General features: G+C 64.9%; 56 protein-coding genes and 2 pseudogenes (1 of these 58 running past the window's edge). 30 read left to right on the forward strand and 28 right to left on the reverse strand.

Annotated features, from left to right (window positions below):
- Positions 1-19: 19 nt before the first annotated feature.
- The 3 genes from EO99_RS0113570 to EO99_RS0113580 are packed head-to-tail and all read right to left on the reverse strand — an operon-like array spanning position 20 to position 2,069.
- Positions 20-499: a response regulator gene (locus EO99_RS0113570; protein WP_081852050.1), complete on the reverse strand. Its 480-nt coding sequence runs from the start codon at positions 497-499 to the stop codon at positions 20-22.
- Positions 496-1,518 carry a sensor histidine kinase gene (locus EO99_RS0113575; RefSeq protein WP_029619181.1) on the reverse strand — a complete coding sequence of 341 codons (1,023 nt, stop codon included), beginning with the start codon at positions 1,516-1,518 and terminating at the stop codon, positions 496-498. Before EO99_RS0113575 ends, EO99_RS0113570 begins: the two co-directional genes overlap by 4 nt.
- Positions 1,518-2,069 carry a methanogen output domain 1-containing protein gene (locus tag EO99_RS0113580; RefSeq protein ID WP_029619182.1) on the reverse strand — a complete coding sequence of 184 codons (552 nt, stop codon included), beginning with the start codon at positions 2,067-2,069 and terminating at the stop codon, positions 1,518-1,520. Before EO99_RS0113580 ends, EO99_RS0113575 begins: the two co-directional genes overlap by 1 nt.
- Before the next feature lie 411 nt (positions 2,070-2,480).
- On the opposite strand from EO99_RS0113580, the gene EO99_RS0113585 reads away from it, so the two are divergent.
- A complete protein-coding gene (locus EO99_RS0113585) occupies positions 2,481-4,172 on the forward strand; it encodes an FAD/NAD(P)-binding protein (protein WP_029619183.1) in 1,692 nt (563 codons plus the stop codon).
- Here the strand turns inward: EO99_RS0113585 and EO99_RS0113590 are convergent.
- Positions 4,157-4,897, reverse strand: a complete 741-nt coding sequence (locus tag EO99_RS0113590; RefSeq protein WP_051679841.1) for an MOSC domain-containing protein — start codon at positions 4,895-4,897, stop codon at positions 4,157-4,159. The genes EO99_RS0113585 and EO99_RS0113590 overlap by 16 nt on opposite strands.
- Before the next feature lie 269 nt (positions 4,898-5,166).
- On the reverse strand, positions 5,167-7,095 hold the full coding sequence (locus EO99_RS26650; protein WP_081852052.1) for a PAS domain S-box protein: 1,929 nt from the start codon (positions 7,093-7,095) through the stop codon (positions 5,167-5,169).
- Positions 7,096-7,246: 151 nt separating this feature from the next.
- On the opposite strand from EO99_RS26650, the gene EO99_RS0113600 reads away from it, so the two are divergent.
- Positions 7,247-8,041 (forward strand): helix-turn-helix domain-containing protein, encoded by a 795-nt coding sequence (locus EO99_RS0113600; RefSeq protein WP_051679842.1) that lies wholly within the window; start codon positions 7,247-7,249, stop codon positions 8,039-8,041.
- Between the two features lie 162 nt (positions 8,042-8,203).
- On the opposite strand, the gene msrB is transcribed toward EO99_RS0113600, so the two are convergent.
- Positions 8,204-8,614 carry a peptide-methionine (R)-S-oxide reductase MsrB gene (gene msrB / locus EO99_RS0113605; protein ID WP_029619187.1) on the reverse strand — a complete coding sequence of 137 codons (411 nt, stop codon included), beginning with the start codon at positions 8,612-8,614 and terminating at the stop codon, positions 8,204-8,206.
- A gap of 170 nt (positions 8,615-8,784) precedes the next feature.
- Here msrB and EO99_RS0113610 point away from each other — a divergent pair, with 170 nt between their 5' ends.
- The 8 genes and pseudogenes from EO99_RS0113610 to EO99_RS0113645 all read left to right on the forward strand — a co-directional run bounded on the left by EO99_RS0113610 (position 8,785) and on the right by EO99_RS0113645 (position 15,832).
- Positions 8,785-11,151: a putative monovalent cation/H+ antiporter subunit A gene (locus EO99_RS0113610; RefSeq protein ID WP_029619188.1), complete on the forward strand. Its 2,367-nt coding sequence runs from the start codon at positions 8,785-8,787 to the stop codon at positions 11,149-11,151.
- A complete protein-coding gene (locus EO99_RS0113615; RefSeq protein ID WP_029619189.1) occupies positions 11,148-11,567 on the forward strand; it encodes a Na+/H+ antiporter subunit B in 420 nt (139 codons plus the stop codon). Before EO99_RS0113610 ends, EO99_RS0113615 begins: the two co-directional genes overlap by 4 nt.
- Entirely contained in the window at positions 11,567-11,944 is a 378-nt protein-coding gene (locus EO99_RS0113620) for a Na+/H+ antiporter subunit C (RefSeq protein ID WP_029619190.1), read from the forward strand. The genes EO99_RS0113615 and EO99_RS0113620 overlap by 1 nt, the downstream gene beginning before the upstream one ends.
- A gap of 16 nt (positions 11,945-11,960) precedes the next feature.
- On the forward strand, positions 11,961-13,523 hold the full coding sequence (locus EO99_RS0113625) for a Na+/H+ antiporter subunit D (RefSeq protein ID WP_029619191.1): 1,563 nt from the start codon (positions 11,961-11,963) through the stop codon (positions 13,521-13,523).
- Positions 13,520-13,993: a Na+/H+ antiporter subunit E gene (locus EO99_RS0113630; protein ID WP_029619192.1), complete on the forward strand. Its 474-nt coding sequence runs from the start codon at positions 13,520-13,522 to the stop codon at positions 13,991-13,993. Before EO99_RS0113625 ends, EO99_RS0113630 begins: the two co-directional genes overlap by 4 nt.
- Positions 13,993-14,262 (forward strand): annotated as a pseudogene (locus tag EO99_RS25715) (cation:proton antiporter); the annotation flags it as partial. The gene EO99_RS0113630 and the pseudogene EO99_RS25715, both read left to right, overlap by 1 nt.
- A 380-nt stretch (positions 14,263-14,642) precedes the next feature.
- Entirely contained in the window at positions 14,643-14,987 is a 345-nt protein-coding gene (mnhG, locus tag EO99_RS0113640) for a monovalent cation/H(+) antiporter subunit G (RefSeq protein ID WP_029619194.1), read from the forward strand.
- Between the two features lie 413 nt (positions 14,988-15,400).
- Complete coding sequence (locus tag EO99_RS0113645; protein WP_029619195.1) at positions 15,401-15,832, forward strand: MucR family transcriptional regulator; 432 nt, start codon at positions 15,401-15,403, stop codon at positions 15,830-15,832.
- 77 nt (positions 15,833-15,909) lie between these two features.
- Here the strand turns inward: EO99_RS0113645 and EO99_RS0113650 are convergent, their stop codons facing one another.
- Positions 15,910-16,302 carry a GFA family protein gene (locus EO99_RS0113650; RefSeq protein ID WP_029619196.1) on the reverse strand — a complete coding sequence of 131 codons (393 nt, stop codon included), beginning with the start codon at positions 16,300-16,302 and terminating at the stop codon, positions 15,910-15,912.
- Between the two features lie 200 nt (positions 16,303-16,502).
- Between EO99_RS0113650 and EO99_RS27420 the strand changes: the two genes are divergently transcribed.
- The 3 genes and pseudogenes from EO99_RS27420 to EO99_RS28200 all read left to right on the forward strand — a co-directional run bounded on the left by EO99_RS27420 (position 16,503) and on the right by EO99_RS28200 (position 18,826).
- Positions 16,503-17,378 carry a hypothetical protein gene (locus EO99_RS27420; protein ID WP_156034778.1) on the forward strand — a complete coding sequence of 292 codons (876 nt, stop codon included), beginning with the start codon at positions 16,503-16,505 and terminating at the stop codon, positions 17,376-17,378.
- 207 nt (positions 17,379-17,585) lie between these two features.
- Positions 17,586-17,999 (forward strand): helix-turn-helix domain-containing protein, encoded by a 414-nt coding sequence (locus EO99_RS0113655; RefSeq protein WP_328286603.1) that lies wholly within the window; start codon positions 17,586-17,588, stop codon positions 17,997-17,999.
- Between the two features lie 103 nt (positions 18,000-18,102).
- A pseudogene (locus EO99_RS28200) lies at positions 18,103-18,826 on the forward strand (DUF6456 domain-containing protein).
- A gap of 10 nt (positions 18,827-18,836) precedes the next feature.
- Here EO99_RS28200 and EO99_RS0113665 read toward each other — a convergent pair.
- Positions 18,837-19,259 (reverse strand): SufE family protein, encoded by a 423-nt coding sequence (locus EO99_RS0113665; protein ID WP_029619199.1) that lies wholly within the window; start codon positions 19,257-19,259, stop codon positions 18,837-18,839.
- A gap of 203 nt (positions 19,260-19,462) precedes the next feature.
- A complete protein-coding gene (locus EO99_RS0113670; protein WP_029619200.1) occupies positions 19,463-19,870 on the reverse strand; it encodes a DUF5330 domain-containing protein in 408 nt (135 codons plus the stop codon).
- Between the two features lie 453 nt (positions 19,871-20,323).
- Between EO99_RS0113670 and EO99_RS0113675 the strand changes: the two genes are divergently transcribed.
- The 4 genes from EO99_RS0113675 to EO99_RS0113690 all read left to right on the forward strand — a co-directional run bounded on the left by EO99_RS0113675 (position 20,324) and on the right by EO99_RS0113690 (position 24,081).
- Positions 20,324-21,874, forward strand: coding sequence for a sensor histidine kinase (locus tag EO99_RS0113675; protein WP_029619201.1), 1,551 nt, complete (start codon positions 20,324-20,326; stop codon positions 21,872-21,874).
- Entirely contained in the window at positions 21,846-22,841 is a 996-nt protein-coding gene (locus tag EO99_RS0113680; RefSeq protein ID WP_029619202.1) for a peptidoglycan-binding domain-containing protein, read from the forward strand. The genes EO99_RS0113675 and EO99_RS0113680 overlap by 29 nt, the downstream gene beginning before the upstream one ends.
- A gap of 128 nt (positions 22,842-22,969) precedes the next feature.
- Positions 22,970-23,662: a hypothetical protein gene (locus EO99_RS0113685; protein WP_029619203.1), complete on the forward strand. Its 693-nt coding sequence runs from the start codon at positions 22,970-22,972 to the stop codon at positions 23,660-23,662.
- Between the two features lie 71 nt (positions 23,663-23,733).
- The gene (locus EO99_RS0113690) at positions 23,734-24,081 is read left to right on the forward strand and encodes a DUF1491 family protein (RefSeq protein ID WP_029619204.1); all 348 of its coding nucleotides are present in this window, start codon (positions 23,734-23,736) and stop codon (positions 24,079-24,081) included.
- 3 nt (positions 24,082-24,084) lie between these two features.
- Here the strand turns inward: EO99_RS0113690 and EO99_RS0113695 are convergent, their stop codons facing one another.
- Positions 24,085-25,095, reverse strand: coding sequence for a DUF2336 domain-containing protein (locus tag EO99_RS0113695; protein ID WP_077067071.1), 1,011 nt, complete (start codon positions 25,093-25,095; stop codon positions 24,085-24,087).
- Between the two features lie 589 nt (positions 25,096-25,684).
- On the opposite strand from EO99_RS0113695, the gene EO99_RS0113700 reads away from it, so the two are divergent.
- A complete protein-coding gene (locus EO99_RS0113700; protein WP_029619206.1) occupies positions 25,685-25,873 on the forward strand; it encodes a hypothetical protein in 189 nt (62 codons plus the stop codon).
- Positions 25,874-25,883: 10 nt separating this feature from the next.
- Here the strand turns inward: EO99_RS0113700 and EO99_RS0113705 are convergent, their stop codons facing one another.
- From EO99_RS0113705 to EO99_RS0113715, 3 genes are all read right to left on the reverse strand, one after another.
- Positions 25,884-26,447 (reverse strand): DUF1254 domain-containing protein, encoded by a 564-nt coding sequence (locus tag EO99_RS0113705; RefSeq protein ID WP_029619207.1) that lies wholly within the window; start codon positions 26,445-26,447, stop codon positions 25,884-25,886.
- Positions 26,440-27,027: a DUF1214 domain-containing protein gene (locus tag EO99_RS0113710; RefSeq protein WP_029619208.1), complete on the reverse strand. Its 588-nt coding sequence runs from the start codon at positions 27,025-27,027 to the stop codon at positions 26,440-26,442. Before EO99_RS0113710 ends, EO99_RS0113705 begins: the two co-directional genes overlap by 8 nt.
- Positions 27,028-27,161: 134 nt before the next feature.
- Positions 27,162-29,420: a transglycosylase domain-containing protein gene (locus tag EO99_RS0113715; RefSeq protein WP_081852062.1), complete on the reverse strand. Its 2,259-nt coding sequence runs from the start codon at positions 29,418-29,420 to the stop codon at positions 27,162-27,164.
- Between the two features lie 126 nt (positions 29,421-29,546).
- On the opposite strand from EO99_RS0113715, the gene EO99_RS0113720 reads away from it, so the two are divergent.
- From EO99_RS0113720 to EO99_RS0113740, 5 genes are all read left to right on the forward strand, one after another.
- A complete protein-coding gene (locus tag EO99_RS0113720; protein ID WP_029619210.1) occupies positions 29,547-30,011 on the forward strand; it encodes a YcgN family cysteine cluster protein in 465 nt (154 codons plus the stop codon).
- A gap of 93 nt (positions 30,012-30,104) precedes the next feature.
- Entirely contained in the window at positions 30,105-32,498 is a 2,394-nt protein-coding gene (locus EO99_RS0113725) for a heavy metal translocating P-type ATPase (RefSeq protein ID WP_029619211.1), read from the forward strand.
- A complete protein-coding gene (gene cueR, locus EO99_RS0113730; RefSeq protein ID WP_029619212.1) occupies positions 32,495-32,908 on the forward strand; it encodes a Cu(I)-responsive transcriptional regulator in 414 nt (137 codons plus the stop codon). The genes EO99_RS0113725 and cueR overlap by 4 nt, the downstream gene beginning before the upstream one ends.
- 56 nt (positions 32,909-32,964) lie before the next feature.
- A complete protein-coding gene (locus EO99_RS0113735) occupies positions 32,965-33,168 on the forward strand; it encodes a heavy-metal-associated domain-containing protein (RefSeq protein ID WP_029619213.1) in 204 nt (67 codons plus the stop codon).
- A 54-nt stretch (positions 33,169-33,222) separates the two neighbouring features.
- Complete coding sequence (locus EO99_RS0113740) at positions 33,223-33,507, forward strand: acylphosphatase (RefSeq protein WP_037111905.1); 285 nt, start codon at positions 33,223-33,225, stop codon at positions 33,505-33,507.
- 120 nt (positions 33,508-33,627) lie between these two features.
- On the opposite strand, the gene EO99_RS0113745 is transcribed toward EO99_RS0113740, so the two are convergent.
- On the reverse strand, positions 33,628-34,266 hold the full coding sequence (locus tag EO99_RS0113745; protein ID WP_029619215.1) for an outer membrane protein: 639 nt from the start codon (positions 34,264-34,266) through the stop codon (positions 33,628-33,630).
- A 345-nt stretch (positions 34,267-34,611) separates the two neighbouring features.
- Here EO99_RS0113745 and EO99_RS0113755 point away from each other — a divergent pair, with 345 nt between their 5' ends.
- Positions 34,612-36,009, forward strand: a complete 1,398-nt coding sequence (locus EO99_RS0113755) for an MFS transporter (protein WP_162179307.1) — start codon at positions 34,612-34,614, stop codon at positions 36,007-36,009.
- A 49-nt stretch (positions 36,010-36,058) separates the two neighbouring features.
- Positions 36,059-37,567, forward strand: a complete 1,509-nt coding sequence (locus EO99_RS0113760; protein ID WP_029619217.1) for a protein adenylyltransferase SelO — start codon at positions 36,059-36,061, stop codon at positions 37,565-37,567.
- Between the two features lie 10 nt (positions 37,568-37,577).
- Here the strand turns inward: EO99_RS0113760 and EO99_RS0113765 are convergent, their stop codons facing one another.
- From EO99_RS0113765 to EO99_RS0113785, 4 genes are all read right to left on the reverse strand, one after another.
- Complete coding sequence (locus EO99_RS0113765) at positions 37,578-38,480, reverse strand: dihydrodipicolinate synthase family protein (RefSeq protein WP_029619218.1); 903 nt, start codon at positions 38,478-38,480, stop codon at positions 37,578-37,580.
- Positions 38,481-38,814: 334 nt separating this feature from the next.
- Positions 38,815-39,933 (reverse strand): metallophosphoesterase, encoded by a 1,119-nt coding sequence (locus EO99_RS0113775; RefSeq protein WP_029619219.1) that lies wholly within the window; start codon positions 39,931-39,933, stop codon positions 38,815-38,817.
- Between the two features lie 372 nt (positions 39,934-40,305).
- A complete protein-coding gene (locus EO99_RS0113780; RefSeq protein WP_029619220.1) occupies positions 40,306-40,701 on the reverse strand; it encodes a RidA family protein in 396 nt (131 codons plus the stop codon).
- 83 nt (positions 40,702-40,784) lie between these two features.
- The gene (locus EO99_RS0113785; RefSeq protein ID WP_029619221.1) at positions 40,785-41,156 is read right to left on the reverse strand and encodes a VOC family protein; all 372 of its coding nucleotides are present in this window, start codon (positions 41,154-41,156) and stop codon (positions 40,785-40,787) included.
- A gap of 72 nt (positions 41,157-41,228) precedes the next feature.
- On the opposite strand from EO99_RS0113785, the gene EO99_RS0113790 reads away from it, so the two are divergent.
- Positions 41,229-41,675 (forward strand): MarR family winged helix-turn-helix transcriptional regulator, encoded by a 447-nt coding sequence (locus EO99_RS0113790; protein ID WP_029619222.1) that lies wholly within the window; start codon positions 41,229-41,231, stop codon positions 41,673-41,675.
- A gap of 45 nt (positions 41,676-41,720) precedes the next feature.
- Here the strand turns inward: EO99_RS0113790 and EO99_RS26285 are convergent, their stop codons facing one another.
- Positions 41,721-42,791, reverse strand: coding sequence for a DUF4118 domain-containing protein (locus EO99_RS26285; RefSeq protein ID WP_051679844.1), 1,071 nt, complete (start codon positions 42,789-42,791; stop codon positions 41,721-41,723).
- Between the two features lie 202 nt (positions 42,792-42,993).
- On the opposite strand from EO99_RS26285, the gene EO99_RS26290 reads away from it, so the two are divergent.
- The gene (locus EO99_RS26290; protein WP_156034780.1) at positions 42,994-43,809 is read left to right on the forward strand and encodes a helix-turn-helix domain-containing protein; all 816 of its coding nucleotides are present in this window, start codon (positions 42,994-42,996) and stop codon (positions 43,807-43,809) included.
- A gap of 78 nt (positions 43,810-43,887) precedes the next feature.
- Here EO99_RS26290 and EO99_RS0113805 read toward each other — a convergent pair whose 3' ends face one another.
- Complete coding sequence (locus tag EO99_RS0113805; protein ID WP_029619225.1) at positions 43,888-44,649, reverse strand: SDR family NAD(P)-dependent oxidoreductase; 762 nt, start codon at positions 44,647-44,649, stop codon at positions 43,888-43,890.
- A 151-nt stretch (positions 44,650-44,800) separates the two neighbouring features.
- Here EO99_RS0113805 and EO99_RS0113810 point away from each other — a divergent pair, with 151 nt between their 5' ends.
- Entirely contained in the window at positions 44,801-45,412 is a 612-nt protein-coding gene (locus EO99_RS0113810; RefSeq protein ID WP_029619226.1) for a TetR/AcrR family transcriptional regulator, read from the forward strand.
- 81 nt (positions 45,413-45,493) lie between these two features.
- On the opposite strand, the gene EO99_RS0113815 is transcribed toward EO99_RS0113810, so the two are convergent.
- The 7 genes from EO99_RS0113815 to EO99_RS0113845 all read right to left on the reverse strand — a co-directional run bounded on the left by EO99_RS0113815 (position 45,494) and on the right by EO99_RS0113845 (position 52,446).
- Positions 45,494-45,727 (reverse strand): hypothetical protein, encoded by a 234-nt coding sequence (locus EO99_RS0113815; RefSeq protein WP_029619227.1) that lies wholly within the window; start codon positions 45,725-45,727, stop codon positions 45,494-45,496.
- Between the two features lie 135 nt (positions 45,728-45,862).
- Positions 45,863-46,255, reverse strand: a complete 393-nt coding sequence (locus EO99_RS0113820; protein ID WP_029619228.1) for a response regulator — start codon at positions 46,253-46,255, stop codon at positions 45,863-45,865.
- A 69-nt stretch (positions 46,256-46,324) separates the two neighbouring features.
- Entirely contained in the window at positions 46,325-47,377 is a 1,053-nt protein-coding gene (locus EO99_RS0113825) for a sensor histidine kinase (RefSeq protein ID WP_029619229.1), read from the reverse strand.
- A gap of 176 nt (positions 47,378-47,553) precedes the next feature.
- The gene (locus EO99_RS0113830) at positions 47,554-48,651 is read right to left on the reverse strand and encodes a catalase family protein (RefSeq protein WP_029619230.1); all 1,098 of its coding nucleotides are present in this window, start codon (positions 48,649-48,651) and stop codon (positions 47,554-47,556) included.
- Complete coding sequence (locus tag EO99_RS0113835) at positions 48,651-50,900, reverse strand: xanthine dehydrogenase family protein molybdopterin-binding subunit (RefSeq protein ID WP_029619231.1); 2,250 nt, start codon at positions 50,898-50,900, stop codon at positions 48,651-48,653. The genes EO99_RS0113830 and EO99_RS0113835 overlap by 1 nt, the downstream gene beginning before the upstream one ends.
- 11 nt (positions 50,901-50,911) lie before the next feature.
- Complete coding sequence (locus EO99_RS0113840) at positions 50,912-51,928, reverse strand: FAD binding domain-containing protein (RefSeq protein WP_029619232.1); 1,017 nt, start codon at positions 51,926-51,928, stop codon at positions 50,912-50,914.
- On the reverse strand, positions 51,925-52,446 hold the full coding sequence (locus tag EO99_RS0113845; RefSeq protein ID WP_051679846.1) for a (2Fe-2S)-binding protein: 522 nt from the start codon (positions 52,444-52,446) through the stop codon (positions 51,925-51,927). The genes EO99_RS0113840 and EO99_RS0113845 overlap by 4 nt, the downstream gene beginning before the upstream one ends.
- Positions 52,447-52,655: 209 nt before the next feature.
- Here EO99_RS0113845 and EO99_RS27430 point away from each other — a divergent pair, with 209 nt between their 5' ends.
- A complete protein-coding gene (locus EO99_RS27430; RefSeq protein ID WP_139015037.1) occupies positions 52,656-52,886 on the forward strand; it encodes a hypothetical protein in 231 nt (76 codons plus the stop codon).
- Between the two features lie 62 nt (positions 52,887-52,948).
- On the opposite strand, the gene EO99_RS0113855 is transcribed toward EO99_RS27430, so the two are convergent.
- The gene (locus EO99_RS0113855) at positions 52,949-54,622 is read right to left on the reverse strand and encodes a methyl-accepting chemotaxis protein (protein WP_037111941.1); all 1,674 of its coding nucleotides are present in this window, start codon (positions 54,620-54,622) and stop codon (positions 52,949-52,951) included.
- 371 nt (positions 54,623-54,993) lie between these two features.
- Between EO99_RS0113855 and EO99_RS28090 the strand changes: the two genes are divergently transcribed.
- Positions 54,994-55,185 carry the beginning of a hypothetical protein gene (locus EO99_RS28090; protein ID WP_051679847.1) on the forward strand. It continues 543 nt past the right edge of the window, so 192 of the gene's 735 nt are visible here — the first part of the coding sequence; its start codon is at positions 54,994-54,996; the stop codon falls past the right edge of the window.

Raw genomic sequence — 55,185 nt, forward strand, 5'->3', positions numbered from 1 at the left:
ACCGAACCTGACCCGCCGCTTATTTTTGCCCGAGCTCGGAGTTCACAGCAGCAAGCATCTGAAGCAGTTGGGGGGCGGAGAATGGCTTCGGCAGCCAGCCAAGCGGGTCGGCGCCAGCAGCTCTTTCCTTCGTGGCCCCATCGGCATGGGCGGAGATGAACAAGCAACGCAGGCCAAAGCGGTTGCGCAGTTCCTTGGCAACCTCGACCCCGTCGTCGTTGCCCTTCAGTCGGATATCCATCAAGACCAGGTCAGGGCGGGCAGAACCGGCCAGGGCCAGGGCTTCGCGTGCGGTGGAAGCAACGCCGACACAGTCGTAGCCGCCCTCTTCAAGAGCCGCTTCGATCTCCATGGAGACAATCCACTCATCCTCAACGACCATAACGGTGAGCTTTCCAGATCCCGCCGTGTCGGAAGAGCCTTTGTCATCGGTTTGTGCGAGCGCCCGCACCGGCCTGGGGTCGACGGGAGTGGTGGCGAGGACTTCTGAGTGAATCATGTCTGTTCCTGCCTACCAAACCGAATGACGAAGCGCGCGCCATTGGCATTCTCCAGCTTCAGTGAGGCTCCCAACTGTCGACATAGGCCTTTTACAAGACCCAAGCCAGAGGAGCGACGATTCCTAGGATCTGGAGGCAGGCCAGGACCGTTGTCGTGAACCACGAGTTCCCAGCCCTGGTCGTCACTGAAAAGACCCACCCTCACGCTGCCGCCGATCCTGCCTCCGGCATGTTTCGCAGCGTTCGTCAGAAGCTCGTTCAGGATGAGCGCCAAAGGCATGCCGACCTCGTGGGACAACTCACCATCGTCGGCACGCACCTCTATGCGCAGCCTGTCGCCTATGGTTGTGGCGGTTGCATCGCAGATTGCCTGGACGAAAGGTGCAGAAGATATAGTCCTAATCTCCTGTGACTCGTGCATCAAGCGCTGGAACGAGCCGATCGCCGTGATGCGCTGAACGACCTCCTCCAGGATGGAGCGCGCCTCGTCGCTGCTCGTTTCCCGCTGCGCTGCGGCCATGAGGCCGATGAGCATCTGCAGGTTGTTCTTCACCCGATGATGCAGTTCGCGAAGCAGAACCTCGTTGTTGCGCAGAGATTCTTCCAGCGTAGCCTGAATTCGGCGCCGTTGATGGATTTCGGCGTTGAGCTCCCGGATTTTCGCGGCCAAGACGGGAAACTGGTCCCGCTGCGAATGGAGGCAGCGGACGAAGATGTAGGGAGCGCCTTTCGCACGGGTTCTGGCACCGCGCAGGCGAAATCTGGTTAATTCCCCGCTGACATCACGAAGCGTCGCAGCACCGGGAAGGGTTTGCGTGGTTCCGGAGCAGCGCCGCAGGAAGTGGATCAGCGCTTCGTGAGGCTGCTCGACAAGATCCAGAAGGGTTCCACCTCGACGAGCGGAGCCGAGGAGGTTTCCCGCAGCTCGATTGGAGAATGCAATTCCTCCATTGGGATCGACCAGGAATACCGGCTCATCCAATGCGTCGAGCACCGCGTCCGCCAGATCTTGCCCCATTACTCAGCTTTCTTGAAATATTCCCGCGCATGCGGATCGGGTGCGTCCGTGGGCTTCAGATGCACAACGACGCGGCAGTCCGGATGACCGAGAGCGATCGCTTCCTGAATCTCGACGCGGGCATAGCCGAGATTTTCGGCAGTTATCGAGCCGAATACGTTGGAGGTCATCATGCACAGCGAAGGCCGACCCTCCACCAACCTGCCAAACGGACAGGCGTTATTGCCCAACACGATGCTGTCCTCGCGTTCCTCGATGATGTAAAATTCACCTTGGATGCGGCGCTTTAGATCGACGAGCACGGCAGCGACTTGGTCTCTCGTTAGGTTCTTCACGCCCAGAGACTGGCGATAGGTCTGGTTAATCTGGTCGCCGATGGCGCCGCCCACGATGCTGATGTAACCAGCGGCCTCGTCGATACCGACAACATCCTCGAGCGTTCCCGCCAGTTCGCGTAGCAGCGAGCGCAGGAACAGGTCCCGCTCCAGCGGAATATCGATTTCCTCGAAGGGCCGATCTCCATCGGTCAGCGGCCTGTCGGCAAGCCTCATGCCTGGCTCCATTGCATTGATCTCCACTGCTGCCAAGGCTATCGCATAAGGAGGGAGCAAAGACAACGGACCTGACCTTAAACCGCCGGCTACGGCTGCTTCCTGGTCTGTGAGATCAGAGTGCCATGTCAGTGATGCGGTCGGAAGCGGTCATGGTGGTCGGCCACGCTCTATGGCAGCCATTTCATCCCCGACCACGAAAATCGGACAGTCCGCGTGCGGCCCCTAATCGGACAGTGCGTCACCTGAACCCAACGTCCCCTCCTGTTGCAAACCACCCCTCCCGCCCAAAACCGTCGGTACCATCAACATGCTGGCGCCTCACCGCACACCGTTGTGGAACAACCGGCCCCTTTGTACATTGTGCGCTTCCAGAAGGCGCGATCCCCTCGTGGCCAGGTAGAGATTGCAATGCTTCCCAGAATTGCGGTGATCGGCTGCGGCCCGACGGGTTTGTATACCCTGAAGGGTCTCGTCGCATCCACAACACCCCTGTCCATCACCATTTTCGAGGCGGAGGGGGAGCCCGGCAAGGGCACGCCCTATCACCCCGACATCAATGATCCCGCCATGCTCTCCAACATCCCGAGCATCGAGTTCCCGGCGCTGACGGAAACCCTCGTGCAGTGGCTCGAGCGGCAGAGCGATCTGGATCTTGCCCGCCTCGCCATCGCCCGGGAAGCCATCGACGGGCGGGAATTCTATCCCCGCGTCGTGCTCGGCGAATATATGCGCGACCAGTTCCTGGCGCTCGTCGCGATCGGCGCGCGGAACGGCCATGCGATCGAGGTGCTGGAGCGCCATAGGGTCACCGACATCGCGCTTCAGGCAGACGACATCCGCCTCAAGGTGGAGCGCGCCGACGGGTCGCATCTCGATGCCGTCTACGAACACGTCGTCATGGCGACCGGCCACAACTGGCCGGAGAGCACCGAAATCCGCCCCGGCTATTTCGTGTCGCCCTGGCCGGCGACCGCGCTCGGCGCCATCGGGACGGTGCCGGTCGGCATCCTCGGCACCTCGCTCAGCGCCATCGACGCGCTGATGACGGTGGCGACGGCCCGCGGCGCCTTCTGCTTCGATGCCGCCGGCGACCTCCAGTACCAGCCGGCGCCGGATACCGAAGGTTTCCACGTCACGATGATGTCGCGCAAGGGTCTGCTGCCGGAAGCCGATTTCTACTGTCCGCTGCCCTATGAGACGCCGAAGGTCTGCACCGTGGAAGCGGTCGACGCGCTGATTGCCACCGGCCGCCACGATCTTCTGAACGACGTCTTCGAGCTCTTCCGTCAGGAGATCCTCGCCGCCGATCCCGAGTATGCGGACCGCATCGGCCTCTCGCAGCTGAATGTCGAAAGCTTCGCGCCGGCCTATTACGCCGAGCGCACGCAGAGCGATCCCTTCGTCTGGGCGGCAACGAACCTTGCCGAAACGCAGTACAACCGCGAGCGGCGCTATACGGTGCCCTGGCGCTATGCCATCCTCATCACCCATGAGGTGGTTGCCCGCGTCGTCAACCATCTGGACGAGACGGACCTGAAGCGCTTCCACCGCTATTTCAAGGGCATCTTCATCGACGACTATGCCACCGTGCCGCTGATGTCGATCCGCCGGCTTTTGGCGCTGCGCTGCGCCGGCAAGCTCGACATCCTGAAGCTCGGCGAAGGCTATGAGATCAGCGAGAAAGGGGTCGCACGCGGGGTTGCGGTCACCGTCGGCGGTGAAAGGCATGTTTTCGATGCCTTCATCGACGCGACCGGCCAGGAGACGCTGTCGGCGACCGACCTGCCGTTCCCGACGCTGGTGGCGCAGGGCGGCGTGCGCCGGTCGGCGACGCCCAAGGCCGGGGCGTTGATGGCGGAAGACGGTTCGGTGGAAATGGTGCGCACCGGCGGCATCGACATCGACGATCTCTACCGGCCGAAGCTCTCGGCGCCGCTCTGCGACCGCCTCTATTGCGCGGCGATCTCCTTCCTCCTGCACAAGCAGCCCTTCGTGCAGGGCATTACCAGCGCCTGCGAGATCGGCGAGACGGTCTCGGCGGCGATCCTGTCCGACGTCGATACCGAAGGCCGCGTGCCGCTGTTTCAGCTCTCCGCATAGACCGGGTCGCCGACGGCGATCCGGCTCTCGGCCGAAGGCGTGCCATAGGCGCCGAAGTTGCGGCCGTTGTGGCGCATGATGGTGCGCAGCACGTTCGGATCCTCGGCCACGCCGGGCTGGGCAAGCAGCGTCATGCCGCAGCGGCGCGTCGGCTCGGTCACGGCAATCTCTGCCTCGCCGATGCGCAGCGTCCGGCCGATCCAGTCGTTCTCGACAAAACCCTCGCCATCGACGGTCTCGATCAGCACCGAGGGCCGGAATCGCCGGCGGTCGAGGGCGCCGGCGGCGCCGATACCGGCGAGATGGTCAAGCGAGGCCGCCGTCACCAGGTGCAGGGGGGCCGTGGTGTAGCGGTTGGAAATGACCGGAAAGCGCAGGTCGCCACCCTCCAGAACGCCGTCATAGACGCCGACGCCGGCATAGAAGCCGAAATGCGCCGTCAGCCGTTCCTCAAGCGCGGAATCGTCGAGCCAGAGGGCCGCGCCGTCGGGAAAGCGGATCTGCGGCATGGCCGCGTCGCCACCGGCGCCGTCCAGAAAGAGCGCCGGCCGCCAGCGCGGCTCCTTCTCCGGTGCCGCCGCAAGGCCGGTCGCGCGGTCGAAGAGCCCGAACCGCCGGTCACCGGCGACGCCCTGCGGCGAGACCGCGATCTCGGCAAGCGCCTCGCCGCCGACTGAACTCACCGGATATCGCCAGACTTCCGCAACCCGACCGATTTCTCTCATGCACATGTCCCTCATCTGCCTGCGGCACGGTCAGAGAAGGCGCGGGGAGGGATGCGGTTCCATGGCGGCCGCACAAGAGGGGCCGGCCTCGCCTCTGTCGTGCGCCGCGGCAAGGTCCGCAACCGGTGCTGGATACGCTGGCGGCCGAGATCCAGAACGGCTTCGTCCGCTACGATCCAATGGAACGGCGCCACGGTGCCGCTGCGATTCAAACCGCGGCAACTCGAAGCAGTTGCAGTCGAACCAGTAGTTCTGGCCTGCCCTCCATGTCAGGCCGGCGAGACCACCGCCTGGATGCGCACGCGTGCCCCCTCCGGCGGATAGCTCACATTCACGGTGCCGCCGAGTTGTCCGGTCAGCACGCGATCAAGCAAGGTCGTGCCGAAGCCGCGGCGGGTCGGAGGCGTGACGGGAGGACCATTGCTTTCGGTCCATTCCAGATGGAGCATGGTGCCGCCCTCCGTCCGCTCGGTCGTCCAGCCGACGGTAAGTTGCCCGTCCGGGACCGAAAGCGCATCATATTTTACGGCGTTCGTGGTCAATTCGTGCACGGCCATGGCAAGCGGGACGGCGGCGTCGACGGGAAGATGGAAGACCCCGCCGTCGAGCGTCAGCCGCGTGCCGTCATCATAGGGTTCCAGTTCCGCGAGGATGATCTTCTGGAGATCGGCTCCGGTCCATTCATTGTCGGTCAGGAGCGTATGGCTGCGGGCCAGCGAGGACAGCCGGCCGGTCATTCCCCGCTCGAAAGCCTCCATGTTGTCCGACGTGCGAATGGTGAAGTTCATGACGGACTGAACCGTGGCCAGGGTGTTCTTCACGCGGTGATGCAGCTCGCTTATCAGCAGCGCCTGACGCTCCTTCGCTGCCTTCTCGCTGGAGATGTCGCGCACCTCGATGATGGTCCCGATGGTCTTGGCGTCCTCGTCCCGGATGGGACTCGCCGTGAAGGCGATCGGGTAGAAGCTGCCGTCCTTGTGGACGAACACCTCTTCCCCCTGTTCCTTGTTGTTCTGGGGAAAAGCGCGGTCGATGGCGCATTCATGGATCGGAAAGGGGCGACCGTCGGGATAGGTGTGGTGCACGACATCGTGCAGCGGGCGTCCCTGCGTTTCCGCAAGCGTATAGCCGGTCAGCACCTCGGCGGCCGGATTCATGTAGATGCAGTGCTGCTGCTCATCCATGACGAACACGGCGACGGAGGCATTGTCCAGCACCGCATTGAGCCGCCGCGTCGTCTCGCGCAGACGCTCCTCGGTGCGCTTTCGGTCGGTGATGTCGAGCACGAACTCGAAGCCCGTTCCATCCGGCAGCAGCTTGGCAGCGAACAGCGCCCACCATCGGGAGCCATCCTTGCGGATATACTCCTTTTCGTAGGGCGTGGTGTTGCCCTTCGCCTTCAGTTCAGCGAAGGCACGCTCGGAATCCTGCATCCACTCGGCAGGGGTGAGGCGCTGCCAGGTGAGGCGTCCGGTCTCCAGGTCCTCCCGGCTGTAGCCGCCCATGCGCAGAAACGCGTCATTGGCATCCGTCAGCAGCCCGTCCATGTCGAAATAGATTGCACCGACCGTCCCGATCTCCAGGGCCGTACGGAACCTCGCCTCGCTGACGCGGAGCGCCTCCTCGGCACGCGCCCGCTCGACGGCCGCCCAGGTGCGCTCGGCCACCTCCCGTACGAGCGCGATGTCCTCCTCGCTCCAGCGACGCGGCTCGGCCGAATGCAGGAACAGGAGCGCAATCAACCGTCCCGCCTTGACCAGTGGCACCGCAAGCTGCGCGCGGACACCGAGTGCGTGATGAGCACCGGCCGCAGGTTTGCCTGCGGTGCGGACGTCAGTGTCGAAATCTTCGATGGCGACGAGCTCACCCGATCGGTAGGCGGCAGCGATGTCCGGGCCGTAGCTTTCGAGATTGTGACGCCCCGCGACGGAAGCCACTCCCTCCGCCCGCCAGTCCCCCTCGATATGAAGGTGGACGCCGTCTTCCTCCATCTCCGAATAGCCGACGCGCATCGCCCCGAGGTGCCGGCCCAACAGCTCGGCCGCGGCCGTCATGACCCCGCGCGGAGCGGCGATTTCCCGCAGGCGGTCGCTGAGATCGAGCAGGAAATGGGCTGCAACCTGCATTTTCGAGATCGCATCCGGCTGTGCATGTGGGTAGGATCGCGGCGATGCTGAAAGCATAGCATTGTCGTCCATTTCATTGTCCCATGATGATGCCGGTGATACGACAGTAGCAGCATGAATCCTGATATTGAAGCAAGAACTCGGAATGTCACCCGCGCGATATATCAATCCAGATCAAGAACTCGACTTCAAAACGGCCAGGGTTCGGTCGCCGGATCGTCCGATGCGGCAGCTTTCGGGGCTGAGCGTCGAGCATGTGCGGCTCCCGGACGAACGGTTCGAGTACAAGGTCGTCGGCACCAGTCATTACCTCGCCCTTCACGACATTGAATTGCAGGACGGCGAGGCCGAGCTCGCAAACGGCGCCCGCTCTCACTGCCACTCCCTCGCCGACCGGCTGACCTTCGTTCCGGCCGGATGTCAGGTCGCCGGCTGGTCCGTGCCGAAGAACCGCAGGAACAGTTTCACGGCGCTCTACTTCGATGCAACGACGCTGGTCGAGGAATTCCGCACCGGCTTCACGGCCAGCAGCCCGCCACCTTTCCTGTATGCCTTCGACCCGTCGCTTCGCACGACACTCGAAAAGCTGGCCAATGCCGTTTCGACCGGTGTGGGTGCCGCCCACCTGGAATCCCTGTGCCTGGTGGCGGTGGGCGAACTGCTGCAGATACGCCCTTCGGTCTCGGCCCAGCGCCTGAGTGAAGCTCAGATGGACCGGCTCCTGGAGTTCGTCGAGGCGCATCTGGAAGACGATCTCTCCGTCGAGGATCTCGCAAAAGTCCTGGATCTGAGCCGGTTCCATTTTTCGAGGATCTTCAAGACGACGACCTCCCGGTCCCCCTATCAGTTCCTCCTGGAACGCAGGATCAGGCGGTCCATGGATCTGCTGCGTTCGTCGACCCTCTCCATCGCAGACATCGCAACGAAATGCGGCTTCCGCAGCGTGCCGCAATTCGAGGAAGCGTTCCGGCGAAGCATGGGAACTCGACCCATCCGATACCGGGCTGACCTGGGATAGCGCGTCAACCGCCGGTCAGACGCTGCCGGCACAGGCGGATTGCCGCGAGCAGGCCGACACTGAAGATCGCGTCGTGCCCTGGCTCGCCGAGGCAGACCGCCGTGGCCGTCAGCTGCCCCTCGATGTCTTCGGCAGGCAGTCCGGGTTACCGGCCCTCGTCGCCTATTCGATCGGCTCGAACACCATCGAATGGCCGTTGATGCAGTAGCGCAGGCCGGTCGGCGGCGGGCCGTCGGGGAAGACGTGGCCGAGGTGGCCGCCGCAGTTGGCGCAGCGCACTTCCGTGCGCACCATGCCGAAGGCGGTATCCCGGTGCTCGGTCACGGCGCCGGGCTTGGCCGGCTCGAAATAGCTCGGCCAGCCGCAGCCGGCGTCGAACTTGGTGTCGGAGACGAACAGCGGCTCGTCGCAGGCGGCGCAGCGGTAGAGGCCCTTTTCGGTGCTGTCCCAATAGGGGCCGGTGAAGGGGCGTTCCGTACCGTGCTCGCGCAGGATCCGGTACTGGTCCGGCGTCAACTGCTCGCGCCACTCCGCGTCGCTCTTCTCAATGCGTGGTTTCGTCGCGTCTGACATGGGGGATCCTTTCGTTGCGCCTAAGATAGGTGGCGAGGAGTCGCTGGAAAAGCCCCCGATCACGCCAACGTTTGCGCGCAAAAGCCTTGAGGCGTTGATTTCTTTCCCATATGGGGATGTATGCAATCCGTCCGAGGGGGCGATCCGAACAGAATCAGGCAGGAGACGATATGGCCGATCAGGCGGCAGTGACGTTGTTGTGTCTTTTCCTACCGTTCCTGGCAGCAGTCCTTGCGCCGGCGGTCATCCGCGCTTTCGGTCATGCCGGAAGCTGGCTTCTGGCACTGGCGCCGCTCCTGTCCTTCCTGCATTTCCTGACGTTCCTGCCGGAGGTGGCTGATGGCGGCGTCGTCACCGGCGGCTTTGCCTGGGTGCCGAGCCTCAACCTGTCCTTCTCCTGGTTCCTCGACGGCTTGTCGCTCACCTTCGCGCTGCTGATCACCGGCATCGGCACGCTGATCGTCCTCTATTCCGGCGGCTACATGAAGGGCCACCCGCAGCTCGGGCGTTTCCTCTGCTTCATCCTGCTGTTCATGGGCGCCATGCTCGGGCTTGTCGTCTCCGACAGCTTCCTGATGCTCTTCGTCTACTGGGAGCTCACCTCGATCACCTCCTTCCTGCTGATCGGCTTCGATCACGAGCGCGAGGCGGCCCGCCGCTCGGCCCTGCAGGCGCTGGTGGTCACCGGGCTCGGCGGCCTGTCGCTGCTTGCCGGCCTGATCTTCCTCTGGAACATGACCGGCGTCACGCAGCTCTCGCTGCTCGTCCACGTCGGCGACGGCCTGCGCGAAAGCCCCTTCTACCTCGCGGCCCTTGTCCTGCTGCTCGGCGGCGCCTTCACCAAGTCGGCGCAGTTCCCCTTCCATTTCTGGCTTCCCAACGCCATGGAAGCGCCGACCCCGGTCTCCGCCTACCTGCATTCCGCCACCATGGTGAAGGCCGGCGTCTACCTGCTGATGCGGCTGAACCCGGTGATGGGTGCCACGCCCGCCTGGGAAATCCTGCTGCCGCTCTTCGGTGGCGTGACGCTGATCGCCGGCACGTTTCTGGCCATCCGCCAGACCGACCTGAAGCTGATGCTCGCCTATACGACCATGGCCTCGCTCGGCCTGCTCGTCATGCTGACCGGCTTCGGCACGCCGCATGCCATCGAGGCGGCGGTGCTCTATCTCGTGGCCCATTCGCTCTTCAAGGGCGCGCTCTTCATGGTGGCGGGCCTCGTCGACCATGAAGCCGGCACCCGCGAGGTGACGAAGCTCGGCGGCCTCCGTTCCGTCATGCCGATCACCTTCGTGGCGGCGCTTCTGGCCGCACTCTCCATGGGCGGCCTGCCGCTCTTCCTCGGCTTCCTTGCCAAGGAGGAGATCTACTATGCGCTCGCCCACGGCGACCTGCGCGCCATGCTCTTCACGCTCATCGCCATCGTTGGCAACGGCCTGATGCTGGTGGTCGGCTTCACCGTCGCGCTGAAGCCCTTCCTCGGCCCGCATGTGGAGACGCCGAAACACGCCCATGAGGGGCCGCTGCTGATGTGGCTCGGTCCCGCCGTTCTCGCCGGCCTCGGTCTTCTCGGCGGCATCTTCTCCGGGATCGCCCACCGCTTCGTCTCGACACCCATGGCAAGCGCCGTCGCCGGCGAGCTGCGGCCGGTCGATATCACCACCATTCCGCATCTCGGCGTGCCGTTGCTTCTGTCCGTGGTGACCGTCGCCTTCGGCGTCGCCGTCTATCTGCAGATCGACCGGGCGCGCGCCATGATGGTGCGCCTGCTGGCGGCCATCGGCAACGGCCCCGACCGCGGCTTCGACCACGTCATCTCCGGTCTGGTGCGCCTCTCGGTCGCCGTCACGCGGATGGTGCAGCCGGGCCGGCTCGAGATCTATGTCACGGCCACCTTCATCTTCCTGGCGCTGACGCTCCTGGTGCCGCCCTTCGTCTACGGCGAACTGCCCGAGGTGCCGGCCTGGCCGACCGACGTGCTGTTCCACGAGTGGGCGATCATTCTTTTGGCGGTGATCGGCCTGTTTGCGGTGCTGCGCGCCTCCGACCGGCTGACCGCCATCGTCTCGCTCGGCATCCAGGGCTTTGCCGTCGCCGTCATCTTCCTGCTCTTTGGCGCGGCCGACCTGTCGTTCACCCAGTTCATGGTGGAGACCCTGTCGGTGGTCATCCTGGCGCTGGTGATGACCAGGCTTCGGCTGTCGCCGCGCGATCACCGTCCGCTCGGCCAGATGCTGTTTGACGCGACGATCGCCATTTCCTGCGGCCTCGGCTTCACGCTGATGCTGATGAAGTCGACGCAGGGGCCGTTCAACGCGCATCTGACGGAATTCTTCAACGCCTATTCCAAGGTCATCGCCCATGGCGCCAATGTCGTGAACGTCATCATCGTCGACTTCCGCGGCACGGATACGCTGGGCGAGATCGGCGTGGTGATGATCACCGGCCTGGCGGTGCTGGCGCTCATTCGCGTGCGCCCGCGCAACCCGCTGCCGCAAACAAGGGTCGAGGCGCCTGCCGATGGAGATCGCCCATGAACACGCTGATCCTGCGCACGGTCGCGCCGCCGATCACCGCCCTGATGCTGGTCTTTTCCGTCTTCGTGCTGCTGCGCGGCCACAATGAGCCGGGCGGCGGCTTCATCGGCGGGCTGATCGCGGCCTCCGCGCTCGCCATCTACGGCATCGCCTACGGCGTCTCCGCCGTGCGCCGCGCCATCCGCTTTCATCCCATGGCGATCGCAGGCTTCGGGCTGCTCGTCGCGACGCTCTCCGGCTTCGTCTCGGTCTTTGTCGGCGTCCCCTTCATGACCGGGCTCTGGATCTATCCGCGCATCTTCGGCGTCGAACTGCCGCTGGCCACCGTCATCTCCTTCGATATCGGCGTCTATTTCGTCGTCCTCGGGTCGATCGCCTCCATTGCGCTGGCGCTCGAGGAAAGGGAGTTCGACTGATGGAAACCCTGTTCTCCGTCCTCATCGGCATCTTCTTCGCCTCGGCGATCTATCTGATGCTGTCCAAGCACACCGTGCGCATCCTGCTCGGCTTTGCCATTCTCGGCAATGCGGTGAACCTTTTGCTGTTTACGGCCGGCCGCCTGACGCGCGAGGTTCCGCCGATCATTCCGCTGGCGGCGGATGTTTTGCCGGAAGGTGCCGCCAACCCGCTGCCGCAGGCATTGATTCTGACCGCCATCGTCATCTCGTTCTCCTTCTTCGCCTTCCTGCTGGTGCTCACCTATCGCGGCTACCAGGAGCTCGGAACGGACAACACCGACGAGATGCGACTTGCCGAGCCGAAGGATGAACCCCTTCCTCCGCTCGGTTACTGATAGGAATACGGACGCGATGGCTGTACCGACGACTGCCCCGATTGACCTCTCCGCCGCCATGGTCATGGCGCCGACGGCGCTTGCCGACTGGCTGGTGATCGCGCCCATGGCGCTGATGATCACGCTCGGCGCCGTGCTGATGATGGTCCGCCACCGGATCTGGCTGCACGGATGGATCGCCGTCCCGGGGCTGGTGGCGCTCGTCCTGATGGAGGGGCTGCTGGTCTACAGGGTCGCCGTCGACGGTCCCTTCACGATGACGGCGGGGCGCTGGCTGCCGCCCTTCGGCATCTCGTTCACCGCCGACCTGATGGGATCGCTGCTGGCGCTCGCCTCCGGCCTCGTGGCGCTGGCGGCCGGCATCTACGGCCTGCGCGACATCGACGCCACCGGCCGCCGCTACGGCTTCTATCCCTTCCTGCTGCTGCTGATGGCCGGCGTCACCGGCGCCTTCCTGACCGGCGACATCTTCAACCTCTACGTCTGGTTCGAGGTGCTGCTGATCTCCTCCTTCGGCCTGCTCATCCTCGGTTCGGAGCGACAGCAGATCGACGGCGCACTGAAATACGCTGTCCTCAACCTGCTCGGCACGACGCTCTTCCTGATCGCCGTCGGCTATGTCTATGCGATCTTCGGCACCCTCAACATGGCCGACATCGCCCGCCAGGCGAACGACTACCGCGGCACGGCGCCGCTGATGACGCTGAGCGCGCTGTTCATCCTGGCCTTCGCCATGAAGGCCGCGGCCTTCCCGGTCAACTTCTGGCTGCCGGCCTCCTACCACACGCCGCGCATCGTCGTGTCGGCGCTCTTCGGCGGGCTGCTGACCAAGGTCGGCGTCTATGCCCTGATGCGCGTCATGGTCATGCTCTTTCCGGTCGAGCGCGAACAGCTGAGCCTCTTGCTCGCCATCATCGCGGCGCTGACAATGGTCATCGGCGCGCTCGGCGCCCTGGCGCAGAGCGACCTCAGACGGATGGCTGGTTTCGCGGTGATCGCCGGCATCGGCAACATCATCGCCGGCGTGGCGATCGGCGGCGTGCCCGGCGTGTCCGGCGCCATCCTCTATTCGCTGCACTCGATCATCGTCATGACGGCGCTCTATCTGCTGATCGGCGAGGCGGCCCGCATCGGCGGCTCCTGGTCGCTGCAGACGCTGGGCGGCCTCTACCGCGACGCCCCCTGGATCGCCGCGGCCGCCTTCGTCATCTTCTTTGCCGCCGCCGGCCTGCCGCCGTTCTCCGGCCTCTGGCCGAAGATCATCCTCCTGAAGGCCGCGCTGGACATCGGCGCCTGGTGGCTGTCGGCAGCAATCCTCATTTCGGCGCTGATCCTCACGCTGACGCTCGGCCGGGTCTTCCTGCTCGCCTTCTGGCGGCCGCGCATCGAACCCACGGCAGTGCCTTCCGCCGCCGGCGCGCTGCAGCGCTCCGCGCCGCTTGCCGGTCTCGTGGCCATCATCGTCTTCTTCGGGGTTTTCCCGGACCTGCCGGTGCGGCTGTCGCAGGAGGCGGCCGCCACCCTTGCCGATCCGAGGGCCTATATCCAGTCGGTGTTTCCGACAGGAGGTGCTGAATGACGACCTATGTCTTCAACGTGATCTTTGCCGTCATCTGGGTGGCGATCACCGGCAGCGCCACGCTGCTCAACCTGGTGTTCGGCTTCTTCCTCGCGTCGCTGGCGCTCTGGATCGTCCGCGGCGAGATGGGCGGCCCCGGCTACTGGAGGCGCGTCAACCGCATCATCTCGCTGGTGCTGCTCTTCCTGAAGGAATTGGCGCGCTCGGCCTTCCGCGTGGCGGTCCTGGTGCTCAGCCCGCGCCTCGTCGTCAAGCCCGGCATCTTCGCCTTTCCGCTGACGGTCGAGCGTGATTTCGAGATCACGCTGCTTGCCAACCTCATCACGCTCACCCCCGGCACGCTGTCGGTGGATGTCTCCGAGGACTGCAAGACGCTCTACGTGCATGCCCTCGACTGCTCCGACCCTGACGCCGCCCGGCGCGACATCGCCGAGGGCTTCGAACGCAAGATCCTGGAGGCCTTCCGCTGATGACGGCCCAAGCCATCACACAGTCTGCCGTACACTTCGGCCTCGTCGTCCTCAGCGTCGCCTTTCTGCTGACGGTCTGGCGCGTCATCCGCGGCCCGACCCTGCCGGACCGGGTGATCGCGCTCGACATGCTGGTCGGCATCGTCATGGGCTTCATCGCCCTGATTGCGATCCGCACCGGCTATACGCTCTATATCGACATCGCCATTTCACTCGGCCTCGTCGGCTTCCTGGCGACCGTGGCGCTCGCCCGCTTCATCCTGTCGCGCAAGCGGCGGGAAGGGGAGGACGGCTCGCCGCCCGAACCCCTCCCGGAACGTCCGGATGCCACGGTCGAACAGCCGGCCACCCCGGCTTCGATCCCGACCGCCTCGGTGGCCTCCGAAGCCCCGGAACCCGTGCCCGCCGGCACCGCCACGCCGGTCGCTGCCCCTGTCGCCACCGCCAGGCCGTCGCCCAGCAAGTCTGAGGTGACCAAGGCAAGCGCGGCCAAGGTCAAGATCGCCAAGGCCAAGGCCAGGGGCAAGGCCGCCGGCGCCGACCAGACGGCATCCGCACCGGCTGCAGCCGCAGCGCCCGCCAAGCCGAAGCCGCCGCGCAAGCCTGCGGCGAAGCCCGCCGCCAAGCCGGCCGCCAAAAAGGAGACACCGTGATGGATATCATTCTCGCGCTGATCACCGCGCTGCTGATCATCACCGGCGCCGTCTTCACCTTCGCGGCCGCCGTCGGCCTGAACCGCCTGCCCGATCTCTATGCCCGCATGCATGCCGCCTCCAAGGCCGGCACGGTGGGATCCGCGCTGATGCTGATCGCCGTCGGAATCCATGCCGCCGACCTCGCCATTCTGGCGCGCTCGTTCGCCGGCTTCCTGTTCTTCGTGCTGACCGCACCGGTCTCCGCCCATCTGCTGGCCAAGGCCGCGCACGAATCAGGCTACCCGCTGTCGGACATCTCGGTGCAGGACGAAATGCGCCGCCGCCAGGAACAGGTATAGTTTCCAATTTCTATACAGTGCGAATAATTGCGTAAGCGATGTGAGAAACGCTCGCAATCATGCGCTAGTGGACTTCGTTCTGCGGAAAATTTAGGCTTACCGCTCTATTTTGTGCTTTGAAACTCACATTCAAAGATGCTAAACCATCCGCAGTTGATTACACTGCCGATCAAGAACACCGGCGCTACTTAAAAGATCTCCGCAACAGTCTTATTTATGCAAGATCTTGGAACCGACGCAGCAGTAGTTTCTTTAAGCGGATGTTCAAGAAGCTTGGCGGGCCTTTCCTCAAAGCAGGTGGCCGGCCCATGTCGCGTGTTCGGGAGCCGCCCGATCGGCCAAACGAGCGAGATCCCACGCGGCGCAGCGAAAACCGCGCGCTGTGTGGAACAATAAGAAAATGGAGACGTAAAATGACAGAAACGGCCTTGGACAAGGGACATGACCTTTTGGTGGAGCTGACCGCCGATATCGTAGCGGCCTATGTGAGCAACCACGTCGTGCCCGTTGGTGATCTCGGAGGCCTGATCTCCGACGTCCATACAGCTCTCAGCAACACCACCCAGCCGGTCGCTGCGGCGACCGTGGCGGAAAAGCCCAAGCCGCCGGTATCGATCAAGAAGTCGATAGAGGAAGATTACCTGATCTGTCTCGAAGACGGTCAGAAGTTCAAGTCGCTGAAGCGCCACCTGATGACCCACTACAACATGACGCCGGAAGAATACCGCGAGAAGTGGGGCCTGCCGTCCGACTATCCGATGGTCGCGCCGGCCTATGCGGAAGCCCGCTCGCGGCTTGCCAAGCAGATGGGCCTCGGCCAGCGCCGCAAGCGCGCCGCCAAGTAACGCCTCCCGCCGAAGCATTCAGATTGAGGGCCGTGAAGCACCTGCTTCCGGCCCCTTCTTTTTGAGGGGTATCGCCTCTATTCCTCCAGTCGCCCCGACGATTCACGGTCGCGCGCATATCGCCTCTCGAGCGGGAAGGGCGGCAGCCAGGCCTCGCGGCGGATGGTCCAGAGCTCGTAGGTCGGCACCAGCTGGTCGGGCGCATCGAGGGAGCCGAGGTTCACCTCGACCTCGTCGCCGCTGCGTCCGAACACCGGCGAGCCGCAGCGGCGACAGAAGAACCGCCTCGCATACTCGCCCGTCTCGCCGCTCACCGTCACCGCATCCTCCGGGAAGATCGCCGAGGCATGGAACAGCGCCCCATGGTGCTTGCGGCAGTCGAGGCAGTGGCAGACCCCCACCCGATAGGGCCGCCCCGCCGCCACGATCCGCACATCCCCGCAGAGGCACCCGCCCGTGAATGTCTCCATGCGTCGCGTCTCCTCCAGAGGCTCAGGTGAGGGAGGAGGGTACGATAGTGGGGGCGGGCGTGGCAAATGGGAGGTGCCGCTATCTACCGATTTGCGAGCTGTGAGTGACGTGCAAGGCGGCCAAGCGTCACATATTGGAGTTTGCGATTCCTTGGAATGAACGTAGGATTTGAAATATCACTTAGTGGAGCCTGTCAGACGTGCTTGAGTTGAATGTGCTGCCATTTTTAGGTGCTATCGTCAGTCTGCGGACCCTCATTGAGCGCACAAATTCTTGCGACCCTCCCGCCATTATTTCTGACGCGGATCGAGAGTTTGTGCGGGGAACTCTTTCTTCACTTCCTGAAGTCTTCAGTCTCTTGGGATGTCGCTCGGCTAAGGTGGCGGCCGAACGCTTGTATAATGAACTGAATATAGGGGCGACAACTTACGGTCGCCTTGCTACGCGAACTGGCGAAATTGAGAGTCGGTTTGCCGATGAACTCAGCGACGTCAAGTTTCTGGTTTTACAGCCCAATGAAGCCGGATTGATGCTTCCAGTTGATGCGCTCCTTGGCGCAATTGGACCTCACGTTGAAGGCTTTCCAGCAGCGTTTCCAAAGGCATCGCAGGAAATAGAAGAGTCTGCGAAGTGTATTGCCCTAAATCGATATACTGCATCCGTCTTTCACTGTATGCGCGCACTTGAGTGTGGGATAGGGGCATTTGCGAAACTTATCGAGATCGCCGATCCAGCCAAGCCGGCTGCAAAAAACTGGGGTATTATCCTTCAGGAAATATCTAAAGCCCTCGATGAAAAATGGCCCAGAAGCAGGCGTATCGAGGGAACCCTTGGTGCCGAATATGAGAAGATCTATGCCACCCTTGATGCGGTTAAAAACCCATGGAGGAATGCTACGATGCATGTCACTAATGTTTATTCGCCTCACGAAGCGTTACATATTGCCCGGTGCACAGCCATGTTTCTCGTGGAGCTGGCTAAGCACTGTGACGAAGAAGGAAGAAGTGGAGAAGCAGCCCCTGCTCTAGCAGAAGTCAATCTGCCTGATGGCGGATCGGCTGAACACATCCGATAAAGAGGGAGGCCGAGACGAGCTCGGCACGTCCAAGCTGCAAGCTGGGCTAGTAGAGCGCGGAGATAGGAACAAGAGCCTATGTATCCCCCCAACCCCACAAAAACCTCCCAACAAATTCAACACACATTGCGATTTCTCGCAGCTTCCACCGTCCCCGTGCTTCCTCTATGGGCGTATGAATAAATTCCTATTTCGCGAGGAGTTGTCATGCCCCAGGAGAGCCACCGCCCGCCGGAGGGAAGAGATCCGGATGTCCCCTTCGAGATCGTCTGGCAGCCGCCGCTCACCCGGCGCATGTCCGATCGCAGCATCTGCCGTATCGTGCGCCAGATGGTTTCCGAGCTGCTCCTGCTGCTCGGCGACCGCGTCATGGTGCGCCGCGACCGGCGAAGGCTGGCCTGCCATGTGCGGCAGATCTCCATGTATGTCTGCCACGTGGCGCTGCGCATGCCGCAGCAGGATATCGGCGTCGCCTTCGGCCGCGACCGCACCACCGTCAGCCATGCCTGCCACGTGGTGGAGGACCGGCGCGACGACCGGATCTACGACGAATTCGTCTCGGCGGTCGAGCGCATCGTCGTCGCCGTCTTCGCCAGCGGCGAGGTCAGCGGCCATGACTGATCGCGTGAAGACTGCGGCCGCCGGACGGGACCTCTGCGCGACGCCGGCCGAGCGGCGCGATCTTTTGCGGCTGCTGCGCCGGCTGTTGCGGGGACCGGTCGAGATGGGCGCAGGCGAGGGCGCCGCCCTGCGGGTCGAGGGCGAAGACCTGTCGCTCGCCGCCGATCTCGTCGCCCGCGCGGTCCGCCACGGCCTCGTCGCTGCCTCCGGCGGTACGCTCTCCGCGACGCCGCAGACATCGGCCTTCCTGCGCCGCGCCCTGCTGGCGGGCGAGGAGGCCTTTGCCGGCCAGCATCGGGTCGAGGTGCAGGAAACCGTCGATGTCGAGGGTGAGCGCCAGGCCGTGCGCCGCAACCTCGCCGAATCGCCGCTCTCCCTCCTGTCGCGGCTGAAGGACCGCACCGGCGGCGCCTTCCTGCCGATAGAGGCGATCGAGGCGGGCGAGCGTCTGGCGGCGGATTTCACGCGGGCGCAACTGCAGCCGCGCGTCACAGCCAGCTGGGAACCGCGACTGTCTGCGCGCGGCAAGGGAGAACGGGGCGGTCAGGCGGAGCTTGCCGACAGCGCGATGGCCGCCCGCGATCGTTTTGCGCAGGCCGTCGAGGCCATGGGGCCGGAACTTTCCGGCGTCGCCATCGATCTGCTGCTTCTGCAAGGGCCTGGAGACGGTGGAGCGGGAGCGGCAATGGCCGGCGCGCTCGGCAAAGCTGATGCTGCGCACCGCACTTCTTGCGCTCGCCCGCCACTATGCGCCGCCCCCGCGCCAGAGCCGCCGGGCGAGCCACCACTGGGGTGCGGACGGCTACCGCCCGCCGATGCCCCGGTAGGGCGGTGCGATCAGGCCGCGGCCTTCAGCCGGGCCTCCTCGCGGATGCGCTTGACCATCGAGCGCAGGCCGTTGGCGCGCTGCGAGGACAGGTGCTCGACGAGGCCGATGCGGTCGAAGATCTCGATCGCGTCGGTCGAGACGATCTCGGAGGCATGCTTGCCGGAATAGACGGCGAGCACGATCGCCACCAGACCGCGCACGATATGGGCGTCGGAATCGCCGGTGAAGGTCAGCACCGGATCGGCGCCGCCGTCCTCCTCGTGGCTGACGACCCAGACCTGGCTGGCGCAGCCCTGCACCTTGTTCTCCGGGGTGCGGTCCTCTTCCGGCAGGTCGGGCAGCGCCTTGCCGAGCTCGATCACATAGCGGTAGCGGTCCTCCCACTCCTCGAGGTAGGCGAAATCGTCGATGATCTGGTCGATCCTGGCCATCCGGTGCTCCCGTTCTGTCTTTGGCTGCATATAGGAAGGAAAGCCGGCCGCGTGAATGAAAAAAAACCGTGAGGAGCAAATCCTCACGGTCCAGCAGGGGCTGAAGTTCAGGGGCAGGCAATCAGGCGCCGGCCGGGGCAATGGCCGGCGCAAGGGAAGGGGCGGACGAAGCGCTCAGGCTCCGTCGTCGGATGTCGGAAGGTTTAGCGCGTGGCAGGGCGCTTCTGCGGAAGCGGAATGCCGCCCGTGGAGACGGTGTCGGTGGAGGCGGTGGCAAGCGGCTTTTCCGGCATCGGCTGCGGGTCGGCGACCTGCGCAATCGCCGGCGTCTCGTCGGCAAACTGTTCGTCCAGAAGCTGGAAGGCCACCAGGGCACCCTCCCGGGCGCGCTCGCCGAGTGCCGCGAAGGTTTCGGCACCCTTGACGCAGACGTCAGGCTTTTCGACGCAGATGGCGCTGAGATACTGGAAGGCCTGGGCGGCGGCGCCCACGGCGTCCTGTACCTCGACCTGCGGCGCACCGTCCGTCTCCACGGCCGGACGGCCGCTGAAGTAGGAGAGCGCCACCAGCACCAGTCCGAACGTTATACTGCTCTTGATCAGAAACCACATTGTCCTGTCCACCACCCGTAAAGCCCGGTCGGCCGCCGGGTCTCTCCCGGTCTTGGTGTCACCCTAACCCGAGGAAGCGAATCGCCCTTTGACAGGAACACTCGGCTTTTCTCCAGTTTTGAATAAAATTTGAACGATCGCCATTTTGGCGCATCGGCCGCGGCAGTCCTGCGAAATCTTGACCACCGATGTTAAGCATAATTGCGGCGCCCGCCCGGCAGTTCCCGCCTTCTTGCGGCAAGGCCCTGCCGCAAGTGTTAACAGGATCGGGAAAATGCAAGCAAATCCGTTGCTTACGCCCTGTTAACCATGATCGGAAAAGCGCCCGTTGGAGCGTTCCAAATCGGGATTCGACCCAATCCGGCACGCCTCGCAAGCCCCCCTTTTATCCTTTCCTTAAGTCGCCGAAGCCTAAAGTCCGAGTGTATTTCAGAGTTTGCGTCAGGGTCTTGCGTGCGCGTATTGAGTAACATTGCCGGGAAGGCGGTCGGGGAAGTCGACCGGGCCGCCGACCGTTGGCTGGAATGCCTCGGGCAGCCGGAAGAGGCCCGTGGCAGGAACATCGTGCTGTTGCGCCGCGTCACGCTGAATGCCGGGGTCGCCGCCCTGCTGCTGCCGGCCGTCCTCACCACCCTGCTGCCCGTCTCCATCGCCCTGCCGGTCGGCGCCACCGTTGCCGTCTCCTCCTTCCTGATCGCCGCCGCCGCCACCTTCGGCCGCGGCGGACGCTCCACGCCGCCGGTCGCCTCCGCTGCCGCCGACGATCTCGTCTTTTCCGCCTGCCCGGGTCTGGCGCTGATGCTCGATCCGCATGGCCTGGTGATGAAGTGCGGCGGCCGCGACCGCACCGAGTTTCCCGCAGCGCTGCACGATCCCTGCGGCCAGCGGCTTGCCGAACTGGTGCATGTCTCCGACCGCATCAGCCTCATGCATGCGCTCGACACGCTGCGCCAGGGGCAGGACGCCGCCTCCGTCATGGTCCGCGTCCAGCGCGTCTACAGCGCCGAAGGCCGCCAGTTCCTGCACGCCTGCCTGGAGATGACCGCTGTGCGCCGCGACGACGGCGAGCTCACCGCAGTCTTTGCCCAGATGCGCGACGTCTCCGGCGAAGAGGCGCTGCGCGACGAGGCGGCGCTGCGCGTCACCGAGGCCCGCTCCGCCCATGAGGCCAAGACCCGCTTCCTCGCCGCCGTCAGCCACGAGCTGCGCACGCCGCTGAATGCCATCCTCGGTTTCTCCGACGTGCTGGCCGGCGAATATTTCGGCCGGCTCGAGACCGACCGCCAGAAGGAATACGTCGGGCTGATACGCCAGTCGGGCGCGCATCTGCTGGCCGTCGTCAACACCATGCTCGACATGAGCAAGATCGAGGCCGGCCGCTACGAGCTGCTGGCCGAACCCTTCATGATCGGCGACGTCATCGAATCCTGCCGCGCCATGCTCGACCTGCAGGCGCGGGGCCGCGGCGTGACGCTGACGGCGCGCACCGCCAAGGGGCTGGGCGAAGTCACCGCCGACCGTCGCGCGGTCAAGCAGATCCTCATCAACCTGGCCGGCAATGCCATCAAGTTCACCGAAAACGGCGGCGTCGTCTCGATCGACGCAGGCCTCGTCGGCAATGACGTGGTGCTGACCGTCAGCGACACCGGCATCGGCATCCCGGAGAACAAGCTCGCTCTGATCGGCCAGCCCTTCATGCAGGTGCAGGACGACTATACCCGCCAGTACGAAGGCACCGGCCTCGGCCTGTCTTTGGTGAAAGGACTTGTTGCATTGCACGGCGGACGGTTCCATATCGAGAGCCGCGCCGGCGAGGGGACCGTGGTGACCGTGACGCTTCCCGCCGACGGTGCCGGCATCGAGGAAGCCGCGCTGGAACCCGCAGACCCCATGGTCGAATTTCCCCCGCGTCTGGTAAAACCCCTTCACGGGGAGAGCGCCGACGGGGCACAGAAGGACGAACAGGATACCGAGAATGACGCCGCCAAAGCGAAAATCGCCTAAGAGCAAGAAAAAGGTTCAGGAACCCGGCATCCTGTTCCGCCTCTTCTCGGCGGCAGGACGCGCGGCTGGACGGCACCCCCGATTGCTTGTCGGGGTTTCCACCTTCGCCGTCGTCTTCGGCTCCATTGCCGCCAATGCGCTGTGGTACCAGCCGGGCAATCACCCGTCGCCGCTTCTGGCGACCCGTGATCCGCAGGATCCGAACGGCATTGCCGGTTACCGCCCGGCGCGCCGCAGCGAACCCGACACCGTGACCACCTTCCGCATTGCCCGCGAGGACGCGGCCGAGCCGGCGCCCGCTGCCGTGCCCGCGCCCGTGGCGCCACCCGCCGTTGAGGATGCCGCGGCCACGCCGCAGCCGGACCTCTCGCCGCAGGAACTGATCGCCGAGGTGCAGCGGCAGTTGGCCCGCCGCGGTCTCTATCAGGGCGTCGCCGACGGGCTGGTCGGCCCGCAGACCACCGCCGCCATCCTCTTCTTCCAGGAGACCGAAGACCTGCCGCAGACCGGGGAGGCGACACCCGGCCTGCTTGCGACCCTGCGCGAGGCGCCGGCCGCCACCGTCGAGACCGCCTCCGCATCCCCCGTCGCGCCGCTCCCCATCGAAGCGGTTGCCGTGCCGGCGGCACGGCCCGCCGAAGACCTCAGCGCCGTGGTCGAGGATCCCGTCGCCGCGGCGATCCGCTCCTCCGAGCGCAGCCGCAAGCCTGCCGACAAGTCCGCCGACAAGCAGGCGCCATCGCCGTCGCGCGATCTCGGCCCCGATATCGCCGCTTCCGCCACCCTGGTGATCCAGATCCAGCGCGGCCTCTCCAACATCGCCTACAGCGACATCACCGTCGACGGCGTCGCGGGCGCCCAGACCAAGGCGGCGATTCGCCGCTTCGAGAAGCACTATCGGCTGCCGGAAACCGGCGAGCCGAACGAGATGGTGCTGAAGAAGCTGAAGTCGATCGGCGCGCTTTAGAATCCTGGGTTGCAGCCGAGCCGGCGCACAGCTTCGCGCAGGCCACGGCCGATAGCGTTTCCCCGTTCCCGTGCCCCAAGGCGCTCTCCGCCGCCGGGCACTGGTCGGGCCGCAATCGGAGAAGCAACATGGTTTCCGAAATCACCACCGTCCGCCTTTGGTCGCAGCAGACCGCCCTGAGGGTCTTCAAGGAAGTTTCCGAGGAGACTGCCTCGCAGTCGTCGTCCCAGTCGTCAGGCACCGCGCAAAGCTCGCTCGCCGACCTCCTGTTTTCCGGCAGCAACAGCGACGAAGCCGAAGACGACGATACCAGTCTCTCGCGGCTGATCGCCTCGCTGCAGCAGCAGGCCATGACCGGCGCGGCGGCCGAAGAGGCCGATGAGGCGGCCAGCGACGGCGCCGTCGAGGATATCGAAAGCAAGGCCTTCATGAAGGCGCTCGTCGCCAAGCTGGAGGAACTGAAGGCCGCGAGCGGAACCAGTGCGATGGCAGAGGCGATGCTCAAGGCGGTCGAGGCTGGTACGCTGACGGTCACCGACGCGGCGGCGGGCGAGACGGTCAAGGCCTGGAACCCGGCCGATGCCGATGCCAAGGCCGGCGAGAAAAAGGCGGCGGCGACCACCGACTGGACCTCCTTCCTCAAGCAGCATCTGACCCGCGAAGGCAACGGTCTCTACGTGCGCAACGACGATTCCAGCCATCAGGACCGGCTGACCGGCGAAAGCGCCTATTTCGGCATGGTCGGCGAAACCTACTACTACCTGTCCTGGACGAAGGCGGGCGAGGCTGGCGCAGCGCCGGACACCACCGCTAACGTCTGAACCGGCGCGGATCGGCGGCCCAGGTAACGGCCGCCTTTGCGCCGGTGGCGCTTTCGGCTATGACATGTGCCATGCGCATCCGTTCCGACATCTTCGTCAGTGCCTTGACCCGCCGCGTCTTTTCCGCCGGCGGCTTTGCCGCGATCGAGCACAAGGGCGCCGAGGAAGCGGGCGCCGTCTTCATCCGTCAGCGGTTCCGCGACGGCACCGAGACGCTCTTTGCCCCGGCACCGCAGCAGGTCTTCGAGGAGGATGAGGTGATCGAGCGGCGGTTCGAGAAGCGGCTGGACCGGGTGGAGCCGCGGGCGGTCGACGAGCTGATTACCCGCGAACGCAATTTCGACCGCGACCTCTGGGTTCTCGAACTGGAGGTCGAGGCCATCGACGGCCTCTTCGCGATCGTCGATACGACGGTCTGAACCTCAGCCGGCGTTGCGCAGGGGGAGAACGGTGCCCGTGCCGTTCGCCGCGACCTTGCCGGTATCCTGATCCACTGCCGGATGAAGTTCCGAATTCCGGACGGTATAGCCGTCGGCGCGCCGCCAGGCCTCGATCCGCCGGCCGCAGTCAGCCTCGTTCAGCGAATTCCACAGGAACTGCCCGCGGCTCACGCCATTCGTCCGGGTGCCGAGGTGCGAGTAGAAGCGCTCCAGCACGAAGAGCGCATCCGCCTCCTCCATGGCCAGCGCCTTCAGGGTGGTGGCCAGCTGCTGGCCGGAGATGTCGAGCATGATCCGCTCGGCAAGCCAACGGCTCGCCGAAAGCGCGTCGGCCAGCGTCGTGGCGAACAGCCCGCCTTCGCGGTTGCGGGAGAAGCGCACGAGCAGCGCTTCCTGGACGGGGCTCAGCGTGCGCAGCCCCAGCCGGTCGTCCTCGGCGCGGTGGACATGGGCGGCCAGCGCCTTGATGCGCTGACGCAGCTGTTCCTCGCGCCATGCGCGCTCGTCGTCCTGCGCCTTTACCTGAACCGTCACCGGATCGGGCACATCGGCTGCAGCCGTGTCGCGCTTGGCGAGCGGCCAGTCGTGGCGCAGGCTGACGAGGGTGTCGATGACCCTGGGTGACAGGTCCTCGCGCAGCACGATGGCTTTCGCATGCGCAGCGCCTTGCGTGCGCGCGACGGTGATCAGCGTCTCGTCGTCTAGGCAGGGGGAGGAGGCGAGGAAGGGGGCGGCAATGGCGATCGGCTGGCAGGCGATGAAGAAGGCGACGGCCGGCGGCACTGTCCTGGATTGCGACAGCGCGGCCACGGCATGCCGCCGGGCTTCCTCGCTGGAGGCGCTGAAGAGTGGGCCGAAAAGCTCTGCGAACTGCCGGAGCTCGGAGCGGGAGGGACGCGGAACGCTCTCGAAACTCGTTACAGTGGCAATCAACACCACGTCCTTCCTGCGCATGGCCAAAGGCCTTTCAAGATCTCGAAACTGGTCCGTCACAGGCCAAACTCACGTTTACGCAATACAAAACTCGTGGCAGCCCGGTCGGGAACGACAGCCGCCGGTCGCCGGAGACGGCGGGAAGAGCATCCCAGGCCGGCCTGCCCAAGACAGCCTGCCCAAGCCACCTGGATGGTAAACCAGATGGTAACAAGCCACGGTTAATGGGCTATGAATCGTCCATGACGCTGCACCGGAATGGAACGGCTGACCAGGCGATCAGGGGATGCCCTTCACCTCATCAGGCAGGCGTGATCGCCGCCAGTGTGAACAAAAAGCCACGCCGGGCGTTTTTGCTGTGGGAATGACGCAAATGCGTCGCCACACTTTATTAGCATTAACGAATGGTTTACCGGTTACTGGCTCAATGACGCCAGTTCCGGAGACAACCCGGACGAAGCCGGGAAACGGGGAACTCCCGTTTCGCGAGGAGCCGGTTCGGCGGTACCGGTCGTGAATGTCGTAGGCACCGGAATGGTGTGACGACGAGTAAGGCGCAGATGCTTCACATGAGGATGCGTCGGCCCACTTGAGGGCAGGGTGAAAGTGAGCCGTCATTCATCCGTCTCGAACCATCATGGAGACGAGCATGGCAGAAATCGTAGTGCTGAACAGATGGCGTGACCAGCAGCGCCGCAAACCCGAAATCCACATCGGTCGCCAGGAGACGGCCGAGACGGCGCAACTGCTGATCTTCACGGGGGTTCGTTACGAGCGTCTGGAGACCGTGCCGCCGCAGAGAGTATCCATCCCGGTCATGCTCCTCGAGCAGAACTGAAGGCCAGGGATCAGAACTGCTGCCGCCGGCGCCATTCGAAGGGCGCACAGACAGCCTCCGACAGAAATGTCCCCGCCGCCGGCGCAAAGCTCGGCTGCGGCACCATGGTCCTGAGGACCACATAGCCGTCCGCCTGCTGGGTCTCGACGAGGATCGATTGCGAGATCGCCTCCGGCAGTGTCTTTCGCAGCACCGTCAGCTGCACCGGCGTGGCCAGCACCACGTCGAGAATGCCGGCTGCGGCGGTGCGATCGTTGATGCTGAAGACCTCGTTGGAGGCGGCATCGAAGATCGCCATGGACCAGAAGGGCACATTGCCCTGTGCGAAGATGCGCACCGGCCCCTCGGAGATATCGTAGGCGCAGACGGATGCCTCCATCAGCGGATCGTCCTGCACCAGTCCGGCCCGGTCGCGGGCGTCGGGAAGCCGGTGGAAGATATGCCGGCTGCCCTCCGCCAGCACCCGCGTATAGGCGTCCCGCTCGCTGAAATAGGGCAGCGACAGGATGATCACGAGATGCAGCAGGGCCGCGCCGAAAAGCCCGGTGAGGACGGCAAACAGCACCTTAAGCATTGCCGCATCCAAGGTTCTGGATGGCGGGCATCGACAGATCGATCAGCCCGGAACTGCCCGCCGCCGGCGTGTCGAGAAGCGTCAGGCGCAAGCGGAAGCGACCGTCCTGCGGGGTCGCCAGCCAGTTGCCCGGCTGCGCATCGGCCGCGACAGCGATTTCGAACGCGCCGTCGCCATGGCGCAGGATCGAGCGGGAGTTCAGCGCCACCGGCAGGACGCCGGTCTGCGGACGATAGGCCCGGCCTCCCTGCAGCGTGTAGAGGGTCCAGAGACGGGCAGGGGGCGTGTGCCCGATGATGCGATAGCTGCAGGCGGCCCGCAGCGGGGCGCCGGTCTCGTCGACCCCGGCCGTGAAGCTGAGGCCCTCGGCGCTGCCGTAGAGCAGGGCGCCGGCGCTGGCCCGGTGCGATTTGGCGTAAGGGTCGGCCTTGGCCGTCTGGGCGTCGGGAAACGCCTCCCAGGCCCCGAGCCGGATGGCGCCGAAGCCGGTGGTCGCCTCCAGTGCCCAGAGCGTCGACCAGATCCCGCCACCGAAGGCGATCGCAAGGGCAATGGCGACAAGAAACGGAACACGAAACACGAAAGGCATGCCCTCAAGGAGTGTCGCCGAGGGTTAGCATTGATTCCCCTCGAAAGGAACGGCTTATGGACGCGCTTGCGCTGAGGCCGGCCGTTCGTGGCCGGCATTGAAGGCGTGGCGGGAGGGAACGGCTGTCAGCCGCCGGGGCCGTCTGCGGACACGCTGGTCTCCACCGGCGCCAGCGAACCTGTCACGGTCGCATCGGCAAGCCTGGCGGTGGCGGGTGCCAGCGGCGCGGCGGTCTTCAGCTTTTCGGCGATCCGCCGCAGCACCCGCGTCGCTTCCGCCGGCATGGAGCGCGGACGCACCAGGGCCGGGATGGCCTCTTCGCCATCGTCCGTCTTCTCCGCCACGGCCTGCGGCTTCGTCACGCCTTCCGGGAACGGATCCTCGATGCCCGGGATCGGCTTCAGCTCGACACCCTGGTGGGCATAGTCCATCAGCTTCTTGAAGGTCATCGCCGGCAGCGAGCCGCCGGTCATGTTGTTCATCGGTGTATAGTCGTCGTTGCCGAACCAGACGGCCGTCGTGTAGTTGCCGGTGAAGCCGACGAACCAGGCATCGCGATAGCTCTGCGAGGTGCCGGTCTTGCCGCCGGTCAGCACGCCGTCGACGGCCGCGCGCCGTGCCGTGCCGTTATAGGGGATGTTGGTCAGGATGCGGTTCATCGACGACAGCGCCTGCTCCGAGAGCACCCGATGCGCCGGCGGCGCGTCGCGCTGGAAGTCGTAGAGCACCTCGCTGCCGTATCCGACGATCTGCGCGATGCCGTGCCGGCGCGACTGCAGCCCGCCCGCCGGCATCACCGCATAGGCGGTGGCCTGGTCGAGCACGGTGACTTCGGAGGTGCCGAGCGGAATGGTCTTGTCGGTCCGCAGCGGCGTCTCGACGCCCATGTCCTTGGCCATCTGCGCGATCCGCTCGGTGCCCAGCTCGTCCTTCGCCAGCCGGACCGGCACGGTGTTGTAGGACTGCGACATGGCCGTCATCAGCGTCACCTTGCCCTTGTAGGAGCGGCCGTAGTTCTGCGGCGACCAACCGCGCCAGGTCACCGGCGCGTCCGAGACGACCGATTCCGGCGTGAAACCCTTCTCCATGGCGGCGGCATAGGTGTAGAGCTTGAAGGAGGAGCCGGGCTGCCTGAGCGCCCGGGTGGCGCGGTTGAACTGGCTTTCGCCGTAGTCACGACCGCCGACCATGGCGCGCACGGCGCCGCCCGTCTCGATCATCACCATGGCGCCCTGCTTGGCGCGGTAGCTTTCGCCGTATTCGCGCAGGCTCGATTCCATCGCCGCCTCGGCGGCCTGCTGCAGGCCCATGTCGATCGTGGTGCGCACGATCACCGAGCGCTCCTTGATCTTTCCGGCTTTGGCCAGCCGCTGCACCTCGTCGAAGGCCCAGTCGAGGAAATAGTCGGGGGCCTTGGCTTCCGCCCGGTCGATGACGGTCGCCGGGCTGCGCCTTGCGCCGATCACCTGGCCCTCGGTCATCATGCCGCCCTGCACGAGATTGGTCAGCACCTCGTTGGCCCGCGCGCGCGCCGCCGGCAGGTTGACGTGCGGCGCGTATTTCGCCGGCGCCTTGAACAGGCCGGCGAGCATCACCGATTCCGCCAGATCCACCTCGGTGAGGTTCTTGCCGAAGTAGAACTGCGCCGCCGCCGCCGCGCCGAAGGTGCCGCCGCCCATGTAGGCGCGGTCGAGGTAATAGGAGAGGATTTCCTTCTTGGAGAGATTGGCCTCCAGCCACAGCGCCAGGAAGGCTTCCTTGATCTTGCGCTCGATGGACCGCTCGTTGGTCAAAAACAGGTTCTTGGCGAGCTGCTGCGTCAGCGTCGAGCCGCCCTGGACGACGCCGCCCGCCTTGGCGTTCTCGCTCATGGCGCGCGCCAGGCCGAGGAAGTCGATGCCGAAATGATCGAAGAAGCGCCGGTCTTCCGTCGCCAGCACCGCCTTGATCAGATGGTCCGGCAACTGGTCGATCGGCACCGAATCCTCGTGGATGATGCCGCGGTGGCCGATCGTATTGCCGTAGCGGTCGAGGAAGGTAACAGCGAAGTCGCCACGATTGCGCCAATCTTCTTTGGTTTCCTCGAAGGCAGGCAAGGCGAGCGCCAAAAGGACGACGGCGCCGGCCGTGCCGAGCGTCATCGCTTCGCCGGCAACCTCGAAGGCGGCCTTCTTCCAGCCGCGGGCGCGGAACCTGCGGGAGAAGATGGTGATCTCCTCCCAGATCTCGCCGAACCGGAAGCCGAGGTTCCACACGGTGGAGTCGATCCAGGAATCGATACGGAGAAGCAGGTGGCGCTTCCGGCGCGGCCGTTCTTCTCCTGTTTCTGGATCGTCCTGCACTGGTGCCCCCAATCGATCGCGCCGGTCGCTTGACGCCGCCATCATGAGCGGCCAGAGCTGCTGGCATAGTGAGTCAGCAATAGCTTATGGAATGGTGAAATACGATAGCAGAATCGCAACAGGCAAAAGCGTTGCGCAGGCTGTTGGTTCCCATGTACGGATTTGTCAATGACCGAGCTGCCCTTCTGGAAGGTGAAGACGCTGGAGGAGATGGACCCGCGCGAGTGGGAAAGCCTCTGCGACGGCTGCGGTCTCTGTTGCCTCAACAAGCTCGAGGACTGGGACAGCGGCGCGGTCGTCTTCACTTCCGTGCGCTGCCGGCTGATGGACGGCACGAGCTGCCGCTGTACCGACTACGAGAACCGCCAGGCGACCGTGCCGGAATGCATCCAGCTGACGCCTGAAGGCGTCGACGAGATCCCCTGGCTGCCGCCCACCTGCGGCTACCGGCTGGTACGCGAGAACCGCGACCTCTACTGGTGGCACCATCTCGTCTCCGGTGACCCAGAGACCGTCCACATCGCCGGCATCTCCGCCCGCGGCCGCGAAACGGTCTGCGAGACCGAGGTCGATGTGGAAGACTTCGAGGACTATGTCGTCGACTGGCCCTGGAAGGTCGGCGAGGGGGCGTGAGGCTTCGGCCGGGTTCCTGAAGTTCCTGTCCGGCAGCCCTTGACCTTCCCATGATGGGAAGGTCCACATAGAGGCGGAACAGAGGAATCCACCATGGATCAGACCATCAAGGCAAGGCCGAACATCGAGCCGATCACCATCCCCGTGGAGGGCATGACCTGCGCCTCCTGCGTGCGCCGCGTCGAGACCGCGGCCGCCAAGGTCCCGGGCGTGGCGGCAAGTTCCGTCAACTTCGCGACGAAGAAGCTGAGCTTCGAACCGGGCGAGGGTTTTTCGCCCGAGGCGCTGACGGCGGCGATCGAGAAGGTCGGCTACGAGGTGCCGCCCGGGGCGATGCAGCGGGCGATGTGCGATGCGGGCTATCCTTCACCGGCAGCCGCGTCGAAGGCCGCCCACGCAGGCCATGACCATGCGCATCATGACCATCCCGATCACGTCGCGGCCGAAGGGCATGGCGGCCACGACCACATGCACATGCATGGCGACGGCACGCTGAAGCGTGACCTCGTCATCGCCCTGATCCTCACCCTGCCGCTCTTCGTCCTGGAAATGGGCAGCCACGCCTATGAGCCCATGCATCACTGGCTGATGGGCGCGGTCGACACCCAGACGCTCTATTACGCCTATTTCGCGCTGGCGACGGTCGTCATCTTCTGGCCGGGCCTGCGTTTCCTGAAGACGGGCCTGCCGGCGTTGTTTCGAGGTGCGCCTGAGATGAACTCGCTGGTCGCCGTCGGCGTGCTGGCGGCCTACGGCTATTCCGTCGTCGCCACCTTCGCGCCCGGCCTGCTGCCGGAAAACGCCCGTTTCGTCTATTACGAAGCGGCGACCGTCATCGTCACGCTGATCCTCTTCGGCCGGCTGCTGGAGGCGCGCGCCAGTGGCCGGGCCGGTCAGGCGATCTCCAAGCTGGCCGGCCTGCAGGCAAAGACCGCTCGCGTCGAGCGCGACGGCAGGACAGCCGACATTCCGACCGAAGACGTGGTCGTCGGCGATATCCTCGTCATCCGCCCGGGAGAGCGCATCGCGGTCGACGGCACCGTGATCGACGGGTCGTCGCATGTCGACGAATCGATGATCTCCGGCGAGCCGGTGCCGGTCGAGAAGGGTGAGGGCGCCAGCGTCGTCGGCGGCACCATCAACAAGACCGGCTCCTTCCGCTTCCGCGCCGAAAAGGTCGGCCGCGATACCATGCTGGCGCAGATCATCCGCATGGTCGAGCAGGCGCAGGGCGCCAAGCTGCCGATCCAGACCATGGTCGACAAGGTGACCGCCTGGTTCGTCCCGGCCGTCATTGCCCTTGCGGCTGCAACCTTCCTCGTCTGGCTGGTGCTCGGGCCCTCGCTCAGCCATGCGGTGGTCGCCGCCGTCGCGGTGCTGATCATCGCCTGCCCCTGCGCCATGGGGCTTGCCGTGCCCATGTCGATCATGGTCGGCTCCGGCCGCGCCGCCGAACTCGGCGTGCTCTTCCGCAAGGGCGATGCGCTGCAGGAACTGCGCGACGTCGACATGGTCGTCTTCGACAAGACCGGCACGATCACCAAGGGCAAGCCGGAACTCACCGATCTGGTGATGGCGGAAGGCTTTGCCGAAGACGAGGTGCTGGCGCTGATCGCCTCCGTCGAGGCGCTCTCCGAGCATCCGACGGCCGATGCCATCGTCCGCGCCGCCGAGGCGAAAAAGATCGCGCTTCGCCCCGCCACGAATTTCCGCGCCACCGCCGGCTATGGCATCGAGGCGGAGGTCGACGGCCGTGCGATGGCGGTGGGCTCCGACCGGCTGATGGAAAAGCTCGGCCTCGACGTCCAGGCCTTTGCCGCCGAGACCAACCGCATGGGCGAGGACGCCAAATCGCCGGTCTATGCGGCCGTCGACGGCCGGCTGGCGGCGGTGATTGCCGTCGCCGACGAACTGAAGCCGGACAGCATGGGAGCTATCCGCGCTCTGCACGACCTCGGTCTCAAGGTCGCCATGGTCAGCGGCGACCGCCGCGGGACGGCCGAAGCTATCGCCCGCCGCGTCGGCATCGACCATGTGCTCGCCGAAGTCTTGCCCGAGGGCAAGGTCGAGGCCATTGCGGCGCTGCGGGCGGGGGCGCACGCGCCCCGCAAGATCGCCTTCGTCGGCGACGGCATCAACGACGCGCCGGCGCTCGCCGCCGCCGATGTCGGGATTGCGGTCGGCACCGGCACGGATGTCGCGATCGAAAGCGCCGACGTGGTGCTCTCGGGCGGATCGCTCGCCGGCGTGGCCGATGCGATTGCGGTCAGCCGCGCCACGATCCGCAACATCAAGGAGAACCTCTTCTGGGCCTTCGGCTACAATGTCGCGCTGATCCCGGTGGCTGCCGGCATTCTCTATCCGACCTTCGGCATCCAGCTCTCGCCGATGATCGGCGCCGGCGCCATGGCCTTTTCCAGCATCTTCGTCGTCGTCAATGCGCTGCGGCTGAGAACCGTCCGGGTGAAGGAGAGGAGCACGCGATGAACATCGGCCAGGCATCCGAAGCCTCCGGCGTTTCGGCCAAGATGATCCGCTACTACGAGGAGATCGGGCTGATCCGCCCGATGGGCCGCACCGGCAACAACTACCGGGTCTACGGCGACGTGGAGGTGCATGTGCTGCGCTTCATCAAGCGCGCCCGCAACCTGGGCTTCTCTCTCGAGGAGACCGAGCGGCTCTTGAAGCTCTGGCAGGACAAGGACCGCGAGAGCGCCGCCGTCAAGGAGGTGGCGCAGGTGCATGTCGCCGACCTCGAGCGGCGCATTGCCGAGATGCAGAGCATGGTGAAGACGCTGAAGCATCTCTCCCACTGCTGCAGCGGCGACAACCGCCCGAACTGCCCGATCCTCGACGATCTCGCCGGCGAGGCGCCGCATCCCGCAGGCCACGGCTGATTGCCGGCCCGTCGCATCCGCGACCACCAAGTATAACCCACACCAGGAGACCAAGCATGACCACCACCTTCACCGTTCCGGACATGACCTGCGGCCACTGCGAAAAATCGGTGCGGTCGGCGCTGGACCAGGCCCTGCCGGGCGCCGCCGTGACCATCGACCTTGCCGGGAAGCGCGTCACGGTTGCCGGCGATGCCGGCAGGGCGGAAGCCGCGATCCGCGACGCCGGCTACACGCCGGAACCGGCGCCGGGCGTCTGAGCCTTCGAGGCCACGGCCCGCTGTCGCAACATCAGCCTACAGGGAGGAAACAGAATGGCGGAAGCATGCAAGACGGTCAGCGCCCGCATCACCGGACGGGTCCAGGGCGTCGGCTTCCGGGCCTGGACGCGTCGTGAGGCGCAAGGTCTGGGTCTCAGCGGCTTCGTGCGCAACGAGCCGGACGGCGCCGTGACGGCCCTGATCACCGGGCCGGAGCCTGCGGTCGGCACCATGATCGATCGCCTCTGGGACGGTCCTTCCGGCGCCAGCGTATCGGGCGTGGAGACACGCGACGCGGTTGATGCCGCACGTCCCGCCGGATTTCGGATCGAGAACTAGAGGTCCTGCCCCTTGCAGGGGGCAGGACCGGGAGGCCGGTGACCCACCGCATGGGGGCGCCAATCAGCCAAAAACAAAAATGGGCCCCGCGGGGCCCATTTTCGCTTGATCCGTTTGGGATCAGAACTTCACGCCGAGGCCGACCTGCACGACGTGCTGGTCGAAGTCGATGTCGGTGCCGCCGAGGTTGCCGTTACCGTAATCGTTGTAGCGGTATTCCAGGCGACCGAACATGTTGTCGGTGAAGGCATGCTCCACGCCGGCGCCGAGCGTCCAGCCGTGCAGCGTGTCGTCGAAGCTGCCGGCAGCCGTGTCAGCATTGACTTCAGTTGCCGTCCAGCCACCAGCTGCGTAGATCATCGTGCGATCCATGGCGTAGCCGAGGCGACCGCGGACCGAGCCGGAGAAGCCGGTGTCGACGTCAGCTGTTCCGCCACCAACAATAGCGACGGTTTCTTCGTTCCAGTCGTAGTTCACGTCGCCTTCGAGGCCGGCAACGAAGCCGTTCGACATCTGCCAGTTGTAGCCGGCGAAGGCGCCGAAGCGGCCGCCGTCAAAGCTTTCGTCGACGCCGGCATAGTCGCCGTTGCCCCAAGCATAGCCGCCCTGGAGACCGAGGTAAGGGCCGCTCCAGCTGAACGCTGCCGGCATTTCAACGGCAGCCGGAGCTTCCGGGATGTACTCGACGGCGTCGGCGGCGAGAGCTGCAGACGATGCGAACATTGCAACGCCGGTGGCCAGGAACAGGATTTTCTTCATGATGGTTTCCTTGCTTGAATGTCGATGCTCAGGATGTAGTCTTTTTCACTCATAAAGCTGTAGCTGAATTACCACAGCTTCTTGTAAATGAAAAATCACAGTCTGTTGCCCTGATTTCTCGAAGTTGATCATGGCGACAAAACGGCAGCCGGGCATCTCAGTTCCTCCGGTTCCGCCTGGAGGCATCAAAGAAAACAGCCCGTTGCAGATTTGCATCACCGGCACGGCGGATAAGCCTCGTGCGGACGGGCGTCCGGCTGCGGCGCGTGCAGGCCCTTGACCCGGGCGCCCGTTGCCGTTCCCCTCGTGCATCTTCTTCAGGGGCGGGGCGGGGCGGGGCTGGCAGTGGCGAGAGTGGCAACGGAGACCGGCACGACCTGGGCAGCACTTCTGTCCGGAAGGAGCGGCGCCGTCCTCGGACTGATCTCGGCGGGAATTGCGCTGCATGCCTTCAACCAGTTCGCGATCGTCGCGGCGCTGCCGCTGGCGGCGGCGGAACTGGGTGGCACCGCAACCTTCAGCTGGGCCTACAGCCTCTATTTCATCGGTTCCATTGCCGGCGGCACCGGGGCGGCGGCCTATCGCGATCGTTTGGGTCCACGGGCAGGGATGATCCTCGCCGCTCTCCTCTTTGCGCTCGGAGGGCTGCTCGCCATCTCCGCCCCCGCCTTCGGCTGGCTGCTGGCCGGCCGGATGCTGCAGGGTGTGGCCGACGGGCTGATCGTCGCCATGTGCTACAGCCTCATCCCGGCAAATTTCCCGCCGCGTGCCATTGCCCGTGTCTTTGCCATCGAGGCGGTGGTCTGGGCCGGTGCCTCGCTGGTCGGGCCGCTGGCGGGCGGACTACTGGCGGAAACGGCCTCCTGGCGGATGTCCTTCCTGGCCGTGACGCCGCTCGTGGTCGCGCTGCCGATCCTCACCCTCCTGGCGCGGCCGCAGGTGACGGTGGCCGCGGCGGTGCCCCTCTCGCTGGCGACGATCGCCCTCAGCCTCCTTGGCGCGCTGATGCTGTCGCTGTCTTCCCTCAGCGAGGTGGGGGCGGTGCAGGCGGCGGCGGTGGTAGCCAGTTCGGTGTCCTTCCTGGCTGTCATCCGCCTCGACGGCCGCCTCGGGCCGCGGCTCTTCCCGGTCGGCGCCTTCCGCCTCGGTTCGGTCGTCGGGCGCGGCTTCTGGGTGCTGCTGCTGATGTCGGCCTCCCATTCCGTCGGCAGCGTCTATCTGGCGCTGATGATCCACGCCGTCTTCGGCTTCCGCCCGGCCGTCGTCGGCTACATCATCGTCCTGATGGCGCTGAGCTGGAGCGTCGTGGCGATCGTCGCAAGCCGTGCAGTCGCACGACCGGCGCGCCATCTGCTGATGCGCAGCGGGCCGCTCTTTCAGTTGGCCGGCTTTGCCCTGCTGGCCGCAGCACTCGGCCTGCAGTGGAGCTGGTTGCTGGTGGCGGGGCAGCTGGCGATCGGCACCGGCTTCGGCGTCGCCTGGGCGGGCGTCAACGAGGCGGCAATGGCGGCTGCGCCGGCGGAAGATCGCGATCGCACCGGCTCGCTGCTGCCGACCGTCTCCACCGCCGGCTATGCCATCGGCGCCAGCCTCGCCGGCATGATCACCACGGCGGCCGGACTCGTGCCGCGGCTTGCCACCGGCGAGATCGGGGAGGTGGCCGCCTGGCTCTATGGCACCGCCGGGGCGCTTTCGGTGCTGGCCTTCCTGCTGGGCCTGCGCATTCGCCTGCCGGCGGCGTGAGGCCGCAACCAAGTCGCGCCTGGCTTGTTGGAAAGGGGAGAGTTCCCATATCAGCGGGAACCCAAGGCGAAGGAGTGTATCCGTGTTCCAGTTCGACAATTCCTATGCCCGCCTGCCGGACCGTTTCCATGCCGCCGTCTATCCGGAGCCGGTCGAGGGGCCTGTGCTCCTGAAGTTCAACGCGGCGCTGGCGGACGAGCTCGGCATGGTGGCGGATCTCTCCGATCCGGCCCGGCTGGCGGCGGTGCTGGCCGGCAATGTCTTGCCCGCCGGCGCCATGCCGCTTGCCATGGCCTATGCCGGCCACCAGTTCGGAAACTTCGTGCCGCGGCTTGGTGACGGTCGGGCGATCCTGCTTGGCGAGGTGCTCGATACCGCCGGCACGCGCCGCGACGTGCAGCTGAAGGGGGCAGGGCCCACACCCTTTTCCCGCCGCGGCGACGGACGGGCAGCGCTCGGTCCGGTGCTGAGGGAGTACATTCTCTCGGAAGCCATGAACGCGCTCGGCGTCCGCGCCACCCGCGCGCTGGCCGCCGTCGCCACCGGGGAGCCGGTGCAGCGCGAGACCCTGCAGCCGGGTGCCGTCTTCGTGCGGGTGGCCGCAAGCCATGTGCGCATCGGCACCTTCCAGTATTTCGCCGCCCGCCAGGATGTCGACGGCCTGCGCACGCTCGCCGACTATGTCATCGAGCGCCACTACCCGCATCTGAATGGGGACGCCAATCCCTATTCCTCGCTGCTGCGCGCCGTCGCCATCGCCCAGGCGGATCTGATCGCCGCCTGGATGGGGATCGGCTTCATCCACGGCGTGATGAACACCGACAACATGACGCTCTCGGGCGAGACGATCGACTTCGGCCCCTGCGCCTTCCTCGACGACTACGACCCGATGAAGGTCTTCTCCTCGATCGACCAGGGCGGCCGCTATGCCTATCGTAACCAGCCGGGCATCGGCCAGTGGAACATCGCACGGCTTGCCGAATGCTTGCTGCCGCTGATCGATGCGGATGAGGAGAAGGCGGTGGTGATCGCCAACGAGGTGCTGGCGGAGTTCGGCCAGCGCTTCCAGTTGCAGTGGCTCGACGTCTTCCGCGCCAAGATCGGGCTGCAGGACGAGACGGACGACGACGGCGATCTGGTGCAGGGCCTGCTCGCCGCCATGCACGCGGGCGAGGCCGACTTCACCCTGACCTTCCGGCGTCTCGGCGCCGTGGCGGACGAGGCGGCCGGTGGTGAGGCCGAGACCGTCTTCCTGTCGGGCTTCAAGGATCCCGCCAAGGCTAGTGACTGGCTGGCGCGCTGGCGCGCGCGGCTGCAGGGGGAGCAGATCAGCGCCGCTGACCGCGCCGCCGCCATGGCCGCCGTCAACCCGGCGGTCATCCCGCGCAACCACAAGGTCGAGGAAGCGCTCGCCGCCGCCAACTACGGCGACCTCAGCTTCTTCGAACGCCTGCTTTCGGCACTGGAAAAGCCTTACGAGGACCTACCGAACTTTGCCGACTACACGGTGCCGCCAAAGCCCGAGGAGCGCGTGCTGCAGACCTTCTGCGGCACGTAAGCCTTCCGGCTCATTCGCCCGCCAGGCCGGCGATTGCCGCTTCCACCTCCGGCAGATTGGTCCGGTCGAGAGGCAGGATCGGGCGCGGCGGGGCGGCCTGCGAAAGGTTAAGCAGGTTTAGCGCCGCATACATGACGCGCAGGCTGCCGTGCGCCTGGAACAGCGCCCAGAGCGGCGCGAACGACTGGTCGATGCGGGCCGTGGCGGCCGGATCGCCTGACTGCGCCGCCTCGACGAGCGCTGCGGCGGGCTTGGGAAACAGCCCGCCGACGACGCTGTACCAGGCGTCCGCGCCCGCCAGCAGCGCGGCCGCCGCGCCCCAGTCGCCGCTGTAGCCGATCGCAAAATCATCCGCCGTCCGGCTGCGCAGCCGGGCGATTTCGGCGGCAAATCCCATCTCCTTCGGCAGCGGCATCTTCACCGCCATGACCCTCGGAAGGCCGGCCAGCCGACGGATGAGGTCTTCGCCGAAGACGAAATGGGTGGTGGAGGGATTGTTGTAGATGCAGAGCGGCAGGTCTGTCGCGGCAGCGACCAAGGCGAAATGCTCGAACACCTCGTCCTGCGTCAGCGGCGTGTAGGAGACGGGCGCCAGAAGCAGCGCCTCGGCCCCGGCGCCGGCGGCGTCGCGGGCAAGCGCGGCGGCCTCATCGGTCCTGAGCGCGCCGATGCCGACGATGATCGGCACGCGGCCGGCCACGCCTTCGACGGCGGCCTCGACGGCGCGCAGCCGCTCCGCGCGGCTCAGATACATGTAGGTGCCGGTGCTGCCGAGCAGGCCGATGGAGCGGGCTTTGCTGTCCACGATGCGCGCCAGCAGCGTCTGAAGCGCGTCGGTATCCACGCGGCCGGCTGCGTCGGCGGGCGTCAGCGGAAAGGCGGAGAGCCCGGTGAAGAGGGGCAATGGTGGCATGGAGAGGTATCCGGACTGGGAAACGGGGGCCGCGCCACTATGCCTCTTAAATCATCCTGCGCAACCTGAGCCCGACGACGGCATTCCCTGAACCCTATCGCCGTCCTGCAGTCCGAAGGCCCGTTCAGGCAACCGCAAGCTCCGGCCGGTCTGCCGCCTTCCCGGCGATGAACCGGTCGAAGTCGGCGATCTCCAGCGGCCGCGCAAAGAGGTAGCGAGGGAGCACCTCCTGTTACGCGCAGAGCGTATATCCGCTGTTAAAGGATGTGGTAAATTAAGCCGTAGGGGAGTTGCTGTCTCGGCATCCGCATGAAACCCCTCGTTCCGAAGGGGCTCAGCGGCTGCTGCGCAGGGTGATCCGGGTGAGTTCCGACGGCCGTCCGAGCCGCAGCGCAAAGCCCGGCCACAGCGCGGTGCCGTTGTTGACGTAGAGCTGCATCGCCCCGACCCGATAGAAGCCCGAGACGAAGCCGTTGTTGGCGTTTGCCACCAGCCGGTCGAGCCCGAGGACCATCCCGCCGTGGGTGTGGCCCGACAACTGCAGCGCAACCCTTGTCGTGGATGCATCCACCGCGTTGCGCGGCTGGTGATCGAGAAGAATGACCGGCGCTCCCTCCGGCGCGCCGGCCAGGGCGGCACGCAGGTCGGGCGCCGGCATGCCGGTTCTTGCGGCGGAATGATCCGTGACGCCGGCAATGACGAGGCTCTCACCGCCGCGCGCAATCACCGCGTGGCCATTGGCGAGTATCTCCATGTTGAGGCCCTGGAAATAGCGCATCCAGGCCTCGTAGCCGAAGAAATACTCGTGGTTGCCGGGGATGGCCAGCACGCCGTCGCGGGCGCGAAGCGCCGACAGCGGCGCCACGTCGGCGCTGCGGCTTTCGATGTTGCCGTCGATCAGATCGCCGGTGACGACGATCAGGTCGGCATCGAGCGCATTGGTGCGCTCCACCAGTTGCTGCGCCCAGCGCGCCGGAAACAGGCGGCTGATGTGGAGGTCGGTCAGTTGCACGAGCTGGTATCCGTCGAAGGCGGCCGGCAGACCGGGAATGGTGACCTGGATATCCTTCGTCTGGGGGACGAGGATCGCCTGGCTGACGCCGAAGGCCGAGAGCGCCAGCGCCAGCCCGCCGATCGCATAGCGGACGCCGGCGGGCACCACCGGGAAGGATCCCTTGATCGCCAGCAGCACCAGCGACACGGCGTCGAGCACCAGCTGGAAGACGGCCAGCATCAGCATGGCGCCGAGCAGGAGGTTGAAGGCGAGGATCAGCGGCCTGGGAAACTCGGGCGAGAACACCGAGCCGGAGGAAAGCCGGCTGAACAGATGGTACTGGGAGACAAGCAGCAGGACGACCGCAAGCGCGATCTTCAGCGCCCATGACCAGGGCAGGGGAAGGATGAACCGGGCCGCCACGATGAGCCAGGGAACGCCGAAAATGAGATGGAACATCAGGCAGCCTTGTGAGTGTCGAACAGGTTACGCAGACGGCAGTCAGGCGGATTGGCGGAGGGTGGGAAAGGGCGTTGAAAACTCCGGCGTGACGTCTGATCCGTGCTTCACGCCGCCTTACGCCCGCTGCCGACAGGCCGGGCCCAGATAGGGTTGTCCCGCGGCGATGGCAATGCACCAGCGCGTGAACGCCGATTTCGGTTGGACAGGATGTCCATCGTCTGCCAAAAGCCCTTCAGGACGCGACTGCCGTTAGCTTGAGAACGGGGTCGGGCGACCGATTGACGTCACGTTGCTGCCGCGAGATCACGCTGGCCGTCCTGCTGTTTCTCCATCGTTGAGGTTGCCCGACCACCGGCCGATGCGGTCTGGTCAGCCGGTCGACCGTGCCGCCACCACCCGGATCTCCACGACGGCGCCTTCTCTGCGCAGTCCTGCGACCTCGACCGCGGTCCATGCCGGAAACGGATCCACGACATAGGCGGACCGAACGGCACAGAACCTGTCGAAGTGCTCGCGCAGACCGATGTGGTAGGAGGTCATCTCGACGATCGAATCGAAACCCAATCCGGCTTCTCCGAGGACTGCTCCGATCTTCTCGAATGCCTGCCGAAACTGATCTTCGAGGTTTGTTGGCATCGTGCCGTCCGGACTGCTTCCTGTCATGCCGGTCAGAAATACATGGTCGCCCGAGATGATTCCGGGCGAAAGCCGGAGTCGATCGGCGACTGCCCGTGCGCCTGCCGCAAAAAGTGCCCGTCTCTCCATGTTCTCTCGCCTGTTTGGGTGAAGGTCGAGAGTGTCAAAGTCCCCCTTTTCCGTCAACGCCGGTCGGCTGACCGCCGCGTCGATCAGCTCTTCAGGACCGTATGCGCCGTGATCGTATACCCGAACGGGTCCATGAAGGCGAAATATCGCCCAAATGGGCCGTCCTTGGGCGGGAAGACTATGGTGACGTCGTGGGTGCGAAGGTGTTCATGCAATTCGTCAGCGTCGTCGCAACCAAACCAGATCGCGATGCCCAGGCCAAGCCTGTCCCCGTCGTCGAACTCCTGGGTCGGGGTACGGACAGCGAACGGGATCGGTTGCGTCTCAAAGACAATCGCGCCCGGAGGGGCTTTTGCAGCTGGCGCAAGCCCGACGACATCGCGATAGAAGGTGAGTGCCGCATCCAGATCTCGTGTCTGGAGCGAGATGAAATCAGGTCCAATCAGTCTAGGCATGGGCGATATTTCCTTTTCGTGCACAACCCGATATATCAGGGTCCTGATAGTCTGTAATGTAAGGGCCCTGATATGTCCAGTCTCACAGTTCCGCCAGAAGACGATACTTACCGGTCAGTGGGATATGCGCTGAAGCGGGCGCAGCAGGCACTGCGGGCTCATCTGGACGCGGAGCTTCGAACCATTGGATTGACGACACCGCAATACTCCGTCCTGGCGGGACTTGAGCGCAGCGAGAGCTTGTCCAATGCGGAGCTTGCGCGGCAGGCTTTCGTAACACCGCAGACGATGCAGGCCATCGTCGTCGGCCTCGAACGGGATGGCCTCGTAAAACGAGCCGCCCACCCGCTCCACGGCAGGGTTCTCACCACGAACTTGACGCAAGAGGGACGTTCGGTGGTGCAAGAGGCACACAAGATTGCAGCGCGCGCTGAAACTCTGGTTCGCAACGCGGTTGCCCCCGACGATCCCGAGGTCATTTACGCGGCATTGTTAAGGATAGCGGATGGGATGCCGTGACGTTGTTCCGTCGACTGGAGAAGCGCCGCGCAGGCGAAGCTTGCCTCAATAGCCGTCGAGCGTGTTGACGCAATCCATTGTAATCTTTGCAGTCAGGCCTTCGGGCTCATAGGCGAGCCTGCATTCGCCGCCCATCGAAAGGCTCATGCGGTTCAGCAGTTCCGTCCCGAAACCGGAGCTTGTCGGTGGTGCCGTCGCCGGGCCATCTCTTTCGACCCAGGTCAGGTGTAGCACTGGACCTTCGCCTTGCGACGGCAGCACGTCCCAGTCTACGGAAACCACGCCCGACGGGCTGCTGAACGCCCCGTGCTTGAGCGAATTGGTGCCCAGCTCATGAAGGATGAGATTGAGCGGAATGATCCCGTTCGCGCTGATCACCAGATCCGGGCCGCCAAGGGTCAGCCTTTTCTGGTCGGCCAGGCCAAGCGGCTCCAGCACCGCATGGATTGCCGCTCCGACCGTGATCTTGTCGCCTTGGGCCGCGCCCCGCAGGAGCTCGATGGAGCGGCTCAGGGCGGTGATCTTGTGCCGCAATCGCTCGGCGAGCTGTGCCGGGGTGGAGACATGTTTCTGCAGCAGGGAAATCAGGCCGCTGATCGTCGCCATGATGTTTTTCAGCCGATGGTCGACCTCCTCGGACACCACCTCCTGGAGCTGCAGGGCCTTGGCGAGCGCCTGCCGTGATCGGGCCTGTGCGCCCAGAGCATGGAGTGCAAGCCCCAGAAGCCCGATATTCGTCGTGACGATGAAGACATAGAACGCGAGAGCCGTCGCGGCCGGGGCACCCAGCGCAAAGCTCCCGAACGGCGCGATGAACCAGTACCAGGCGACCAGTCCCGAAAGCACGGCCGACGTGATGGCGGGATAGATGCCCCATATGAAGCCGGTGATGAAGACTGCGGGGAAGAAGGTCAGGTAAGGGAAACCGGGAGGCAGGAAGGGATCCAGCAGGAATCTGAGGAGCAAGGCGACCGTGGTCATGGCCAGGGCCGCGAGCTGGCCTAGCAGCAGACTGGAAGCGGTCGCACCATGCACTGCGTTTCTGAAGGCGGGAAGGGCCAGCAGGAACGGTTCAAGGCTTGTTTCGTCGTCCTGCGTGGTTAATCTGTTCTTCATCGAAACCTCGTCAACGGGCGGTCGATCCGGTAGCTCATGCTTTGGCCTTGATGCTGCTGGAGACGACGGTCGTGGAAAAGGCTCTGCCGTTCACGCGAGAACATGCGTGGACTATAGCAATGTATTCCCTTTTCGGACAACCTTTTCTCTGTGGTGGTGAATGTGAAAAATCAACGATTTAGCCCCAAGAATTCAGGGGGAGGTGCCATTCGCCGGCACCGCTCCTGGAGAGGTTTTGCCGTTGAGCATGTTGTGCCGGCCATTGGCGACACCTTCGAACGCCTGGCAAAGCGATCTGCACTTCTGCGCGCTGCATGATATCGTCCTGGACGACGGCGGCATCCGTGCGGGCGACGCCGCTGAAAACAACCAGAAGAACCTCCGGGATTCGCTGACCTATGTTCCCAGGGGAGCCGCGGTCCAGGGGTGGTCGCAGCTCAGCCAGCGCAGGAATTCCTATACCGCAATATACTTCGACCCTGCCGAGCTGCATGAGGAGCTCGATCAGCGGTTCTCCACTGAACTGGGCCTACGGGTCTATTTTCGCGACCCGGAGCTTTTGATGTACCTGCGGCGGTTCTCGACGTTGCTCATGCAGGACGAGCCCGATGAGCTGTACGCGGAGACGCTGGGTCTGATGACTGTGCTGCAGATCCAGAAAGCCGGCGCGGGGAAAGACCTGAAGAGGCCCGGGATCTCGCGGCGCGCCTTGTCGCGGGTGCTGGAATATGTCGATCAGAACCTGGAAAACCAGATCGGTCTCGATGACCTTGCTGCCGTGGCGGGCCTGAGCCGCTTTCACTTCAACAGGGCCTTCAAGGCGGAAACCGGAGAAACCCCTTACCAATATCTGCTGTACCGGCGCCTTGAAAAGGCTCGCAGGCTGCTGGGGGAGGATGCGCTGAGCGTGGAGCAGGTGGCTGCCGCCGTGGGGTTTCGCGACGCCTCCTATTTCCGGAAGACCTTCAAGGCGCGAACGGGCATCAGTCCCCTGGGGCTTCGAAAGAGCGCGGGGTAAGGGGGCTGGAGCCGAAGCCGGCAATCCCGCACGAAAGAGGCGATCCGGCCTGCGGATCGCCTCTTTCATCGTCGATGGCTAGATGCCGAGGCCGCCGGCAAGCGTGATCTGCTGGCCGTTGATGTAGCCGGCATGCGGGCCGGCGAGGAAGCAGATCGTTTCGGCGACTTCCTCCAGCGTTGCGATGCGACGGATCGGATGCATGTCGAGGATGGCGTCGCGGTTGGGAAGTTCACCGGCGACCTCTGCTGCCATGTCGGTCGGCATGATGCCCGGCTGGACGACGTTGACGGTGATGTCGCGCGGTCCAAGGTCGCGCGCGATACCCTTGGCATATCCGGCCAGCGCCCATTTCGTGCCGGCATAATCGGCGACGCCCGGGAAGGGGACGAAGGAGCCGAGGCCGGAGCCGACGAAGATGATCCGTCCGCCGTCGGTCAGCCGGGGTGCTGCCGCACGCGTATTGGCGATGGTGCCCATGACGTTGACCTGCCACTGGCGGTTGTAGTTCTCGCCGTCGAGGGTCGGATCGTCCACCAGCTGGCCCTGGATCGCGATGCCGGCGTTGTTGACGAGGATGTCGAGCCTGCCGAACTCGGCCATGACCGCATCGATGAGCGGCCTGGCGGAAGAGAGGTCGGACTGGTCGCTTTTGACGGCGATCGCCCGCACGCCCTTCGCCTTCAGCCGTTCCACGACCGCCTGCGCCTTCTCGGCGGAGGCCGCGTAGCTGATCGCGACGTCTGCACCGTGACCGGCGAGCGCTTCCGCCGTTGCCGCACCGAGGCCGCGCGAGCCGCCCGTCACGAGAGCGACCTTGCCCTTCAAGAAGTTGGACATGAACTGTTTCCTTTGTCCTGTTGACGCCGCGCCGAAGCTATCCCGGGACGGCATTTCGTAACGATTATTACGATAATGATCGTTATGAAAATTGACAGGGTGGGTCAAGGCTTTTAATAATGGTCGTTATGAAAATATCCGGATCAGGCTGATGGGACGCCATCGCGAATTCGACATGGAGAAGGTTCTCGACGCAGTCCTGTGTGTCTTCTGGCAGAAGGGCTACGAGGGGACGTCCTACGCCGACCTCACCGCGGCTGCCGGTGTCGAGCGGCCGGCGCTGTATTCCGCCTTCGGCAACAAGGAAGCCATGTTCCGCAAGGCGCTGGACCGCTACCACGAAAAATACCTGCGATACCTGCCGGAGGCACTGGCGCTGCCGACGGCGCGGGAGGTGGCAGAACACCTCCTTCGCGGCGCCATCGACCTCAACACCCGCTATCCCACGCACAGGGGATGCCTGATGATCCAGGGTGTGCTGGCGGGTTCGGATGATTCAGAACCGGTGCGGCAATTTCTGGTCGAGGCGCGGGCCGCCGGGGAACGCGAGGTTCGGCAACGCTTCGAAAGAGCGAAAGACGAGGGCGACCTGCCCGAGACCGCCAGGGCCGATGCGCTGGCGGCCTTCCTGATGGCTGTCATGCACGGCATGGCGGTGCAGGCGAAGGCGGGCTTCAGCCGCGAGACGCTGGAAGGCGTGGCCGAGCAGGCATTGCTCGCCTGGCCGGTCGCCAAGGGAACGAAAGCCGCGATGACCTCCTGAGCAGAGGCGATCGGGTTTCGCCTATGGCACTCTCGGGTGATGTCAGACTATTCCCTCGTCGACCGCTCGGCCCGAACGGCGTCACGAGGCCGAATAGGTCACCGTCACGCCGCGCTGGCGGAAATAGGCCTGCATCAGCTTTCGGCCGGAGCGGTTGTTCTGCGCCAGCCGCGCCGGATCGAAGACGGCCTCTTTTACGCCTTCCCGTGCCATTGCCGCCTTCAGCGTGGCGATATGCGCGTCGATATCGGCATTATCCGTCTGAAGCGATTCATAGATGCGGTTCGTTGCCTCGGCCACGGTCGGTTCGCTCACGGGGATACTCCTGCTATTGTCTGGCTGGCGCGCATAGCACAGTTTTACGAATTGGCCCTACTGCAGTGGAAAAAATGCGGCCGTCAACGGGCGACGAGTATCTGCCTTCCTCGCGGCGACCTCTGCAGCAAGGCTTCAGATGCTACGGGTGTGCAGGGTTTCGCTCGAAAGCAGGTGGGCTATTGCCGTGGTGATGGTGAGTTCGTCGTAGGGTTTGGAGAAGAAGCGGCTTCCGCCGGGCAGTATGCTCTCCTCGAGAATGGCCGCACCGGATGCGACGATCAGCTTCACGGGCGGCCACCGATCGCGGATGTAGTGGGACAGCTTGATGCCGTCCATCGTCCCCGGCATCTGGACATCGGTGAACACGAGATCGATGTCGTCCCGCAATTCGAGGATGCGGATTGCCTCGTCCGCGTCGCAAGCGTCCAGTGCTTCGTAGCCCGCCGACAGGACAAGTTCGACGGCACCCATGCGTATGATCGGGCTGTCTTCCACGACAAGGACGACGGATCTGCCGTTCTTCATTGTTCACTCGATATGTGAGGTTGGCCGCAACGCGCGGTCTTTAGCGCCGTAAATAGCAAGTCATGTTTCCTATGCCGCTGAGGAAAGGTCGGCCTGGACGTCGGAGGTTTCCCGACGGCTGATGGTGACCACCGTACCCGGGTTCGCGTCGGTCAGCGTGATCACGCCGTTCAGGTTCTTCACGAGCGCCTCCACGATACCCGTTCCCAATCCTGCCTTGGGTGCATCCTCCCCGCCGGGCATTCCGATTCCGTTGTCGGCGATGGAAAGCGTCCAGTCCTCGCCCGACGAACGGTAGTCGATCGCGATCGTCCCGATCCGGTCGTCTGGAAAGGCGTGCTTGAGGGCATTGATCACGAGTTCTGTCAGGACGAGCCCCAGACTGATGGAGACCTCTGCATCGACGATGCTGTCATCGACGGTGACCTGAATCGACAGCCGCTCCGGCTCGGCGATCATCGATGCGCCAAGACTTTGGCAGAGCTGCGTGAAGTAGGTACGCAGTTCGATGCTGCCGCCGGGGGATGCGGAAAGCTGTCGCTGCAGGGCTGCGATGGACATGATCCGGTGACGGGCATCCTGGAGATGTCCGCGTGCCTCTTCCGACTGAACGCGCCGTGCGCTCTGCATGAGAACGCTGGCAATGATCTGCAGACTGTTGGCGACCCTGTGCTGGACCTCCTGCAGCAGGATGGCCTTGTCGCGGATCAGGTCATCCTTCAGGCGGGCTGCGGCGCGCATGTCGGTGACGTCGGTTATGGCGAGAAGCAGACGGATGTGGTCGAGGTCGCCGTCGTCGAGCGTTTGCGCATGGACGACCAGCTGCCGCGTTTTCTGGTCTGGTCGCTTCAGGTCGATCTCGTATGACTCGACACTCGCACTGCCGGTCGCGGTCGCCGTCAGCAGGGACTGGAGCTTGGGCATTGCCCATTCCCCGTTGCCAAGTTCGCCGAGGCGCTTGCCGGAAACGGTCGCGGGGTCGATCTCGAACGCCCGGCAGAAGGATGTGCTCGCCGCAATGATCCTGAGATCATCGGACAGGAACAGCAGCGGATCCTTGGATGATATCACCACGGCAAGCGTGCTCGCCGCTTCCAAATGGTCTGTCGGTATCTGTGGCATGAACAGGCCCTCAAGGGCCGAAGACTCACGGAGCAAGTCATGACTCGGCAGGTGCGTCGAAAAGCCGATAAGGTCACGTCCGACAGAGGCACAGTAACACACGGATGCGTGTCCGTTGAATCAATTCTCCCGGCCTGACTTCCAGGCTGCCCATCGGTCGCAAGGCAGGTGCCCCGTCAGCCGAACGGACACTTCAGCGGCTCCGTCACCGGGGTCGCGTTGCGCTCCGACCGGAAGGCGGCGGAGCGTTCGTAGGCGAGTTGCCGCAGTCGCATGATCGCGCCGAGCGGCTGGTGGGCGGCAAGGCCGTTCCAGGGGCTGAAATGCATGCCGTCATCGACCTGTCGCGACAGCTCTTCGCTCCAGCCCTGTTGCGGCCCGGCGGTGATGCGCGCGACGGTGACGAAGGGGCTCTTCTCCTCGTCCCAGGCCTCGACGCCCTCGACGGGCATGGCCTCGAGATCGGTGCAGAGCTGTACCTGCAGGTCCCAGACGGCGGTCTCCGCCTTGAAGAACTCATCCGTCGCATGGCGCAGGATATCGGGGTCCTCGGAGGTATCGACCGTGGTGCCCGTCAGCGCCTTGAGATTGTCGGAGGCGGGGACGACGGCGATTTTTGCGATGTGCTCGCCGTAGCGCAGCGGCAGCTGGGCAAAGAAGCTGTCGCCGAGAATATGGGTCTCCGGATTGCCGCCCATGGTCTTCAGGACGGCGCTCTGCTTGCCGAGTTTTTCCAGCCCGCCCTCGACCGTCTTGAACACCTTGGAGACCATCTCCTTGACGCCCTCCATACGGTCGGTGGTGGCGGCGAGCAGCTTCAGGTTCTTCAGGAAGGCCTTGCCGGAGGGGGAGTTGAACTCCTTTCCGTTGACCATGACGAAGTCCTGGCTGCGCGAGGCAAATGACCCCGGCAGCCGCGGGCCCTCGACGTTCAGCACCTTGAGCGCCATGCCGCGCGGCGTCGAGACGCTGTCGTGGAGAAGGTCGCCCGGCGTCGTCGAGAGGCGGATCACCGCCTCGTATTCTCCCGGCTTGGCAAACAGTCCCTGCGCCAGCGCTGGCGGCAGGCCGTCCAGCACCTCGAAGCGGGCCGAAAGCAGACCGTGGCTCTTGGCGTGCACGGAGCGGATCGCATGGCCGGAATCGGCGAAGGTCTTCTCGCAGATGGAAACCATGGTCTCGGCGATCTTGCGGGCGGTCTCCGGCTCGTCGGGCTCGACCGTTTCGACGTCCGGACGGTAGCGGACGGGGGTATTGGAGAGTTGCGTGCGCATCAGTTGGGCAAGCCTTCCATGATCTTGTCGATGGTGATCGGGAAATGCCGGTGGCGGGTGCCGGTGGCATGGTAGATGGCGTTGGCGACGGCGGCACCGACGGCGACGATGCCGATTTCGCCGAGCCCCTTGACGCCGATCGGGCTGGCCTTGTCGTCCTCTTCCGTCACGAAGATCACCTCGATGTCCTGCACGTCGGCATGCGCCGGCACGTGATATTCGGCAAGGTTATGGTTCATGATGCGGCCGCTGCGGTGGTCGATCATGCTTTCCTCGTGGAGCGCCATGCCGAGCCCCATGACGACGCCGCCGAGCACCTGGCTGCGCGCCGTCTTCGGATTGATGATCGTGCCGGCGGCGACCGCGATCACCACCCGCGTCACCCGCGGCACGCCCAGCTCCGCATCGATCTTCACCTCGGTGAATATGGCCGAATGGGTGTAGCTGACGAATTTCTTCGCCTGCTCCTCGTCGGGCGCCACCTTGCCGTGGCCTTCCACCGAGGACATCCCCTGGCTGCCGAGGATGTCGGCGATCGCGAGGCCAACCTGGTCGTTTCGGTCGAGCACGAGGCGGTTGTCGCGGATCGCCAGATCCTCGACGGCAGCACCGGCCAGCGGCGAACTGTCGAGCTTCTGGGCGAGCGACAGCAGCGTCTTGCGGATCTCGAAGCAGCCGGCCTGGACGGCGGAGCCGCTGGAGGCGGCCGTCCACGAACCGCCCTCGACGGCGGTCTTTGCCAGCGAGGAATCGCCGATCAGCACGCTGACGCGGTCGGCCGTCTGGCCGAGCCCCTGGGCGGCGATCTGCGCAAGGATCGTATAGGTGCCGGTGCCGATGTCGGAGGCGGCCGCCGCGACGGTGATCGAGCCGTCCGGGAAGAGCCGGACCTTGGCCTCCGCCGGCGACAGGGTCGCTTCCCAGACGCCGGTCGCCACACCCCAGCCGACGAGATCCTGGCCGTCGCGCATGGAGGCAGGTTCGGCCGAGCGCTTCGACCAGCCGAAGCGTTCGGCGCCCTGGCGGTAGCAGAGGTCGAGCGCCTTGGAGGTGAGCTGCAGGTCGTCGTTCTGGTCGTAATCGACGAAGTTGGCGATGCGGAACTCGAGGGGATCCATGCCGACCTCGTAGGAGAGCTCGTCGATGGCCGATTCCAGCGCCAGGAAGCCGGTCGCCGCACCGGGTGCGCGCATGTCGCCCGGCGTCGAGACCGTCATCTTGGCCAGTTCATAGGAAAGGGTGACGTTGTCGCACTTGTAGGCAAGGCCCGACCAGTTGACGACATTCTCCTGGTAGTCCTCGTAGAGCGAGGTGGTCTGCACCGCATGGTGGCGGATCGACATCAGCTTGCCGTTGGCATCGGCTGCGACCAGCATCCGCTGCACCGTCGGCGGGCGCCAGGTAAGATAGAACATCTCGCGCCGGCTCATCTCCACCTTGACGGAGCGCTTGAGGTCGAGGCTCGCCATCACCGCGAAGAACAGCTGGTGCTTCGGGCGCAGGCCCGAGCCGAAGGCGCCGCCGACATAGGCGTTGATGACGCGCACGGTCTCGGGCTTCAGCCCGAAGATGCCGCAGACATAGCCCTGGCTGTTCTGCGACCCCTGCGTCTTGTCGTAGACGGTCAGGTTGCCGTCCTCGGCACGGATCACGGTGGTGCCGAAGAGCTCCATCGGGTTGTGATGCTCACCCGCCTGGACGTATTCCGCCGAGATCTTGTGGGGTGCGGCGGCATAGGCGCCTTCCGCGTCGCCGCGCGGGTCGGACGGCAGGAAGGCCTCCTTGCGCGGCACCGGCGGCGGGTAGCTCTTTGCCTGCTCCACCTCGATGTCCGTATGCGGCTCCTCGGCCTGGTAGTCGACGCGGATCAGGTCGGCGGCGTCGCGGGCGGCCTCGAAGCTCTCGGCGATGACGAGCGCGATCGGCTGGCCGTCGTAGAGGATGCGGTCATTCTCCAGCGGCCGGAAGGGATGGCCGGGAAGCGCCACCTCGTCCTTCCAGGTATCGTCGGACGAGGCGGTCGCCGGCCGGTTCTGATGGGTATAGACCTTGACGACGCCCGGGAAGTTCTCCGCCGCGGAGGTGTCGATGGAGGTAATGCGGCCGCTGGCGATGGTGGCATAGAAGGCGTGGCCGACCAGCATGCCGGGCTCGTCGTATTCCGCCGCATAGGGAGCGGTGCCGGTGACCTTCAGCGGCCCGTCGATGCGCGGCAGCGGAAATCCGATGATGTTCTTTTCGTTCTGCATGGGGATCTCCTTCACCGCAGCTGCTTTTCGGACTGGACCTGCGGCGTGCCCTCGGCCGCCTGCGACAGCGCCCGGACGATCGCCTTCTTCGCCATCGGGATCTTGAAGTCGTTGTCGCCCTGGCCCTGTGCTCCGGCAAGCAGCCGGTCGGCCACGGCGGCAAACGTCTCCCGGTTGGCCGGCTGGCCGGCAAACTCCGCCTCCGCCAGCGTGTCGCGCCAGGGCTTGTGGGCGACGCCGCCAAGCGCGACGCGCAGGTCGACGATCATGCCGTCCTTGACGTCGAGGGCGGCAGCCACCGAAACCAGCGCAAAGGCATAGGAAAGCCGGTCGCGCAGCTTCAGATAGCTGTGGTGGGCGGCAAAGTGATTGCCCTCGAGCCGGACGGCGGTGACGATCTCGCCGTGCTTCAGCGTGTTGTCATGCTCCGGATGATCGCCCGGCAGCCGGTGGAAGTCCGCAAACGGGATGTCGCGGCGGCCGTCCGGTCCCTCGACCTCGACGGTGGCGGCAAGGGCTGCGAGCGCCACGCACATGTCGGAGGGGTGGGTGGCGATACAGTGCTCGCTGGCGCCGAGGATGGCATGGATGCGGTTGACGCCGCCGATCGCCGCGCAGCCCGACCCCGGCTCGCGCTTGTTGCAGGGCGTCGAGGGGTCGTAGAAATAATAGCAGCGGGTGCGCTGCAGGAGATTGCCGCCGGTGGTGGCGGCGTTCCGGAGCTGCGGCGAGGCGCCGGCGAGGATGGCGCTGGCGAGCAGCGGATAGCGCTCGGCGACGCGCGCATCATAGGCGACGGCGGCATTGGAGACGAGCGCGCCGATGCGCAGCGACCCGTCCGGCAGCTCCTCGATCTCCTTCAGGGGGAGGCGGTTGATGTCGATGATGGCGGCCGGATGCTCGACGTCGTATTTCATCAGGTCGACGAGATTGGTGCCGCCGGCGAGTACCCGGGCCTGCGGATTGGCGGCGAGGGCAGCGACGGCTTCGCCGAGATTTTCGGCGCGGGTATAGGTGAAGGGCCTCATTCTGCGGCCTCCTTCTGCGACGCGCCCGAGCCCTGGCCCATCACGTCCTCGATGGCGTCGGCGATGTTCACATAGGCGCCGCAGCGACAGATATTGCCGCTCATCATCTCGCGGATTTCCTCGCGGGTGCTGGCGTGGCCTTCCTTGAGGAGGGCCACGGCGGAACAGATCTGTCCGGGCGTGCAGTAGCCGCACTGGTAGGCGTCGTGCTCGACGAAGGCCTTCTGCATCGCGTGCATCTCGTCGGGGGTGCCGAGACCCTCGATGGTGGTGATCTCGGCGCCGTCGAGCGTGACGGCGAACTTCAGGCAGGAATTGACCCGCTCGCCATCGACGAGGACGGTGCAGGCGCCGCACTGCCCGTGGTCGCAGCCCTTCTTCGTGCCCGAGAGCTGCATGGGACCGCGCAACAGGTCGAGCAGTGTCACCCAGGGGTGGATTTCGAGGTCCTGGCGGTTGCCGTTGATCGTCAGCGCGACGCGGTTCTTCGGCTGTGTGTCTGCCGTTGCGATGTCCATGGAGGAGGCCCTTTCCGGAAATTGTGCCGGACTAACGGGAGGGGCAAGTGATTGTTCCTGACACCCTTGCCGCGGCCGCCCGGTTCCGGCTCGGTCCCCGCGTCCCGGCCGTTGGCGCAGCGGCGACCGGCATCTCGAAAGAGGCCCCGGGAACCAATGCGGGGAACCGCTGTTTTCCTGCCATCACCACTGAGACAAGGGTGAATGGCATGCTCCGATTACATCAGATCTGCTTCTGTGCGCTGGCCTTCATCAGCCTGCAACTCGCGATCGCGACCGGCCTTCGGGTCGGCGGCTGGACCGGGTTCTGGATGGCGGCGACATCCATAATCCTGCTCTTCCTGCTGGTCGTCGACGAACTGTACGGCATCGACCTCAAGGAGGTCATGTATTCGCAGCCGCAGGAGAAGCGCCGCCGGCGCGACCGGGACCACAGGTGATCCCGTAAAAGGGCCGCTTCGATGGCGAAGCAGCCCTTCTCTTTGTCGGATCGACGCGCCGTCTATGCGGCGCGGCGGGAGAAGCCGGACGCCTTGTCCTCGAAGCGGAACTGTTCCAGCAGCTGGAAGAGCGCCTTGGCCTCCTCGGCCAGCCCGTGGCTTGCGGCGGTCTGTTCCTCGACCATGGCAGCATTCTTCTGCGTGCTCTGGTCGACGCTGTTGATCGACTGGTTGATGCCGCCGAGGGCCAGCGACTGCTCGCGGGCGGCATCGACGATGGCGACGATGTCCTGATTGATTTCCTGTACGTGGCCGGCGATTTCCTGCAGTGCCTCGCCGGCCTTGCTGACGAGCGACACGCCGCTGCTGACATGGGTGCCGGACGCCGTGATCAGCGTCTTGATCTCCTTGGCGGCGGCCGCAGAGCGCTGTGCGAGTTCGCGCACTTCCTGCGCCACGACCGCAAAACCCTTGCCGGCTTCCCCGGCGCGGGCTGCCTCGACGCCGGCATTCAGCGCGAGCAGGTTGGTCTGGAAGGCGATCTCGTCGATCACGCCGATGATGCTGGAAATTTCCCGCGACGACTGGTCGATCTTGTCCATGGCCGTGATGGCTTCGCGGACGATCTCGCCGGAATGATCGGCATGCGCCTTGGCGCGCCCGACGAGACGGCCGGAATCCTCGGCCCGGCGGCTGGAATCCTTGACCGTCGTGGTGATTTCCTCGAGTGCTGCCGCGGTCTCCTCGACGGACGCGGCCTGCTGCTCGGTGCGGCGTGCCAGATCGTCGGCGGCGGTGCGGATTTCATGGGCGCCGGAGGAAATCGCCTGGGCGTTGAGGCGCACGGTATGCATGGCGTCCTTCAGGCGCGCGGAGGCGGCGTTGAAGTCCTTGCGCAGCTTGTCCAGCGACGGAATGAAGGGCTTGTCGATCGTCTGCGACAGGTCGCCATTGGCAAGGTTATTCAGACAGTGGGCGAGCTGCTCGACGTTTTCGACCCGGCACGTCACGTCGGTGGCGAATTTGACCACCTTGATGACCTTGCCCTTCAGGTCGAAGACCGGGTTGTAGGAGGCCTGGATGAAGACCGAGCGGCCGCCCTTGCCGAGGCGCCGGAATTCGCCCGCGACGAACTCGCCCGCGTTCAGCTTCTGCCAGAACTCGCGGTATTCGGCGGAGTTTGCCTGAGCCGCTTCGATGAACATGCTGTGGTGACGGCCGACTATGTCCTGAAGCGAATAGCCGAGCGCCGACAGGAAGTTCTCGTTGGCGGAGATGATGGTGCCATCCGGCTTGAATTCGATGGAGGCCTGGGCGCGGTTGACAGCGTTGATCTTGGCGTCCGTATCGATGGCGTGCAGCTTGGTCTCGCTGATGTCGTTGGCGAATTTGACGATCTTCACGACCTTGCCGGCGCTGTTGCGGATCGGGTTGTAGTTGCCGCGGATGTAGATCTCGGCGCCGTTCTTGGCCACGCGCGTGAACTCGCTGCAGATGAATTCGCCGTTGCGGAGCTTGCTCCAGAAGGCGGCGTATTCGGCTGAATCGGCATAGTCCCGGTCGAGGAACATCCGGTGTTTCTTGCCGATGATTTCCGCTTCGGAATAGCCCATCAGGTCACAGAAGTTCTTGTTTGCCTTGACGATCGTGCCGTCGAGCTTGAACTCGATGATGGCCATCGAGAGATCGAGCGCCCCGAGAATATTGTTGGAGTTGGATGCAAAAATGTTCAGCATGCGCTGCAGGCCCCAGGGTGGTTCAGGCGAGATTGCCTTGGGCTCTATTCTCGCATGAGATTGTTAAGAATGCCGAAAGCGTTCGTCCGCAGAGGGTTGTCGAGCTCCGAAGACGGCGGCGGTATGCCGTGACATCGGCGCTAAAAGATAAAATCGCCGTGATAGGAATTTAATCCTTGACGGCGTGACGGTGCTTTGCTATCGTTCAGTCACAGTCAAAGATCTGTAGCCGGCGACAAGCCGGTTGAAGACCTTTCAGTCAAAGTTGGCCCGGCCCCCTGCGCCGGGCCTTTTTTCGTTCAGACGCGGCCGTTGTGGCGCCTCGGGGGATTCCTCGCGGCGGAGCCTGGCGCGTCGTGGAGGATAGCGCCATGCAAGCCTTTGAGCGGACCTGGGATGATCGAGGCGGGCAAGGGGACCCGGTTGCGGGTCCGGCGCCGTCCGATTTGTTCGATCCGGCATGTGCAGACCTCAGCCTGTTCGGCTGCTGGGCCGCGGCACCCGCCTATGGCAAGGCGCTGCCCGAGGACGATGCGCTCGTCGACGACGTGCGGGCGGTCGTG

The sequence above is a fragment of the Pseudorhizobium marinum genome (assembly GCF_000705355.1).
In the GTDB taxonomy this organism is placed as follows: Bacteria; Pseudomonadota; Alphaproteobacteria; order Rhizobiales; family Rhizobiaceae; genus Neorhizobium; species Neorhizobium pelagicum.

Bases quoted from the DNA above. Each gene is read 5' to 3' on its own strand.
- EO99_RS0113575 (WP_029619181.1), bottom strand. From the start codon at position 1,518: ATGGGGCAAGATCTGGCGGACGCGGTGCTCGACGCATTGGATGAGCCG.
- EO99_RS0113725 (WP_029619211.1), top strand. From the start codon at position 30,105: ATGGATCAGACCATCAAGGCAAGGCCGAACATCGAGCCGATCACCATC.
- EO99_RS0113840 (WP_029619232.1), bottom strand. From the start codon at position 51,928: ATGAGGCCCTTCACCTATACCCGCGCCGAAAATCTCGGCGAAGCCGTC.
- EO99_RS0113645 (WP_029619195.1), top strand. From the start codon at position 15,401: ATGACAGAAACGGCCTTGGACAAGGGACATGACCTTTTGGTGGAGCTG.
- EO99_RS0113820 (WP_029619228.1), bottom strand. From the start codon at position 46,255: ATGAAGAACGGCAGATCCGTCGTCCTTGTCGTGGAAGACAGCCCGATC.
- EO99_RS0113620 (WP_029619190.1), top strand. From the start codon at position 11,567: ATGGAAACCCTGTTCTCCGTCCTCATCGGCATCTTCTTCGCCTCGGCG.
- EO99_RS0113685 (WP_029619203.1), top strand. From the start codon at position 22,970: ATGGTTTCCGAAATCACCACCGTCCGCCTTTGGTCGCAGCAGACCGCC.
- EO99_RS0113720 (WP_029619210.1), top strand. From the start codon at position 29,547: ATGACCGAGCTGCCCTTCTGGAAGGTGAAGACGCTGGAGGAGATGGAC.
- EO99_RS0113830 (WP_029619230.1), bottom strand. From the start codon at position 48,651: ATGCGCACGCAACTCTCCAATACCCCCGTCCGCTACCGTCCGGACGTC.
- EO99_RS0113690 (WP_029619204.1), top strand. From the start codon at position 23,734: ATGCGCATCCGTTCCGACATCTTCGTCAGTGCCTTGACCCGCCGCGTC.
- EO99_RS0113805 (WP_029619225.1), bottom strand. From the start codon at position 44,649: ATGTCCAACTTCTTGAAGGGCAAGGTCGCTCTCGTGACGGGCGGCTCG.
- EO99_RS0113790 (WP_029619222.1), top strand. From the start codon at position 41,229: ATGTCCAGTCTCACAGTTCCGCCAGAAGACGATACTTACCGGTCAGTG.
- EO99_RS0113705 (WP_029619207.1), bottom strand. From the start codon at position 26,447: ATGCTTAAGGTGCTGTTTGCCGTCCTCACCGGGCTTTTCGGCGCGGCC.
- EO99_RS0113810 (WP_029619226.1), top strand. From the start codon at position 44,801: ATGGGACGCCATCGCGAATTCGACATGGAGAAGGTTCTCGACGCAGTC.
- EO99_RS0113825 (WP_029619229.1), bottom strand. From the start codon at position 47,377: ATGCCACAGATACCGACAGACCATTTGGAAGCGGCGAGCACGCTTGCC.
- EO99_RS26650 (WP_081852052.1), bottom strand. From the start codon at position 7,095: ATGGACGACAATGCTATGCTTTCAGCATCGCCGCGATCCTACCCACAT.
- EO99_RS0113665 (WP_029619199.1), bottom strand. From the start codon at position 19,259: ATGGCCAGGATCGACCAGATCATCGACGATTTCGCCTACCTCGAGGAG.
- EO99_RS0113700 (WP_029619206.1), top strand. From the start codon at position 25,685: ATGGCAGAAATCGTAGTGCTGAACAGATGGCGTGACCAGCAGCGCCGC.
- EO99_RS0113590 (WP_051679841.1), bottom strand. From the start codon at position 4,897: ATGAGAGAAATCGGTCGGGTTGCGGAAGTCTGGCGATATCCGGTGAGT.
- EO99_RS0113775 (WP_029619219.1), bottom strand. From the start codon at position 39,933: ATGTTCCATCTCATTTTCGGCGTTCCCTGGCTCATCGTGGCGGCCCGG.
- EO99_RS0113655 (WP_328286603.1), top strand. From the start codon at position 17,586: ATGCCCCAGGAGAGCCACCGCCCGCCGGAGGGAAGAGATCCGGATGTC.
- EO99_RS0113715 (WP_081852062.1), bottom strand. From the start codon at position 29,420: ATGGCGGCGTCAAGCGACCGGCGCGATCGATTGGGGGCACCAGTGCAG.
- EO99_RS0113600 (WP_051679842.1), top strand. From the start codon at position 7,247: ATGCGGCAGCTTTCGGGGCTGAGCGTCGAGCATGTGCGGCTCCCGGAC.
- EO99_RS0113570 (WP_081852050.1), bottom strand. From the start codon at position 499: ATGATTCACTCAGAAGTCCTCGCCACCACTCCCGTCGACCCCAGGCCG.
- EO99_RS0113745 (WP_029619215.1), bottom strand. From the start codon at position 34,266: ATGAAGAAAATCCTGTTCCTGGCCACCGGCGTTGCAATGTTCGCATCG.
- EO99_RS0113680 (WP_029619202.1), top strand. From the start codon at position 21,846: ATGACGCCGCCAAAGCGAAAATCGCCTAAGAGCAAGAAAAAGGTTCAG.
- EO99_RS27430 (WP_139015037.1), top strand. From the start codon at position 52,656: ATGCTCCGATTACATCAGATCTGCTTCTGTGCGCTGGCCTTCATCAGC.
- EO99_RS0113855 (WP_037111941.1), bottom strand. From the start codon at position 54,622: ATGCTGAACATTTTTGCATCCAACTCCAACAATATTCTCGGGGCGCTC.
- EO99_RS0113735 (WP_029619213.1), top strand. From the start codon at position 32,965: ATGACCACCACCTTCACCGTTCCGGACATGACCTGCGGCCACTGCGAA.
- EO99_RS0113740 (WP_037111905.1), top strand. From the start codon at position 33,223: ATGGCGGAAGCATGCAAGACGGTCAGCGCCCGCATCACCGGACGGGTC.
- cueR (WP_029619212.1), top strand. From the start codon at position 32,495: ATGAACATCGGCCAGGCATCCGAAGCCTCCGGCGTTTCGGCCAAGATG.
- EO99_RS0113780 (WP_029619220.1), bottom strand. From the start codon at position 40,701: ATGGAGAGACGGGCACTTTTTGCGGCAGGCGCACGGGCAGTCGCCGAT.
- EO99_RS0113585 (WP_029619183.1), top strand. From the start codon at position 2,481: ATGCTTCCCAGAATTGCGGTGATCGGCTGCGGCCCGACGGGTTTGTAT.
- msrB (WP_029619187.1), bottom strand. From the start codon at position 8,614: ATGTCAGACGCGACGAAACCACGCATTGAGAAGAGCGACGCGGAGTGG.
- EO99_RS0113625 (WP_029619191.1), top strand. From the start codon at position 11,961: ATGGCTGTACCGACGACTGCCCCGATTGACCTCTCCGCCGCCATGGTC.
- EO99_RS0113580 (WP_029619182.1), bottom strand. From the start codon at position 2,069: ATGAGGCTTGCCGACAGGCCGCTGACCGATGGAGATCGGCCCTTCGAG.
- EO99_RS0113765 (WP_029619218.1), bottom strand. From the start codon at position 38,480: ATGCCACCATTGCCCCTCTTCACCGGGCTCTCCGCCTTTCCGCTGACG.
- EO99_RS0113785 (WP_029619221.1), bottom strand. From the start codon at position 41,156: ATGCCTAGACTGATTGGACCTGATTTCATCTCGCTCCAGACACGAGAT.
- EO99_RS0113670 (WP_029619200.1), bottom strand. From the start codon at position 19,870: ATGTGGTTTCTGATCAAGAGCAGTATAACGTTCGGACTGGTGCTGGTG.
- EO99_RS0113615 (WP_029619189.1), top strand. From the start codon at position 11,148: ATGAACACGCTGATCCTGCGCACGGTCGCGCCGCCGATCACCGCCCTG.
- EO99_RS26285 (WP_051679844.1), bottom strand. From the start codon at position 42,791: ATGAAGAACAGATTAACCACGCAGGACGACGAAACAAGCCTTGAACCG.
- EO99_RS0113610 (WP_029619188.1), top strand. From the start codon at position 8,785: ATGGCCGATCAGGCGGCAGTGACGTTGTTGTGTCTTTTCCTACCGTTC.
- EO99_RS0113650 (WP_029619196.1), bottom strand. From the start codon at position 16,302: ATGGAGACATTCACGGGCGGGTGCCTCTGCGGGGATGTGCGGATCGTG.
- EO99_RS0113835 (WP_029619231.1), bottom strand. From the start codon at position 50,900: ATGCAGAACGAAAAGAACATCATCGGATTTCCGCTGCCGCGCATCGAC.
- EO99_RS0113845 (WP_051679846.1), bottom strand. From the start codon at position 52,446: ATGGACATCGCAACGGCAGACACACAGCCGAAGAACCGCGTCGCGCTG.
- EO99_RS0113630 (WP_029619192.1), top strand. From the start codon at position 13,520: ATGACGACCTATGTCTTCAACGTGATCTTTGCCGTCATCTGGGTGGCG.